The organism is Desulfatitalea alkaliphila, from assembly GCF_022968795.1.
Lineage (GTDB): Bacteria > Desulfobacterota > Desulfobacteria > Desulfobacterales > Desulfosarcinaceae > Desulfatitalea > Desulfatitalea alkaliphila.
Genome location: NZ_JALJRB010000026.1, coordinates 1 through 57,671 on the forward strand (window position 1 = coordinate 1; position 57,671 = coordinate 57,671).

Consider the following 57,671-nt stretch of genomic DNA (forward strand, 5'->3'; position numbering starts at 1 on the left):
TGTCAATCTTTTATCCTTTTGAAATACCAGGAAATCCAAAATTCCACTGTCGAACTTCAGTTATACTGATTTTTATGCCGGCACCGGATCCGTCGTCAGGGCGCAAACCGACATTCATTGATGACCTGATGGTGCCCCGCAACGTGAAAGCGACTCCACAAAGCAACCGCCGCTGGAACCTCCCGAATCGCCTTGTGCGGCGGATGGGGTGGAACGGACAACAATGGTGACGGTGGCAGGCGCCGATTGGTACTCGCCATCGAAAGCGGTATAAGTGAAATGATCTTCACCTGTGAAACCCGCAGCCGGCAGGTAGGTGAAGGCCCCGGTGGGATCCAGGGCGAGGGTGCCGTGTTCCGGCGGTGTGACCAACGCCACCGCCAGGGCATAGGGATTGTCGAGGTCGTCGTCGTTTTCCAGAACCCCGGGGGCTGGGACATGTAGCTGGCCGCCCGCGTCGCAGTCGTAGAAAATATCGTTGGCAATGGGGGGGGCGTTGTCAGGCGCGGTGACGGTGATCCAGCGTGTGGCGCTATCGGCGCCGCCGCTGTCATCTCTGACAGTCAGGGTCACCGCATAGTATCCAGCGGCTGAAAAGGTGTGTTGCAGGGTGATGCCCTCGGCGTTCTGGTCGAAGCCCAGGGTCCACTCGTAGGTGAGCGGGTCGCCGTCCGGATCGTTTGATGCGCCGGCGTTCAGGTGCACTATAAGTGGTGCGGCGCCTGTGGAGGGATCGGCGGCAAAGTCGGCGCGGGGGTTTCGATTCATTGCGGGGCATTGGGATACCGTATTCAAGCGACCGAAGTTCTGGGTCCAATAGTATCCGCTGGCCACGTAGCCCACTCCCAGGTCACAAAAGTGCTGGTTCAAAATGTTTTGGCGGTGGCCCGTGCTGTTCATCCAGGCGAGCACAACCGTTTCTGGCGTCCGATACCCCTTGGCGATGTTTTCGCCGTAGGTGCTCCATGCATATCCGGCCGCCGTAATTCGCTGGCCGGCTGTGCGTCCATCCTGGCTGGTGTGGGAAAAGTAGTTGTTGTCGGACATGTCCCGCGAGTGGGCTCTTGCGCTGGCGGCCAGGCGATCGTCCGCCGCAAGGGGCAGCCGGTCATGCTTGCTCCGTTCCTGATTGACGAGGTCCAGGACCGCCTGCTCTTCACCGTTCATCGCGCTTCTGGCGGAAAAATGTCTGTCCGGTGTTTCCATTGCAGGGTCTTGGAACGAATTCAGCGGATCCGGGCAAGGGGCGGTCGGTTGGATTGCCCCATCCATCTCCTGGACCACATGCAACGCATCGGTCAAAGGGCGCAAATCGAAGCGGCGGCCATCCACCCGGATCATGGCCGAAGCGTTAGGCCCATGGACCACCAGGGTGACCCGGCTTTCGGGATCTCCCTCGATGCGGCCAAACCAGGTCAGTCCGCCGTCGTCCCCTGATTCGTTCCAGAGCATGGTGGCGACATATTGTCGATCCTCGAACAGATCGAGCCGGATGCGCTCAGGCACCGCGCTGGCGAAGAGCTGCGCATCCAACCAAACGGTGCGTTGGCGGAGAACCACATCCGGATTGATCGGCAAGGCATTCACCTGGCCTCGGGGTGCTTCGCGCAGCAAAGGTGCAGCGGAATGGTTGGCCAGGCCCGATCGGTCGGGACCCGCGACACCCCACAAAAGGGCGAGCAGGAGGGGCAGGCAAAGACGGCGGTACCAAGGCATCAGAAGCGGCATTTGCATTCACTTTCGTATTGGATTGAGAATCGATGCATTAATTCCCAGCAATTTTGGTGCCTGTTTTTGGTGCGCGCTTTGTGACACGCTCTGATGAGCGCCAAAGCACCACCGGCAGCCAGGCGGGTGATTCAATCGTACGTACCGCAATGGCCGTCGCAATTATAGCGTAAACCTTCCATTTTTGCCAGAGAAAGGGGACGCCCTTTATATTTTTACATTTACAAATCCATTCAAAGCATGCTAACCAATCGCCATGCCCAGACAATCCAGAATAGATGCGCCGGGAGCGGTGCACCACATTATTGCACGCGGGATCGAGCGCGGCCAGGTCTTCCGTGACGATCAGGATCGCGACTTTTTTCTCAAGCGGTTCGGCGAACTGATTCTTGAAACCAAGACGAAATGTTTTGCCTGGGCCTTGATTCCCAACCATTTTCACCTATTGCTCAAAACCGGCGAAGTTCCGATCGCATCGGTCATGCGCCGATTGATGACCAGTTACGCGATAAGCCACAATCTGCGCCATCATCGAAGCGGGCATTTGTTTCAAAACAGGTATAAATCGATACTGTGCCAGCAGGATGCGTATTTAAAACAGCTGGTGCGTTATATCCACCTGAACCCGCTGCGGGCAGGCTTGGTAAAGGATGCAGACACGCTGGACGGATATCGCTATTGCGGCCACAGTGCTCTTATGGGCAAGAATGTCAACGGCTGGCAATCGGTCGATGAGGTGTTGGCGCTTTTCGGCGGCAAACCTGCAGCGGCCCTGCGAAGCTACCGGGGCTTTATTGAAAAAGGGATTGATCTGGGTCGGCAGCCTGAACTTGTCGGTGGCGGGTTGGTGCGCTCCGCCGGTGGTTGGGAAGCCGTTCGATCCCTGCGCAAAGCCGGCATTTTTCAAAAGAGCGACGAACGGATTTTAGGTGATGGCGATTTCGTTGAAGCGGTTTTGTCGGATGCCCGGGAGGTCACGGATAAAAGATATGCGCTTGCTGCAAAGGGTGTTACTTTCAAAGATGTTATGGCGGCGGTGTCCGACCTGCTTTGCATTCAACCTGAAGCGTTGTTCGGGCCATCGAAAAACAGGACCATTGTAAAGGGCAGGGCGCTTCTTTGTTACTGGGTTGTGCGGGAACTGGGGGTTTCGATGACAGAGCTTGCCGACCGGCTCAAGATCGCAGTGCCAACCGTGAGCGTAGCGGTGCGAAAAGGGGAGAAAATCGCCATTGATGATGTTTTGGAATTAACGGAACTTTTAAATGTAAAAATATAAAGGGCGTCCCTCTATGGATAAACAGGTGGTGCGGCGGTTTGAGAAAATCGTGGGGGCCGGGAATGTGATGGCCGAAGAGGCTGATCGCCAGGCCTATGCCTATGATGCGGCCGTGCTCGATTCCGTGGTGCCGGCCCTGGTCGTTCGGCCGGAAACGGTGGCGCAGCTTGGGCAGGTGGTGGCCCTGTGCAATGAAAGCGGCCTGCCGCTGACCGTGCGCGGATCCGGCACCAACTTGAGCGGCGGCACGATCCCCAGCAGTACCGAATCCGTGGTGGTGGTCACAAACGGGTTGGCCCGGATTCTGGAGATCAACACCGAAGACCTTTATGCAGTGGTGGAGCCCGGGGTGATCACCGCGCAATTTGCGGCTGCCGTGGCTGAAAAGGGGCTTTTTTATCCACCGGACCCCGGCAGCCAGACCGTGTCCACCCTGGGCGGCAACGTGGCGGAAAACGCCGGCGGCCTGCGCGGGCTCAAATACGGGGTTACCAAGGATTACGTCATGGGGGTGGAATTCTTCGACGTCAACGGCGAGCTGGTCAAATCCGGCGCCAGGACGGTGAAGTGTGCCACGGGATTCAACCTGTCCGATCTCATGGTGGGATCGGAAGGGTTGCTGGGGGTTTTTGCCCGCCTTATCCTCAAACTCATTCCCCCGCCCAAGGCGTCCCGGGCCATGACCGCGGTGTTTGATTCGGTGGAAAAGGCGTCCGAGACGGTGTCCGCCATTATTGCAGACCGCATCGTGCCGTGCACGCTGGAGTTTCTCGACAACTTCACCATCCGGACGGTGGAGGATTTCCGGCATGCGGGGCTTCCCGTGGATGCCGAGGCCCTTTTGCTCATTGAGGTGGACGGGCACCCGGCCGAGGTGGCCGAAGACGCGGAGAAAATCCTGGAAATCTGCCGCAAAAAAGGCGCTGTGCAGGTTCAGGCGGCCGGTTCGGTCGAGGAAAAGGAGCTGATCTGGCAGGCCCGGCGCGATGCGCTGCCGGCCTTGGCGCGCTTGAAGCCCACCACTGTGCTCGAGGATGCCACCGTGCCCCGCAGCCGCATTCCGGACATGGTCAAAAAAATCAAGGAGATCAGCCGGATCTACAATCTGGACATCGGCACTTTCGGTCATGCCGGTGACGGCAACCTGCATCCCACCATTTTGACCGACAAACGCAATCATGAGGAATTTGCCCGCGTGGAAAAGGCCATCGATGAGATTTTCGAGGCGGCCCTGGCCATGGGCGGTACCCTTTCCGGCGAGCACGGCATCGGTCTGGCCAAGCGCAAATACATGGAAAAAGAGACCAGCCGGGGTACGATTTTCTATTCCCGCAAACTCAAGCAGACCTTCGACCCGAAAAATATTTTGAATCCGGGCAAGATGTTCGGAGCGTAGCCCATGGCGGATATCGCTGAACTGGTGCGGCTATTAAAAGCGCTTGAAGACGATCTGGTCTCCTGCACCCGCTGCGGCATGTGTCAGGCCGTCTGTCCCCTGTACGGCGAGACCGGCCGGGAAACCGATGTGGCCCGGGGTAAACTGGCTCTTGTGGAAAACTTGAGCCGGGAAATCCTGGACAACCCGGAGGCGGTCAAAGAGCGCCTGGACCGGTGTCTGCTGTGCGGCTCCTGCGCGGCGGCATGCCCGGGCGGGGTGCCGGTGTTGGACCTGTTCCTGAAGGCCAGGGCCATTATCACCGGATTCCTGGGCCTTTCGCCCCTTAAGAAAGCGATTTTCCGGGGCTTTTTGTCCAACCCGGATCGCTTCGACCATCTTATGCAGTGGATGGGCCGCCTGCAGGGTCCGTTTACCCGCAGCGTGAACGAAACCCTAGGATCTTCATGTGCCCGGTTCATGTCGCCCCTGATCGGCGACCGGCATTTCATGCCCATTGCCGCCGCGGCCTGGCACAAAAAGGCAAGCCGGGACTTTTCAGGTCCCCGGCAAAGCGGCCGCACCCGGGTGGTGTTTTATCCCGGATGCCTGGTGGACAAGGTTCTGCCGCAGGTGGCGGATGCGGCCATGGAGGTATTTGCATTTCACGGCGTGGATGTGCATGTGGCCGCCCGGGCGCCCTGTTGCGGGATCCCGGCCTTATCCGGAGGGGATGTGCAGACCTTTTCCCACCTGGTGCACAGCAACATCCGGATATGGCGGGATCTGGATTTTGATTATCTTGTCACACCCTGTGCCACCTGCACGTCCACGATCTCAAAGCTCTGGCCTGCGATGCAGGTTTATATCGGCGGCGATTCCGCAAAAATCGAAAAACAAATTTCCGAAATTGTCGCCAAAACCCGGGATATCAACGCGTTCCTGGTGGATGTGGTGGGCGTGCAGGCCAAAGCACCCGCAGGGGGTCAAACCGTGACCTATCATGATCCCTGCCATTTGAAAAAATCTTTGGGGATTGCCGAACAGCCCAGAACCCTGTTGGCGGCGAGCGGTTCGGTGCGGCTTGCGGAAATGGCCAATGCGGACCGGTGCTGCGGCATGGGCGGCAGTTTCAACCTGGCCCATTATGAATTGTCCAAAAAAATCGGTGCCAAGAAACGCGACGCCATCCTGGCCACAGGTGCCGATGCCGTGGCAACGGGATGTCCGGCCTGCATGCTGCAGATCATTGATCTGCTGTCCCATGCCGGAAGCAATGTTGCGGTCAGGCACCCCATTGAAATATACGCCCGCGCGCTTCAGGTGGAGAATAAGGAGGAACCGTCGTGAACAGAACAGCGCTCGCAACGCAATTCGGGCAAAAGGCGAAAGCTGTGCGAGCTGCCGCCGGAACGATGTCCCCGGGGGGCCATAATCGTAAGTTCCAGGGTACGTCCAATTACCCCCAAGGATTAAGCAGCTTCACACCGCTTTGCGCTATATCGGTTCCGTTTCGGGTTACAACTGTTAAATCATGGGCGATTCCCGTGGCAGCGATCAGGGCGTCGATGGCCAGCATCGGTTTCCCTTTTTTCTCCGCGAGACACTGAATCTTGCCCCATAAGAGGGATACGTCCATATCTATTCCGATGATTCGGTTTTGAAACCGGGTTTTTAATTCATCCTCAATCCAAACCCGTAATGTTTCCTTTCTTTTTGATCGAGGCAATTTTTCAATGCCTTTGTGTATTTCCCCAAAAGTAAGAACAGAAACATAAAAATGGGTCTCGTTTTCACTCAGAACCCAATCCACGACTTTTTGATTCGGCTCGGACTTCGCCAGTTCTGAAATCAAACAGGTATCAAGGAGATAATTCATAATTCGATGTCCCTGGAAACGCTTTTATCACGTTCGGTGTCAATAGAGGTCCTCGATAAAGGAGACCTTTGAATGAATTGAACCAGGTTGGATTTTGGCTTGACAATCTTTCGATACTCTTCCACCGAAAGTACTACGACAGATTCTTTCCCATGTTTGGTAACGTATTGAGGCCCTTCCAATCGTGCTTTTTCAACAAGCTGACTGAATTTGTTTTTCGCTTCTTGCAATTGCCATTTCTGCTCCATACAAGCCTCCTCGGACTCCTATTCTATCCAGACTGTCTAGACAATATGTCCTTTGTTCGGCATTGTCAATCTCGAATGCGGATCGGCTGGGGGCTGACCAGCCGCTGCACCGACTCCGCGGCGATCATCAGGGCCACGACGGCCAACACGACGGCGCTGGTGAATCCGCCCAGGACACCGATTTTGCCGGTGCCGAAGGTGTAGCGGGGGTTGGCGGCATGTTTGCGCGCGAGGCGATAGGCGACGACGGTGATGCCCAGGGCCGCGGCGTGGGTGCCCATGTGCCAGCCGTCGGGGGCACCCTATCTTTTCGACCGAATGAGAGGCAGCGGCAGCGTTCGCCGGATGCCGTTGAAGAAGGGCGCCATTGGCCGCGCCATGGCGCGATGATGCCGGATGAAGGGGCTTGAATGAAATCTTAAGTGATTCACCCAAGGTGTTTCGTTGATTTTGATTGATTCGATGCAAAGCTACAATTTATGATTCAGACTGTTTTGATCCCAAGGGAGGCGGTTATGGTTTTCTTAATTGGCGGATTTCCGAACACCCGAACCTGCAAGGGCAATCAGTGCACCTCCGGCGTGTGGTGGTTTGCCGTGGGGCTGATTGTTGCCCTTGGCCTTGTCTTTGGTTGTTCCGGCGGTGGGACGGCAGACAACAGCGCTCAGAAAGACGGCGTGGCGACGGAGACGATACCGTCGGCGGTATCGCTGCCGGTATTGCGCCAAACGCTGCCGGCCAGTTGGGATGAAAACTGGTTCGCGTCAACTGCCGTGTTCGATTTGACGGGCGACGGCCGTCAGGAGATCATCGCCGCCCGGCACAGCGTGCTTTATGTGTGGACTCCTTCGGGGGAGATGCTGTGGCGTGCACCGGTGGGCGAGTCGGCTACTTCGGCCAACGATCACGGCCTACACCGTCAATACGCCTCGCCGGTGGTGGGCGACCTGAATGGCAACGGTGCGGGCGAGATTGCGATCGCCTTCAGCAACAGGGTGGCCCTTTATGACCACAAGGGCGATCTCCTGCCGGGTTGGCCCCAAGCGTTTCCCGACGCCGAGGACGAAATCCGCTCCATTGCCGCCGTGGATCTGGACAATGACGGGCTGTTGGAGATCCTGGCCCAGAAGACGGGACCGGGGCCGGTCACCATGGCGTGGCGGTTGGACGGGACGATGGTGCCGGGCTGGCCCCAGGCCGTGGATTGCGCTGAGTGCAATCAGTATGGCGGATACAATCAGAACATCGGTGCCGCCGACCTGACCGGCGATGGATTGCCCGAGGTGGTCAGCACCTACGATTGCAGCTATGTGGGGATCATGAGCAGCGACGGTACGCCGTTGCGGGCCGATACGTCCCTCTACACCGGCCCTTATGTGAGCAGTGTGCCGATGTTTCATGACATCTCCCTGGCGGCCCGGGGCTGGGGGGCCGACGGGAGCGACCGGGATGAGTTCACCGCTTCGCCGCCGGTGTTCGCTGATATGGACGGGGACGGGATACTGGATTTGATCGTCTACTCGGATCGCGAGCGCGCCGGCGAGCCTGTGGTGCGGGGCAACTGCCTGTGGGCTTTCAAGGCCGACTTGACCCGGGTGCCGGGGTTCGAAAACCCCATCTGTTCCGGCGAACCTCTGTCGGTCGATTATCGGAACAATATCGTGCGGATTTGTCCGGCCCCGGCCGTGGGGCAGTTCACCATTGAGCGCCGTCCCGCCATCGTCGTTCCCTCTTATGATGGCGTGATGCGCTGTTACGGCGCCGCCGGCGCACTGCTGTGGGCCTACCGGTTCGATGCGCCGGGGGGGCATTTCATCGGCGCATCCGGGGCCGCCTTGGGGGATCTGGACGACGATGGGATTCCCGAGGTGGTGTTCACCACCTATTCTACCGCCCAAGGTGTGTCTCACTTGATTATCCTGAATGCCGCCGGCGCCCTGCTACATCGGGTGCCCATTCCGGGCCGCGGCGCCATGAGCGTTCCGACGTTGGCGGATGTGGAAGGCGACGGTATTCTGGAGATCGTCATATCGCTAAAGGATCAACTCGGTGGCGGTTTGGGGGGCGTTCAGATTTACGATGTGCCATCGGCCGTGGCGGGATATCTGCCCTGGCCGACGGGGCGGGGGAATTTGTTGCGCAACGGTCAGGGGTATTAGGGCGCGGCCAATATACAGGTTCGCTTTTCAGTGGTCCGCATGCGGTTCGACATCGCCGGTCGCACCTTTCTGATCGATCCATACTTTTCGCGGATCCGGCGTCTCAAGGCGGCGATCGGGGCCATCCTGCCGGATCGCGCGGCCGTTGCAGCCGCCTTGCCCGCGGTGACATCCGTGTCTGCGATCATTGTCGGCCACACCCATTTCGATCATGCCTTGGATGTCCCGCTGATCGCCGCCCAGAGTGGTGCAACGGTTGTCGGCAGCCGTTCGCTGGACACCTTGATGGCCCTGAGCGGGTTGCCGGGGCGGACGCAGGTGTGCCGCGGCGGCGAAACGGTCGGCCTGGGTCCGGATGCCGCGGTCCAGATGCTTCCCTCGGCCCATGGGTTGGCGGTGATGGGCAAGGCGCCCTTCGGCGGCGAGATCCGGGCTTCCGGCAGATTCCCCATGCGGGCGGCCGGCTATCGGGCGGGCATCGTTTTCGCCCCTTTGCTCCGGTTGCGGGACAGGACCTTTTTGCACATCGGCAGTGCCAATTTCATTGCTGCGGCGCTTGCGGGCCGGTCGTGCGATGTGCTGTTTCTGTGTGTGCCGGGGTGGAAGCGCGCCGAGGGGTACCCCGGGCAGGTCATCACGCTGACACGGCCGCAAACGGTGGTGCTGTTTCATTACGATGATTTTTGCGCGCCCATCCCCCCGCGGGGTGGGCCTAAACGGCTGCCCTTGCTGGATATGGCGCGCCTGGCCGACAGGATTCGCCGCCATGCGCCCGGGATCGAGCTGTTGATGCCGGAAGTGGGCGCGCGGATGGTTTTTTAGTGGTCTGAATCAAATCCCCCCCTTCCTTCCATGCTGGTCGCGCGCCTGCCTTGGCATCGGATTGCAGCCATCCCGGCCGCGCAGTGGCCTTCCCGCCTTTTGCACCGCAAATTTGCCTTCAGCCGATGCCAAATGGGCGATGGGGTCTTATATTGCCCATCGGCTTTTTGTGTGATGCGGCGCTATCTGAACCTGCACGGAGTGGATCGATGCTTGATTTCATTGGTATTCGCGGGGCCCGGCAGAACAATCTCAAGGGTTTCGATCTGGATATTCCCCTCAACCGCCTGACGGTGATCACCGGCGTGAGCGGTTCGGGCAAATCTTCCCTGGCCCTGGACACCCTGTATGCCGAGGGCCAGCGGCGTTACGTGGAGACCTTCTCCCCCTATGCGCGCCAGTTCATGGACCGCATGGACCGGCCGCGGGTGGACGCCATCCTGGGGGTGCCGCCGGCCATCGCCATCGACCGCAAGGACCCTGTTCGCACCTCCCGTTCCAGCGTGGGCACCATGACCGAGCTGACCGATTACGTCAAGCTGCTCTTCGCCCGCCAGGGGGTGCTGCATTGCGACGGCTGCGGGCAACCGGTGCACCCCGACGGCCCCGAACGGATATGGCGCCAATTGATATCACGGCACGGGGGGCAGCGGGTGGTGCTCACTTATCCCTTCAGGGTCAACGGGGACCCGGCCGGGGTGCGCAAGGAGCTGCTGCGCTTGGGCTATGACCGGGTGTGGGACGGGCAGGCGGTTCAGGATTTGAATGCCCTGGCCGATGCCGATTTGCCCGATCCGCTGGACATGGTGGCCGACCGGGTGGTGGTGCGCGATGATCAGCGCCAACGGCTGATCGACTCGTTGGAGAGCGCCCAGCGCATGGGCGGCGGCCGGGTGGATGCCTGGCCGGCAGGGCAGGGGCGGCAGTCCTTTTCCGACCGGTTGCACTGTCCCCGTTGCGACATCGCCTACATGCCACCGCTGCCGGGACTTTTTTCTTTCAACAGCCCCCTGGGGGCCTGCGACACCTGTCGCGGCTTCGGGCGGGTGATCGACATGGACCTGGACCTGATCGTTCCCGATCCCGATCTGTCCCTGGCCCAGGGGGCCATCAAGCCGTGGGGCGGGGCGGGCGACAAGCGTTTCGAATACCGCGACCTGCGCGATTTCTGTCGCCGCGCCGGTATCCCCATGCACAAGCCGTTCAAGGCGCTGAGCGCGCAGCAGCGCCGGGCGGTCATCGAGGGCACCGATGATTACTACGGCATTCGCGGGTTCTTCAAATGGCTGGAGGGGCGCACCTACAAGATGCACGTGCGGGTCTTTCTGTCGCGTTACCGCAGCTACGACCTCTGCCCCGACTGCCAGGGGGCGCGTTTCAAGCCCGAGGCCTTGCGTTTCCGCGTCGCCGACCACACCATCGCCGCGCTTTACGCCCTGAATGTGGACCAGGCCCTGACCTTTTGCGAGGCGCTGACCGGCCGGGGCTGGGACGCGGCCACCCGCCTGGTGCTGGACGAGATCCTGGGGCGGTTGCGCTATTTGCGGGATGTGGGGTTGGGGTATCTGACCCTGGACCGCCAATCGCGCACCCTCTCCGGCGGCGAGGTGCAGCGGGTGGCGCTGGCCTCGGCCCTGGGGGCCTCCTTGGTCAATACCCTCTATGTGCTGGACGAGCCCAGCATCGGCCTGCATCCCCGCGACAATCAGCGCCTGATCGCCATTTTGCAGCGGCTGCGGGATCTGCCCAACACCATCGTGGTGGTGGAACACGATCCGGCCATCATGCAGGCGGCCGATTTGCTGCTGGACATGGGGCCCCGGGCCGGCGAGGCGGGTGGTGAAGTGATGTACTTCGGGCCGCCGGGCCAAGCCGGTGATTCCTTGACCGGCCGCTATCTTTCCGGCGCCCTGACTCTGCCGATGCCGGACAAGCGGCGCGCCCTCCGCCGCGATCACCGGCTGAAGGTGCGCGGCGCGGCCGAGCACAACCTGCAGCAGATCGATGTGGATATTCCCCTGGGGCTGTTGGTGTGCCTGACCGGGGTGAGCGGTTCGGGCAAATCGACCCTCGCCGAGGAGGTGCTCTACAAGGGGTTGCAGCGGCTCAAAGGGGCCGGCGAAGGACGGCCCGGGCGCCACGACGCCATTTTGGGCGCCGAGCGGATCAAGGCGGTGGAACTGGTGGACCAGCGGCCCATCGGCCGTACACCGCGGGCCAACGTGCTCACCTACACCAAGGCCCTGGACCCCATTCGGCACCTGCTGGCCGGCACCGATGCGGCCCGGGAAAAGGGGTTCGGGCCCGGCCACTTCTCCTTCAACGTGGCCGGCGGCCGCTGCGAGACCTGCAAGGGCGAGGGATTTGAAACGGTAGAGATGCAGTTTCTCTCCGATGTGCTCATCTCCTGCCCAGACTGCCAGGGGCGGCGCTTCAAGCCGGAAGTATTGGAGATCACCTGGGAAGGGCTGGGCATCGACGCCATTCTGGCGCTGACCGTGGATCAGGCCTTGGATCTCTTCGCCGCTCACCCCAAGATCACCAAGGCCCTGCAGCCGCTGGCCGAAGTGGGGCTGGGATATCTGCGCCTGGGACAGCCGCTGTCCACCTTCTCCGGCGGCGAGGCGCAGCGGCTCAAGCTTTCCCGCTATCTGGGGCCGGGGGGGCGCAACCGTCTGTTGATCTTCGACGAGCCCACCACCGGGCTGCACTTCCACGACATCGCCATTTTGTTGAAGGTCTTGCAGCGGCTGGTGGACCAGGGCGGCAGCGTGCTGATCATCGAACACAACCTGGATGTGATCCGGGCCGCCGATTGGGTCATCGACCTGGGGCCCGAGGGGGGTGACGGCGGCGGCCGGGTTGTGGCGGCCGGCCCGCCGGAAACGGTGGCGGCCGTGACCGACTCCCACACCGGCCGTTTCCTGCGCGCCGCCCTGGCCGGCAGCCACACGACTGTCCCATCGGCAAAACCCGCGGCGTTGCCCGCCGCGGCGGCGGGCGACGGCCGCGCCATCCAGGTGCGCGGGGCCCGCGAGCACAACCTGCGCAACATCGACCTGACCATTGCCCACAACCAATTGGTGGTCTTCACCGGGGTCAGCGGCTCGGGTAAATCCACCCTGGCCTTCGACATCCTCTTCGCCGAGGGGCAGCGCCGCTACTTGGAGAGCCTGGCACCCTACGTGCGCCAGTACATGAAAATCCTCGAGCGGCCCGAGGTGGATCTGGTCAGCGGGCTGTCGCCCACCGTGGCCATCGAGCAGCGCATCAGCCACGCCGGCCGGCGCTCCACCGTGGCCACCCTCACCGAGGTGTATCACTTCCTGCGCCTGCTCTTCTCCAAACTGGGCACGTCGCACTGCCCGGGGTGCCGGCGCCCCCTGTCGCGTCAGACCGCCGCGACGCTGCACCAGCAGGTCCAGGCGCGCCACGGCAAGGGCGATGCCCTGGTGCTGGCCCCCAAGGTGGCCGGCCGCAAGGGGTTTCACAAGGCTTTACTGGCCCGCGCGCTCAAACAGGGGTATGCGCAGGCGCGCATCGACGGTCGGGTGGTCGCCCTGACCCCCGGCATGGCCCTGAGCCGCTACCACGAACACACCATCGACCTGGTAGTGGGAACGGTGCCCCGGGGTCGCGGCGCCGCCCGGCGGCTCGGCGAGCTGCTGGACCGGGCCTTGCAGGAGGGGGACGGCAGCCTGATCGCGCTGGCCGGCAACGGCGCCGAGGAGCTGTTCTCCCTGCATGGCCGCTGCCCGTCCTGCGGCATCAGTGCCGTGCAGGGCGATCCACGGCTCTTCTCCTTCAACTCCCCCCGGGGGGCCTGTCCCACCTGCGAAGGGCTGGGGGTCTTGGCAGCGGATGGCCCGGACAACGGCGACGCGCCGACCATCTGTCCCCAGTGCCGCGGCAGCCGGCTCAAACCCGAAGCCCTGGCCATCACCGTCCAGGGTCGCACCATCTGGGATTTGGTGCAACAGCCGGTCGCCGACCTTGTCGGCACCCTGGCCGGCCTCGCCTTTCCCGACCACCAGCAGCCCCTGGCGACGCCCATCCTCGACGAGCTGGCCACCCGTCTGGCCCTGATGCAGCGCCTGGGGCTGGGCTATCTTTCCCTGGCCCGTTCGGGGGAGACCCTTTCCGGCGGCGAGGCCCAGCGGGTGCGCCTGGCCGCGCAACTGGGCTCCAATCTCACCGGTGTCACCTACATTCTGGACGAACCCACCATCGGCCTGCACCCCCGGGACAACCACATCCTGGTGGACGCCCTGCGCGATCTGCGCGACCGGGGCAACACCATCATTGTGGTGGAGCACGACGAAGAGACCATCCGCGCCGCCGACACCCTGGTGGACCTGGGACCCGGGGCCGGCACCAATGGCGGCCAGGTGGTGGCCATGGGCACCCTGGCCGATCTGCGCCGGGCAACGGCCTCGGTCACCGGCGCGGTGCTCGATCAGGGCCGGGCGCGGATCGACAGCCGCCTGCGCCCCTGCCGGCGCACCCCGGCCCTGAAAATCATCGGCGCCGCCGCCAACAACCTGCGGCGCATCGACGTGCGCATTCCTCTCAACCGCCTGGTGTGCGTCACCGGGGTGAGCGGCTCGGGCAAATCGAGCCTGGTCAAGGCCACCCTCTACCAGGGCCTGCAGCGCAAGCTGCGCGGACGTGCCCCGGACCCGGCCGTCTGCGCCGATATCCAGGGCTTCGCGCCCCTGACGCGGGTGCTGGAGGTGGACCACAGCCCCATCGGGCGCACGCCCCGCTCGGTGCCGGCCTCCTACGTGGGCTTTCTGACCGCTGTCCGCAACCTGTTCGCCCAACTGCCCGAAGCCCGCGTCCGGGGTTACGATGCCGCCCGCTTCTCCTTCAACGTGGAGAGCGGCCGCTGCCCGGCCTGCAAAGGCCAGGGGCGTCCCAAGGTGGAGATGGCCTTTCTGCCCGATGTCTACGTGCCCTGCGACGTGTGCGCCGGCGCGCGCTTCAACGCCGAAACCCTGGCCGTGCGCTACAAGGGCCACACCATCGCCGACGTGCTGACCATGACCTTCGCCGAAGCATTGCAGTTCTTCTCGGCCATCCGCCCCATCCGCCAGGCCGTGCAGTTCGTTTGCGACATCGGCCTGGGGTACCTGCAACTGGGCCAACCCAGTCCGACCCTCTCCGGCGGCGAAGCCCAGCGCATCAAGATCGCCCGCGAAATGGCCCGCCCCGCCGCCGGTCACACCCTCTACATCCTGGACGAACCCACCACCGGCCTGCACCCGGCCGACGTCCGGCTGCTGCTGGAAGTGTTGCAGCATCTGGTGGACCAGGGCCACAGCGTGCTGATCATCGAGCACAACCTGGACATGGTCAAGGCCGCCGATTACATCATCGATCTGGGACCCGAGGGTGGCGACGGCGGCGGCCGGGTTGTGGCCGTGGGCTCGCCGCAAGAGCTGCTGCGCAAAACCGCCCGCTCCCATACCGCGCAATGCCTGCGACGCTACCTATAGGGCGTGCAAAGACGGCATCCAAATCATCGACCAAGATAAATGGATTGTGGTTTTCGACTGAACGCGGTAAGTTTGCAGAACCATATACGAAGTTGCTTTTCTGCGAACCTCGGCGGGAGAATGGGGGGCGATGCGAGGTAGACGGCTGCTGGAAAGATTGCGCACCATGGAGAAGGACCCGGAATGGCGGGGCACATCGGACCCGCAAACCGTTATCGCGTCAGTGTTGGCACACCTGGGAAAGATTCTCAACACCCGCCAGGGCAGCGCCCCCACGGCCATCGATCTGGGCATGCCCGACTTTACGATCCTCTCCGGCGCCCTGGACGCCGATTCCCTTCCTGCAATGGAAGAGACCCTCACTCAGGTCATCTCCCGCTACGAGCCCCGCCTGGTGGATGTCAGGGTCTATTCCGATCCCCTGCCGGATCGACCGTTCATGGTCACCTTCAAGCTGACGGCCAAGGTGCAGGTGGAAGACCGCAAATTGCCCGTGGTCTTCGAAACCCTGCTTGACGCCGACGGTCATATTACAGTGTCGGAGTAATATCCAGTGATTGGAAAATACTACCAGCGGGAATTGGCCCATCTGCGCCGGCTCGCTTTGGAATTTGCCGCCGCGCACCCCGCATTGGCCCCCATGCTCAGCGGCCAGTCCACCGACCCGGACGTGGAGCGCCTGCTCGAGGGCACCGCCTTTCTGTCTGGGTTGCTTTACGAAAAAATGGACGACGATTTTCCGGAAATCGTCCACGGCCTGATTCAGCTCCTCTTTCCGCACTACCTGCGACCGGTTCCGTCGGCGACCCTGATTCGCTTCACCCCCAAACGCAGTTTGAGCGAGACCCTCGTGATCAAAAAAGGCGCGGCCATCAACTCGGTACCCGTCGAAGGCACACGCTGCACCTTCACCACCTGTTACGATGTGGCGCTCTCACCCTTGTCCGTGGCCGCGGTCGGTTTCAGCACCCCGGGTGGCGGCCGGGGTCTGCTGCGCCTCGATTTGCGACTGGAAGGCATGGCGCTGGAGGCGTTTACATCCGATTTTCTCCGGTTCCACCTCGGCGGTATTTATGCCGAGGCATCGCGGCGCTATTGGCTTCTTTTCAGCCGGTTGCGCGATGTGCGGATCGTCGCTGCCAACGGTCAACCCGTCTCCCTGGGACGCAAGGCCGTGACCCCCGTGGGCTTCGGCGAGGAGGAGCGCCTGATGCCTTACCCGGACCGCTCTTTTCCCGGTTTTCGCCTGGTGCAGGAATATTTCGTCCTGCCGGAAAAGTTCCTCTTTTTCGATGTGAACGGTCTGCATCAGTGGCGCGGACGGGGAGGGGGGGCGAGCTTCGCGCTGGAGTTTGAATTCGCCGATTTGCCGCAGGATTTGCCGCCCATGGCGCTGGCGCATTTCCAGCTGTTTGTGATACCCGCCCTGAATCTGTTTGCCCACCATGCCGACCCCATTGTGTTGGACCACCAGAAGGCGGAATATCCCATACGGGCCAGTGGCGAGGATCCGCGCCATTATCAGATTTACGGCGTAAACAAAGTGACCGGCATTGCCCGGGGCTCCGTCCGGCAGCGGGCTTACAGCCCCTTCGAACTGTTCAACCCCCGGGTGACCGCCAACCCGGTCTATGCCCTGCACCATCGCCTGTCGTCGCTGGATGGCCATGCCGAACTGCACCTTTCGGTGGCCTACCCCGGCGGCGCAGCGGAACCGGAGGTGGAGACCCTTTCGCTGGAGATCTTGTCCACCAATGGCGCCTTGCCGGAAATGCTGCAAGCCGGGGATGTGCGGGTGGCCACCGAATCCTCCCCGGAGTTGGCCGATTTCACCAATACCCGGGCGCCCACGGCACCGGTCCAGCCGCCCCTGGGCCGTAATCTGCTCTGGCGTCTGTTGTCCCATATCTTTTTGAACTACCTGTCGGTGGCTGCCGCGGACAATCTGCGGGCGGTGCTCAAACTCTATATTTTCACCGAAACCCGGGATCGGGGTGCGGTGCTGGCCAACACCCAACGCGTGGACGCCATCTCCGGACTGGATGTGCGCGCCTCGGATCGCTTTGTGGAAGGCCATCTGCTGCGCGGCCAGGAGATTCTCCTGCGCCTGGACCCGCAGGGGTTCACCGGAGAAGGCGACATGCATCTGTTCGGCGCGGTACTCGATCATTTTCTGGGCAATTACGCGGCCATCAACGCCTACACCCGGCTGACCGTCGAGGACACTACTGGCAAGGAGCGCTTCACATGGCCGATGCGTCTGGGCGACCGGACCCTCCTGTAAACGCCGGCGGTCCGCAGGGTGTGCCCCGCAGGACCACGGTGCTGGAACAATTGCTGGCAAACCCCGGTCGGTTTTCCTTCACCCAGGCCGTGCGGTTGCTCAAGCAAGCCTACGGGCCGCAGGAGGACCACGGCAAGCGCACCTTTCTGCGTGATCAGCTGCGGGTGCGCGCGGATCTCTCCCTGGGGTTTCCGGGCAACGATCTGGTGGCCATTGCTCCCATTGCGCCGCCTGATGGCGCAGCGCCGACGGATGCCGCCCGGTTTCGCATCACCGCCGCCTTTCTCGGGCTCTATGGTCCCTCATCGCCGCTGCCCACTTATTACACCGAGGAACTGCTCGACGAGCAGAGTGACGACGGGAGCGTCGACCGGGATTTTATAGATATATTCAACCACGGCTTCTTTACCCTTTTTGCCCTGGCCGATGGCTACTTCCACTTGAGTCGGCGGGTGTGCGAGGAGAACGATCAGGAGATCCTGGCGCGCCTGTTCGCTTTGGCCGGGCTGGGGCATCGCGAGCTGCTCAACGATGCCTTGCGCGACCCCGGCGCCCTGCTGCGGGCCACCGGGCTGCTTTCCCAGTTTCCCCGTTCCGCAGCCGGTTTGCGCGGCTTGGTCGCCGACCGTATCGGCGCGCCGGTGCGGGTGCGCCAGTGTGAACCGCGAACAGCGGCGATCCCGGAAGACCAGTGCTGCCGGCTGGGGCGGGAAGAAAACGCGCTGGGTGACGCCGCGTGGCTCGGATTTCACACCGCCGATGCCATGGGAAAAATCGCCATCCACATCGGGCCCCTGGACGCCCGGCGCTACCGGCGGTACCTGCCCGGTGGGCCGGATCGTGACGATCTGCTGCTGCTGATCCGGTTTTACTGCACCCAACCCCTGGTTGTCGATTTGGCCTTTTTTCTATCGCCGGGCGAGGCGCAACCCGGGCGGCTGGGCGAAGAACACTGGTCCCGACTCGGCTGCGATGTCTGGCTCGATCCCGATTCCCGGGCGGAAACCGAGGCGCAATTCCCCGAAGGAGATTCATCATGGTAGACCGTCCTGTATACTGGCACCAGGGCCTTTTTCTGCAACCCCATCACTTCCAGATCCTGGAGCAGCGGATGGCCGACGCCCTGGCACCGATGGTCGCCCATATCACGCCGTACTTCTGGGGGCTGGCCTCGGGTGCCGTGAACGCGGCGGCCCTGGCCGCCGGGCGGTTGGAATTGGACGGGATCAGTGTTCTGTTTCCCTCCAGCCCCGAAATGATCACCCTGCCGGGCAATGCCGTGTGCGCCGGGCGGCAGGTATCCGTTGCATCGATCCCCGTGGACGGCACCCTGACCGCTTATGTGGGCATCCGCAGCGCCAAACCGGGTGAAGTGAATGTCACCGTGGCCGACACCCCCGCCGAAATGGCCGCCGCGGCCACCCGCATGGCGGTTCCGGTGGCACCGGAAGAGGTCGCCAATCGGTATGGTGACGGCCCCCCTGCCAAAGTGCGTCGCATGACCTATGTGTTGCAGCTGGTGCTGGAAACGGAACTGGACCAGGCGGGGGATCTCGACCTGATTCCCGTGGCATGCCTGACACGCCGCGGGGAGGGCATGGCGTTGGATCCCCATTTCGTGTCGCCCTGCCTGAACCTTTGCGCCTCTCCGGTGCTGGCCACCCTGCTGCGCGCCATCCGGGACCGTGTCCTGGGCAAGGCCCGGGAACTCGAGGGGTACAAGAATCTTTCGGCGCGTGGTGCGGCGTCCGGGGATTTCACCTTGTTGTTGATGGGGCTGCGCACCCTCTCGCGTTATGCCGCCCGGCTGGACCATGCAGTGGCCGCCCCCTGCCTCTCTCCCTGGCAGGCCTACGGTATGCTGCGGGAGCTGGTGGCCGAACTCTCGGTCTTCTCCATCACCATCAGCGCCCTGGGAGAAAATGGAGCGGATGAACAACGGTTGCCCGAATACGGCCACACGCATTTGGGCGAGTGCTTCCGGGCCGCCCACGACCTGATTGTTCAGTTGCTCGAGGGCATTTCTGCCGGACCGCGCTTCGTAACCCGGTTCGTTTTCAACGACCCCTATTGGACGGCGCAGATACCGCCCCAGGTGCTGGCCGAGGCCCGCACCGCCGCCGGCGACTTCTGGTTGGTGCTCCATTCTCAACAGATGGGGCCCGATGCGATGCGCGAATCGATCGCCCGCCGGCTCAAGCTATCGCCCCCGGGCGGCATGGAATCGTTGCTGGTGCGGGCTTTGCCGGGCCTCCCCCTGAGCCTGGCGCAGGGAACCCCGCCGGGCATGCCCCGCATGCAGGGCGTTGTGTACCTGCGTATCGAACGGGAAAGCCCGCTGTGGTCCGAGGTGGAGCAAAAAGGCCGGCTCGCCATGCACTGGACCGATGCACCCGAGGATCTGGACGCCCAACTGGCCCTTCTGGCGAGGTGACTCATGGCCTTGATCGATCACTATATCGCACCCCTGGCCTTCGCGGCCCTGCTGGCATCCGAAGAGAACCTGGCCGATATTCCCTACGATATCGCCCGCGACGATATGGACCGGCTGCTGGATCAGGCGGTGGGCAAAGCGCGCCTGGAAAACCCGGAGCAGGCGGACAATGCGCTTTTCGCCGTGTGTGCCTATGCCGACGAAGTGTTGTTGGACTCGCAATGGCAGGGGCGTGATGCATGGATGCGCCGCAAGCTGCAGGAGGCCCGTTTCCGGACGGCCAATGCCGGTCTGGAGTTCTACGAACGCCTGGAAGGAATTTACAGCGCGGGTTCCCGGGATGCAGGGGACGACCGGCATACGGAAGCCCTGGATGCCGGCCGGCGGGAGGCGCTTGAAGTCTATGTCACCTGTCTGACCCTCGGGTTCCGGGGACAGTACGGCGATGCACAGGGACGCAGCCGCGTGGACCAACTGACCGAAGCCAACTTGCAGCGGGTGCTGGCGGATGACGCGGCGCCGGATGGCCGGCTCTTTCCCGAAACATACGCCGCCGGGTTTCCAGCCCCCGCGAAATCCCGTTTCAAACCGGCCGTGAAAGCCGCGCTCTTCTTTGGCGGCCCTTTGCTGACGGCCATCGGCGTTTATGCTTTCTACACTTATCTGCTCTCGGCGTTTGTCGGGCAGTGGGCAAGAGATTTAGGTGTGCCGTTTTAAGCTTTCGCACATGAAATCCGGAATGGTTATTGACCCATGGCAAGACTTCTGATGACCGCACTGAAGATATCTCTTCTACTGCTACTCGCCCTGGCCGTGGGATTTGGCGCGCTGCTGCTGGCCGACCACCAAGGCTGGCCGCGTTGGACCGTGGCTGTGGCGCTGGTCGGGCTTTTGTTCCTCGTTGTGCTGGTTTTATTGCTGCGCCGCTATTACTACCGACGCCGGGAAGCGAAATTCGTGCGGCGCGTGGTGACCCAGGACCAGCAGGCCATCGATGCAGCGCCGTTGCACGAGCGCCGCCGCCTGGTGGCGTTGCAGGAGCGCTGGGCCACGGCCGTGGCGACGCTGCGCGCCTCGCAACTGCGTCACCGGGGAGATCCGCTGTACCGCTTGCCCTGGTTCATGATTTTCGGTGAGAGCGGATCGGGCAAATCCACGGCGGTGGCCCACGCCCGGTTGAAGAACATCCTGACCGACGCCGGCCCGACCGGCGGGATCGCAGGCACCCAGAATTGCGACTGGTGGTTTTTCGAGAAGGCGGTGGTCCTGGATGCCGCCGGGCGGTATGCCGTGCCGGTGGCCGACGAAGATCGCGGGGAGTGGGAACGCTTCCTGGTTTTGCTGGCCAAGTACCGGCGCAAGGAGCCGCTCAACGGCCTGATCGTCACCCTGCCGGCGGATCGGCTCCTGGCCGGCGACTTGGACGCCCTGGCCGATTACGGGCGTTCGCTGCGCCTGCGCATCGACCAGCTCATGCGCGTCCTGGGGGCCAAGTTCCCGGTATATCTGCTGCTGACCAAGATCGACCTGGTGCCGGGTCTGACCGCCATGGCCGAGCTTTTGCCGGACGAGCGGCGCAGCCAGGCCTTGGGGCTGTTGAGTGCCGCCGAGCAGGGCGATCCGCGGGTCTTTGTGGATGCCGCCATCGCGGATGTCAGCCGGCGACTCAAGGCGCTGCGGTTGCGCCTGGCGGCGCCGGTGGGCAAGGCGGCGGGGCGGGCGGTTTTGTTTCCCGATGAGTTTGAACGCCTCGCGCCGGCCATACGGGCCTTTGTGGACGGCGCATTCCATGAAAACCCCTACCAGGAGACCCCGTTTCTAAGGGGCTTTTTCATCTCCAGCGGGCGCCAGTCGGGGCTGGTGCGATCCGGGGTATTGGGCGGCCTGGAAAGTTTCAAAGAGCGCCAATGGCAGTTGCCCGATACCGGACGGGGGCTTTTTCTGCGCGACTTTTTCGACGCCATCCTGCCCCGGGACCGATCCGGGTTTCGCTTGCTGGGCGAATACCGCTCCTGGCGTCAGGCCACCGCCAACCTGGCACTGACCGCATGGTTGCTGCTGCTGCTGACCGCTATCGGTCTGGCCGGTTTTTCCTACATGCATATCCGCCAGGTGATGGCACCGGTGCACGCCGACTTCAACCGTCCCCCGGAACTGGGTGGCGACCTGGCCCGGGATCTGGTCACCCTCGGGTTGCTGCGGGACCGCATCGTGGAGATGGAGCAGCGGCTGCACCACCGTATCCGCTTGGATATGGGATTCAACCAGGGCCGGCAGGCGCTGCGCGGGCTGAAACGCGCCTACAACCAGTGGTTTCGTACCCATGTGCTCGATCCCACCGACGCCGCCATGCGGGACCGGATCATCACCCTGGGATCCCACGCCCGGGACGACACCGCCCTCGCCTATCTGGAGTACCTCGTCTGGCGCGTCAATGCCCTCGCATCCCCCCGGGCGGGGTCCTCCGATGCTCCGGGTCCCGCGCAGGCAGGGTCGCTGCAAGCCCTGGCCCTGGTCCTGGGTGAACATTTGCCTTACGTAACCGCCTATTTTCCCGACATGTACCGCTCTTATGCCATGTGGGAGGCGGATGCGGGCCGGCTTGAACGCGAACGCCTCGAAATGCAGGCCTGGGCCAACCGGATCATCGAACTGGAAGGCCGGGACCTGCACTGGCTGGTCGATTGGGCCGACAGCCGCATCACCCTGATGCCCATCACCCTGGATGATTTCTGGCCCGGCCCCGGCCGGGTGGCCCATGTCCCCCGCGTTTCCGGTGCCTTCACCGTGCAGGGCAAGGGCGAAATTGAACGGCTGGTGGCCCAACTGGGACGGGTGGCCACCGATCGGGCGGTGTTCGATAAACGGGTGCGGACCTTCTGGGATGCGTATGCCCGGCAATTCGAAGCGCAATGGAGCGCCTTCGCCCGTGGCTTCGGTCAGGGCAGGGATAAACTGCTGACCCGGGATGGGTGGCTGGGGACCGGTGCCGCCATGGCCACCCTGGACAACCCCTACTTTCGGCTGATCGCGCGCATGGACGAGGAGTTCGACGCCATCCGGGCCCTCAGGCCTCAAGACCATCTCGCGCGCCTGGCCCGGGAGTACACCTATATCGCCAACAGCTACCAAGCCGCCCAGGCCAAGGCGACCCTGAAGACGACCATCGCAGCGAAGGTGCAACGGCTGGAGGCGCATCTGGACCGCTTGGATAAGAGCCTTGCGGCCTCCGACGAATTCAGCGAATACATGAAGGCCCTGGATGGTTTTGTGACGGTCAACGCGACGCCCAACACGGCGTACCGGTTCGCCTTGGACCACTATGGCCAGAGCGCCGGGGACGGCACCGACTCGCCGGTGGTGCAGGCGCTGGCGGCTGCAAAACAGATACGCTCCCTTTTGGGCCATGACCCGGCCGTCGAGGCGCCCTTCTGGGCCTTGCTGGAAGGCCCGCTGGACTTTCTGGTCGACCTGGCCACCTTCGAGGCCGCCTGTACCGTGAACGATCTGTGGCAGTCCCAGGTGGTGGCAAGGACGGCCCGCATGCCGGAGAACGCCTTGTGGCCCGCGCTGTTCGGCGAGCAGGGCCTGGTCGAAGCGTTTGTCGCCGCCTCGGCGCAACCCTTTTTGAGGCGTACTCGGAACGGCTGGAGACCGGAAGCGTGGCTTGGCCGCGCTTTCCCTTTCCAGCAGCCGTTTCTGGCGTTCCTCGACCAGGGCGCGCTGCGCCGGCAGCAGCTCCAACCCAGTTACACCGTCTCGCTGGCCGGCCGACCCACCAACGTCAATCCCGAGGCCCGCAGCGAGCCCTACCAGACCCGCCTGACACTGCAATGCGCCGGCGGTCTGCAAACCCTGGACAACTTCAACGCCCCCAGCGCCCTGGATTTTGTTTGGGAACCGGCCACCTGCGACCATGTGACCCTGACCATCTTTTTCGAAGCGTTCACCCTGACCCATGCCTGGCGCGGGCAGTGGGGTTTCCGGGACTTTCTGCGCGCCTTCCGGGACGGGCGCGAGGTGTTCACCCCGGCCGACTTCCCGCAACAGAAAGGGGCGCTGGACAATCTCGGGGTGCGTTTTGTGCAGGTCAACTACACCATCCGCAATGCCGAGCCGGTGCTGGTCCTCGAAACTTACCCGGCCCTGCAGGTGCCGGACAAGGCTGCCCACTGCTGGCCCGGTCCGACGGCAGGACCCGGGCCCGATCCGCAAACGGGGCGTGCGACCGTTACGCAGGGATCCCCCGGTACCTCGGCAATCGGCAAGAAAGGAGTGGCGCCATGAGTGTGCTGCACTCCCCCCGGGCCCCCTGGATTTTGCTGCTGCTGTTCGGCGCGGCGGTCCTGGTTTTGGTCCTCCTGGCGGCGGGCCGGGATGTGGGGCTGCTCCGCGATGCGGACACCCTATCCGATCCGTCGGCCTTGACCCGCGAGGTGCGGATGCCGATCCCCCAAGTACCGCCAAGCAGCGCCAGGGGGCAAGCACCAGCATCACCCGCAAAGGAGCGTCCGATCCCGGATCGGCCCCAGGACCCGCCCGCCCCGCCGCCGGTTGCGGCCCCCCGGGATGTGCCGCCGCCCGCGGTGCCGGAACCGACCGCAGGTCCGGGCCGGCTGCTCGCCTACACGATTACCCATCACGACGAGGACACCGGCTTGACCGCCCGTTTTCGCACCGACATCCCCGTGGCCGATCCCCGGGTCTTCTTCCTGGCCGATCCGGCGCTATGGGTCGTGGATTTGCCCGGTCGCTGGACGAATCTGGCACCGCGCGTTCACACCTCCGACCAGGGGGTCGTCGGACGCATGGTGATCGGCGAACACCCGGACCATCTGCGCATCGTCTTTCACTACCGGGACCGGGATCGGCCGCGTCCGGCCGCGGCGCCGGTAGTCACTCGGCAATCCCAAGGCATCACCGTGTCCATCGCCCCATAAAGGAGAAGCGTCATGCCGCAAATGAAAGAGAACGCATTTACTTTCGAAAGCCGGGCCCTGGCCAAGGACACCTTCAGCGTGGTCCGTTTTTCCGGCGACGAGGGACTCTCCGCCCTATACTGCTTCGATATTTTGCTGATTTCGGAAAGCGCGGACATCGACTTGACCGAAGTGCTGCAAAACCCAGCCACCTTCACGATCAAAAGCCAGTTCGCCGACGGCCCGGATCTGCCCTTTCACGGCATTCTGTCCGCCTTCGAGCAGATGCACCAGAGCGGACCGTACATCTATTACCGGGCCGAATTGAGACCCAAGCTGTGGTGGCTGACCCTGACCCATCACAACCAGGTTTTTCTCGATAAAACCGTCGACCGGTTTCTCAGCGACGTGCTCAAGGACGGCGGCCTGGCCCCGGCAGTGGATTTCGAATTCCGTTTTCAGGGGCAATACGCCCCATGGGAGTATGTCTGCCAGTACGGTGAATCCCACTTTGCCTTTGTTTCCCGGTGGATGGAACGCGAAGGGGCCTATTACTGGTTCGAACAGGGCGCGCAGTCCGAAAAAATGATCGCTTCGGACACCCGCATCGCCCACGCCCCCCTGCCGGGACACGAGACGTGCCTCTACTCCCCACCGTCGGGACTGGACACGACCGGCGCGGACACGGTGATCAAGCGCTTCACTCTGAAACAGGCCCCCATGCCCAAAAACGTCCTGCTCAAAGACTACAATTACATGAAGCCCGGACTGGATCTGGAGGGTCGGGCAACCGTCCAGGACCAGGGACGCGGGGAGATTTACCTGTATGGCGAGCATTTCCCGGACACGGGCGAGGGGCAGCGACTGGCCGGCGTGCGGGCCGAGGCGTACCGCTGCCGCGAAAAGACGTTCCACGGGCTGTCCGCCATTGCGGCGTTGCGGCCGGGCTACCTGTTTACGCTGGAACGTCATTACAGAGCCGATTTCAACGGGCAATACCTGACCACCACCGTGCATCACGAGGGCAGTCAGGCACGCTACCTTGTCAGCGGGCTGGGCGTCGGCGACCTGGAGGACCGTGAAGGTCTTTTCTACCGCAATACGTTTACTTGCATTCCCGGCGATGTCCAGTATCGGCCTGCGCGGACCACGCCCAAACCGCGGATTGCCGGCACTTTGTCGGCCAAGATCGACGCCGCCGGGTCGGGCCGCTACGCCGAACTGGACGCCAACGGCCGGTACAAAGTCATTTTGCCCTTCGACCGTTCCGGGCGCAGCGGCGGCAAGGCCTCGGCCTGGATCCGCATGATGCAGCCCTATGCCGGCGAGGGCATGGGGTTCCACGCCCCGCTGCACAAAGGCACGGAAGTACTGCTCTCGTTCATCGAGGCCGATCCGGACCGGCCGGTGATCTGCGGGGCCGTTCCCAACGCCGAGACCCCCAGCCCGGTGCGAGACGCAAACCAGACCCAGATCCGCCTGGTCTCCGGCAGTGGCAACGTCATGCACATGGAGGACAAGGCGGGCAGCGAGCGCATTCTGATGCACTCGCCGGCGGCCAACACTTTTCTGCGCCTGGGCGCGCCCAACGATCCGGACACGGCCGCGGGTCATCAGGGCGACAACCATGAGGCGCAGCCCGAGGAGGAGGAGACGGAGTGGGGCGCCCGCCTGGTGACCGACAAGCTGTTGAAGATCCAGGCCGGGGGCGAGAACACCGTCATTTTGGGTGAATGCATCGAAACCGTCGTCGGCGTCGATCTTGGCATCAAGCTGATCAACACCGATGAGATTATCGGCGGCATCAAGACGGAAGTGATGATGGGCGGTCAGGGCAGTTACACGCCCTTGGTTCACTGGCATCTCAAGGGGAGCGAAGAAAAGGTGGCCGCCACTGAAATGAAGGTGATTGCGGCCAAGCAGGACGCCTTGGGCACTTACGAGGTGGTCGAAGGCGAACAGGGTCGGGTCACGGCCACGCTGACAGCGGTGACGGCCGAAGCAGCCCGAGCCGTCGGGGATAGCATAGACGTAACCGGCGCCGTCACCACGGCGGTCGGAACGCAGACCGAGGCCTTAGGAGAGCAAATCCGTGCGGCTGTCAGCCAAACCACAGCGCTGGGTGAGCGCGTACAGGCGCTGGGCACCTGCGTTCGGACCGTTGGAAGTCAACTATCCAATGCCGGGACCTGCTTGCGCAATGCCGGGTCCGATATGTCCAACTCCGGAACGCGTATTGATAATGCAGGTACGGCACTGCAAAACGCATCCATCGCCATCCGGGATGCGCCCATCATCATGGACAACTAGGAGCGTACCGTGAAGGTCGTCAAAGAGCTTACCCACGGCATCCTGCTCAATTACTTCTCCATCCGGGGCCAATCCCACCTGGTGGTCTCGGTGTTGACTTTTTTCGACCTGGATGCCCCCGATACGCCGCTTTCCGAACAGGAGATGTGGCGCTTCGTTCCCCTGGCGCTGGGCGACAATGCCGTTCTGGATGCGGCCATGCCCAAGGCGCGGGCCGAAGTGCTGCTCAAATCCCGATGCTTCGCGCCCGGAGGCGTACCGCGGCCGGTCGGGCAGGTCGCTTTGCGCGTCGGCCGGATATCGAAAAAGCTCGATGTCTTCGGCCCGCGGTTCTGGCAGCGGGGCGTGGCGGGATGGGCCATCACCGACCCGCAACCCTTCACGGCCATCGACATCGATTGGCCGAACGCCTTTGGCGGGCCCGATTTCCCGCTCAACCCACTGGGCCGGGGGGCTGTGCCCGGGACGACGGCATCCGGCGCAACCCGCCATGAACTGCCCGCCGTGGAAGACCCGGCCCGGCTCATCGGCGCACCCGGCGACCGGCCCGCGCCGGGCGGATTCATGCCCATCGACCAGAGTTGGCCGCAGCGCCGCGCCAAGGTCGGCACCTACGATCAACAATGGTTTCAAACCCACTGGCCCTATTTTCCGGAGGACATGAACTGGACCTTTTTCAATACCGCCCCCGAGGACCAGCAGCAGGATACCTTTTTCCAGGGCGGGGAAGCGGTGGAACTGATCAACATGCACCCGGAGCGCCAGGTGGTCAGCGCCTGCCTGCCCCGTTTGCGCCAGCGGGTTTTCGTCAACCAGTTCAATGATCCGCGCGACCCGGCACGGGGGCTGATGTTTCGCGAGGGTCGCACGCAACTGGACACGGTCTGGCTGTTTCCCCACGCCCTGCGGGGCATCGCAGTGTACAGGTGCGTGCTGCCGGTGGCCGAAGAGGAGGCCGTGGACGTCAAGCAGCTCTATCTGGTCACCGAATCTCCGGACGAGGCCCCCAAAACTCTTGCCCATCACCTCGAGGCTTTGAACAAGCGCCTGGACCGCAGCGTGCAGGTGGACATGTCCCAGTTGGACGCGGCCTTGGCCCAGGCCGCCCTGGACCTCAAGCAGGTCGAAGATATCCCCAAAGCCCTGGCCCACAGCCTGGCGGTGGCCAAGGGCGATGTGCCCAATGCGGGTCTTGCGCCCCGGAATGCCGCGGCCCAATGCCTGGCGCTGCTCGATCAATCCGGGACCCGTATGCTGGACGCCGAGAAGCAGTTGGCGGATGTGAAGGATAAGTTCGGACACATGGTCCGGATCGACCTGGCCCCGTTGTCCCGGGCCAGGGACAAGTTCGAACAACTCAAGGAAACCATCCACCGCCGGATGGCTGCCGCCGACGCCTTGACCCAAAAAGCCAAGTCCGCCAAGGCGGGGATGCGGGACAAGGTGCTCAAATCCCTGGACCGGCCGGCCACCCAATCGTTCATCCCCCGTGTGCAAGCGCAGATGACACCTCCGGACAAAGCGCCATGGCACGAACAGGCCCTGGAAATGGTGCGCCAGGGGCGCTGCGACCTCTCCCTGGACCATGAACGCATGGCCGCGCTGCGTGGGCTCGGGCTGCGGCCCGTGACCCTGAAACGGGCCATGCTGGCCGTCATGCCCCGGGAGTGGTCGTTTGTCCCCGAAGCGTGGGGTCTGGATCCGGCACCTCCCGTGACCCTTCCGGCCGGGCTGGTATTGGTGGCCCATGAAGGCGCGCACATCACCCGCCTGGATGTGCGCCGCGGTCCCCTGGAAAGCGGTGCGGACGACATCACCGTGCCCGGTTCCCAGGCGACCCCCTTTAGCGCCGGCCTGGCCCCGGGCAAAGCCGTGGTGCAGGTGGCCGACCCGCTGGAAGCCTGGCTGGTCGAGCAGGCGGCCGGCGATTTTGTCGGGGCGGTGGCGCTGGCCGATCCGCAAACAGCGCCGGACAAGCAGACGGCCGCCCTGCTGCAAGAGACCGGTCGATTGCTGATCGTGATCTACGACCGGGATCCAATTGCCGTTGAAAAAGCGTTCGCCCCGTGGCGCGCGGTATATCCCCAAGCCGAACCCCTCGCCCTGCCGGCGCAATCGGCCATACTCGATGCCCATCAAAAGGGGGTGGCGCTCGAGCAGTGGATTGTTGCGGCGCTGGGTCCGGATCAAGCGCCCTTTGTGCCTGACGACAGTCCTTTGCGGGCCGGGAAGGCGGGGGTGGTCGGCGGCATCGCTCTGCCGACGGTGGATGCCATGGGGCTGTATCAGGCCCACCACGACGGCATGATGCAGAAGATGGCCCCCATGCTGGAAAAGAGCGAAGCGTTGCAACAGTCGCTGCCGCGTAAAATGGAGGCCGCCATCGAACAGGCCAGGGCCCAAATGACCAAGGATGGACTGCAAAAGCACGGCATCGATCCCCAAGCGTGTTTCAAGCCCGCTTTCCCGGAAAAACCGCCTGAAGGCTTCATGGCCGGCCTGGATTTGCCCGCCAAGTATGCCCATATCCGCAATACCCTGGCAACGGCCGGGCAGTTGACGCCCGAGCGGGCCGCCGCCCTCGACGCCCAGGAAGCCAAGATGAGCGGGGTGCTGGCAGCGTCCAAAGCCCAATGGGCCGCCGGGCAGGCCAAGCGGGTCGACGCCGGCGCCGGGTTCGTCTTTCCGGAGTGGGCCAGGGAGCTGCTTGCGCCCTTTCATGTCGACCCGGCGGATACCGAAAAGCTGACCCGCGAAACGGTGATTGCGCGTCACGCCGACCACATCTCGCTCAAAGGCAAGAACCTGAGCGGCCTGGATTTGTCCGGCTTGGATCTGTCCGGCGCGGACCTGCGCGGTGCCCGCATGCAAAAGACCCTTTTCACGCAATCCAATCTGGATGGCGCGGACCTCAGCGGCACCATCGCCGACGGCGCCGACTTTACCGGGGCCTCGTTTCGCAACGGCAAGGCGGTGCAGGCCCTGCTGGGCAAGGCGGTTTTTGCCGGTGCCGCTATGGGCCGCACGGATTTCAGCAAGGCGCTGCTCAAGGCGGCCGACCTGTCCCGGGCCGATCTCTCCGGCAGCATCCTGGAGCAGGCCCTGCTGGAAGGGGCCAATCTCACCGGCGCCACGCTCACCGGCGCCAAGGCCGCCAAAGGCTATTTCATGGGCGCGGACCTGACCGGCGCGGACTTCAGCAACGCGGATGCCGCCAAGGCGGTCTTTTTGAAAGCGACGACCGAAAATACCCGATTTTCCGGCACCGATCTCGGCAAAGCCATCTTCTGGGACGTCCGGGCGGACGGGGCCGGGTTTCAAGCGGCCAACCTGGACAACGCCCGTTTCGGCGGGACCGCCTCGGTCACCCATGGCGATTTCAGCGCTGCCGATCTGTCGCACGCCTCCCTGATCGACGCCGATCTTTCCAGCGCAGATTTCAAGGGGGCCAAAATCCAGCGCGCCTATTTGCGCAACTGCAACCTGTCCCGCGCCGACCTGTCCGGCGTGCAGGCCCAGCGCACCTTCTTGCACCGCACCAACCTGGACGGTGCCGACCTCTCCAGGGCAAATCTTTTCATGGGCTCCCTGCGCAAAGCCCGGCTGGTCAACGCCGATCTGTCTAGGACCAACCTGTATGGCGTGGAGATGTACCGGGCCGAGGTGGGCCGGACCCGTTTCGAGGCGGCCAACCTGAAAATGACCCTTCTGCACAACCGCGAGGCGCTGCTCGATGACCCGCAATGAACTGGCCGCGGCCATTGCCCGCGACGACACCATCGAAAACCAGGACCTGACCGGCGCGGACCTGACCGGCCTGGATCTTTCCGGGGCGCGCTTTGAAAAATGCGTGCTGGGCGGCGCCGATTTCCGCGGTGCGGTGATTCGCCGCACCGGTTTCAAGGGGTGTGTGCTGCAAGGCGCGAACATGAGCAACGCGGACCTGACCCAGGTGTTGTGGATGAACATGGACCTGAGCGGTGTCAATCTGAGCGGCGCCAAACTGGAAAAGGCCGTGCTCACCGGCGCCAGGCTGGTGGAAGCCGATCTGACCGGCGCGGACCTGACCCGTGCCGTGCTGGACAACGCCGTGCTGGACCGGTCGCGCATGGGCCGGGCGCGCCTGTTCCGGACCGTGCTCTTCCAGGCATCGCTCAAAGAAGCCGATCTGACCGGCGCGGACCTGACCCGGGCCGTCTTTTTCAAGGCCGATCTGAGCGGCGCCGATCTCAGCCGCGCCACGCTGCACAAGACCTTTCTGCGGGACTGCGCCCTGGCCCACCAGGATTTTTCAGGCGGCACCTTCTCCTGTGTGCAGGCCGGCGGGGCGGATTTAACCGGCGCCAATTTCTCCGGGGCGGATGTCAACCGCTCCAATTTCATGGGAGCCGCCCTGGCAGGGGCCGATTTCAGCGCGATGAACGGATTCGGCGCCGTCTTCATGGAAGCGGATCTGCGCGGCGCCACCTTTGCCGATGCCGTATGCAACAATGCCAACTTCGAAGCGGCCCGCCTGGACGGGACCGACTTCACCCGCGCGCGGCTGGAACAGAGTCTGATGGCCAGGAGCGTCTGCGCCGGTGCCGTGTTCAGCCACGCGCAGTGCGCCTATTGTGACTTTTCGCATGCCGATTTGCAGGCCGCCGATTTCTCCCATGCGGCACTCTACCGTGCCAAAATGCACCGCGCGCGGGAGGATCACACCATCTGGGACGGCGCCAACCGCGATTCGGCGCTGAATACCGACCCCGATCTGGACGAAGCCGAACAGTGGGCGCCATCGTAAAATTCAGGCCGCCCGACAGACCCATAAGGAGACACCGATGCCCCAAGCCGTCCAAAAAAAGATCGAATCCCCGGAGTTGGCGCTGACCTATGCCGCCGTGGCATCCGTCAACGGCGCTGCGCTCGTGGTGCAGACCCCAACCGGCCAAATGCAGGCCCGCAAGGCCGTCAGCTGCCTGCTGGCCCCCGCGCCGGGGGACCAGGTGCTGGTATCCGTGGACCGTTTCGGCCGCGCCTATGTGCTGGCCGTTTTGGCGCGTCCGGACGCGCTGACGGAAAACCGGCTGTCCCTGACCGGACCGACCCGGCTGACGGTGACCGGCGGCGACCTGACCCTGAGTGCCGAACACGGGATGGACCTGGCCTCACCGGCACACCTCTCTCTGGCCGCGGGGGAACTGAATGTCCACGCGGGTCGGGCCGAGATCGGTCTGGCCGAAACCAATTTCACCGGCAACGCCCTCAGCGCCAACATCGTCCGCATCCGGACCGTGGCCCGCAGCGTGGACAGTTTTGTCAAAAATTGGGTGCAGCGCATGACGTCGTGCTTGCGCTATGTCCGCGAGCACGATGAAACCCAGGCCGCTTCGGCCCGCCAGTTGGTCGAAGGCACGCTGACGGTGCAGACCGGCAACAGCGTGCACCTGGCCGAAGGGCATGTGAAGATCGATGCCGAGCAAATCCATCTGGGATGATGCATCGCACATAAGGAGTGAAAATGTTTCAATTGACCATGATGGGCGGCACGATGATGGGGTTTCCCGATGTGTGCCTGACGCCGACCCCCGCGGGCCCGGTGCCCATCCCCTATCCCAACATCTCCACCGGCGTGACCACCGTTCCCACCACCACGGCGCTCACCGTGCTGACCGACGGCATGCCGTCCCACAATCAGATGTCCGAAGTCTATATCAGCAACGGCGACAATGCCGGGGTCAATATGGGGGTGGCCTCGGGCGTGGTGATGGGCCCCACCGAATTCATCCTCGGCAGCCTGACCGTGCTCAAGCAGGGCATGCCCGCCCAGCGCATGACCAGCATGACCGGACACAACGGCCTGTCCATGAACTGTCCCGGCGTGTGCCTGGCACCCAGCCAGGTAACCGTTCTGATCATGGGTTGATCCAGTAAATGGAACGTCCCTTTTTTCCCTTTTTACAGTGAACGGCGGTCCGTTGCGCCATGGCCGAACGGGCTCCTTCATCCTTCCGGTTTTCCGGTCGATTTGTAGAAAATATTGAAAATTTCCTTGCCCTTGTCCGTCAGAAAGGCATTGTTGAGCATATCGCCCACAAAGCACATGGCATCGTCGATGTCGTAAGTGTCTTCCATGGTGGTCAGGTGGATGGCCGCTTCGTTGATGGCCAGGTTGAAATAGGCCAGCAGCACCGGGTCCACCGGTTGAATGATGCCGTTTTGGATGGCCCTTGTGAGCTCTTTGATCAAATTCTCCATCATTTCCCGGTACAGGCGTGACAAACGGTCCTTGGCCCATGGATCGCCGATGATGACCCCCGAGCGCAATTGATTGAGAATTTCACCGATTTTGGCATAATGGGCATAAAAGGTTTCGAACATGGTCTTGGATCTGCGGGTGAGGTCCTTTTCGTTCTTGAGTGATGCGCGGATCTCTTTTTTGAAGTTCTTGACCACGTATTCGATGGTTTCGACGAACAGCTCGCGTTTGTCTCGGAAATAGCGATAGAAGGTGGGGGCCGAGATGCCGACCGCGTTGGTGATCTCCCGGATATTGGTCAGATAATATCCCCTGTTGGCGTAAAGTTTCAGGGTGGCTTCGATGATTTTCTCGCGAATTGCCGCATTTCTATGACCGTTGCTTGGTGGCGCTGCAACGGCGGCGGCGGGGGGTTTGATCAGGGAGTAAAGCTCGGTGAGTTTGTGCTTGATGTGGTCCAGGGGTACGCGGCTGGTTTTGGCTGTTTTCAGATAGTCCAGCTTGATTTTTTGGATGGTCGCCAGGCGCTGAATGTGCTGCTGGTCATATTCGGCCGTGGTCTGTCCCGATTTGACAGGGCGGTGCAACAGACCGCAGTTGACATAGTGGTGGATGGTCGAGCGCGGAATGCCGGTTGTCTTTTCCAGTTCGCCGATTTTCATCGATTGCTTTCCTGAATGGGCGCCCTGACGGGCAGGGCGGCTGAAGTGCCGCGTCGCAACGTTCCGTCGCTGGTGGGCGGGCACGGTTCCGCTGGGATCGTGCGCCTGCAGTGCGTTGTAAAGTGAAGATTATAAAGTGAAACTATAAAGTAAATTGTTGCGTCTGTAAATATTCTGCTTGCAATTACGACCCGTTGCGAGGCTTCAAATGGAACAACCCGGTTGTTGTTCTGCGCAAAAACCGTTAAAAAACAAATATATGACAAATTGATGGCCGTTGTATAGCACCTTTTTTTTATTTGACAAGAGTGCCTCTTCTTTGTGTAAAAAGGGCGTTGGCTGCACCCGCCAAAGCCACAGGTTAACACCGTGTAATACACTTTTGAATTCATGGACCCACATCATCGACCAAAGGAGACACGACCATGTTGAACACACCGCTTTGCCAATTGCTCGGGATCAAATACCCCATCATCCAGGCCGGTATGGGCCCGTTCAGCAACAACAAACTGTGCATCGCCACCGCCAATGCCGGTATCCTGGGTCTGTTGTCCACCAGCGGCATCACCACCAAGAAGGACCAGCCCGGCATCTACAAGCATTTTGCCGAAACCGGCGGTGCTTCCCCCGATGATTCGCCGGAGGTGATCTTTCGCAAGATTTTCCAGCAAACCTTCGAAAACACCAAGGAGAGCGGCGGCATTTTCGGTATCAATGTGATGGTGTCGGCGGAACTCAAGCCGATTGCCGAGATGATCATCAACACGGCCATCGAGGCCCGCAAGGAAAACCCGGAGATGCAAGAACGCTTCAAGGTGATTTTCACCTCCGCCGGCGATCCCATGGGCTGGGGAGACAAGATCAAGGGGGCCGGCTTCAAGTGGCTGCATGTGGTGCCGTCGGTCAAAGGCGCCGAGCGGTGCCGCAAGGCCGGCGTGGATCTGATCGTGGCTTCGGGGCACGAGGGTGGCTTCCACACCTCGTGGGAGCCGGTGCACAGCATGATTCTGCTGCCGGCGGTGGTCGAGGCCATGGCGCCCCACGGCATTCCGGTGGCCGGGGCCGGCGGCTTCTGCGACGGCAAGACCCTGGTGGCCGCCCTGGCCATGGGTGCGGCCGGCGCCCAGATGGGCACCCGCTTTCTGGCCACCCAGGAGAGCGATTTCGCCGATCTGTGGAAACAGGGGATCGTTAAAGCCGGCGATCGGGGCACCCTGGTGGCCAGGGGCTTCGTGGGACCGGCGCGCTGGATCAAAACGCCGGCCAGTGTACAGCACATGGAAAACACGCTGAAGAAGGCGCCGGGCGTTTTCATGGGAACCCCGGATGACGGCATGAGCGAGGGCGCGCGCGAACTGATCGAGTTCGAGAAGAAGGGCATCGATGCCACCTTCGAAGGGGACGAAAGCCGCGCCCTTTACGCCGGCGGCGAGTGCGCCCAGCGCATCAACGACATGCCCACCGTCAAGGAGCTGGTGGAGCAGATGGTGAGCGAGGCCCGGCAGATCATTGAGGGCTTTCCAAAGCGCTATGCATAAAACGACGTGATCGATTCATAAACCCTATGAAAGGAAGGTGGTTATGAAAACGAGGCGGATCGACATTGCCCGCGGAAGTTTCAACATCCGTGAAGGGGGTGCGTCGGACGGTTTTCCGGTGGTGATGCTGCACGGTTGGCCGGAAAGCAGTTATTGTTGGGAGGGGGTGGCCGCGCATATGGACCCGGCGTTGCGCATCATCGCGCCCGATTTGCGCGGTCTGGGCGACAGCGAGCGCACCTTGAATCTGGAAGCCTATCAGAAAGTGGAACTGGCCCGTGATATCATCGCGATCCTCGATGACCTGGCCATCGACGCTTTTTTCCTGGTGGGCCACGACTGGGGCGGCATCGTGGCGCAGGAGATCGCCCTGCTGGTACCTGACCGGGTCAAGCAAATGGTGATCATGAATATTCCCGTCATCACCAACGCCGCCGGCGCACAGGAAGCAGGTAAGGCATTGGCCGCCATGCGTTTTATGCCCTACTGGTATCAATATTTTCAAATGCAGCCCCATTTGCCGGAGGCCATGATCAAGGGCAACGAAGCGGTGTGGGTCTCCTATTTCTTCGGTAAGAAGGGAAAGGACGGCATCATCCCCGCGGCGAATATTGCTGAATATGTTCGTTGCTACGCCATCGAAAACACGCCCGCCACGGGCGCATCCTACTACCGGGCCATGGCCATGGACGCCCAGCGTTGGGCCTCCATGGCCGGCCAACGCTTTACCATGCCGACCCTTTACATATACGGCTTGGAGGAGATCACCATCGTTGCGGAAAACCTGCTTCACCTGGAGGATTGTTTCGATTCGATCCAGGTCGAGAAACGTAAGGCCGGCCATTTCATCCAGGAAGAGCTGCCCGAGGAGGTGGCCGACCTGATGAATCGCTTTTTCAAGAGCCCTACGGCTTGACGACATTCTCGATGTCCGTTCGGAAACAGCGGGTAGCTCGGCTTCACCGAGTTATAAAAAGGTGAGGGGGTGGCGATGCGCAATTAACGGTTTCCGGACGGACGCTTTTCATCTATGCTTGGAGGAGAAACGATGGGCGACATCTCAACCAACGAGGAGCAGTTCCAGGCGCTGGCCGACAATTCCGACGAGGGCCCCTTTGTCATGCTCAATCTGTTGAAATTCAAAGAGAGCGGGGGGCGCGAGGCCTATTTGCGCTATGTTCAAGAAGCCAATCCTTATGTGGCGGGGGTCGGCGCCAAGGTGATCTACAGCGGCAAAGCCAATGAATTGGTCGGCGGCGATCAGACCTGGGATGCCGTGATGCTGGTTGAATATCCTTCGCGCCGGGCTTTTCTGCAAATGGCCAGTGATCCCGGTTACCTGAAGGCCCACGCCCACCGCGTGCAGGCCCTGGAGCGGGCGGTGTTGTATGCCACCGACCCCATGCCCATGAGAACGATCTTGTCCGGATAGGAGGACACGATTTGGGGCGTACGCTTTTGATCGCCGCACTGGCTGTTTTGTTGGTGCTCAATTTCACCGCCTATGGCGATCGTGCCGGAGAGGCGTACTTCGATCAGGCTTTGAAAAGTGCGGCGGCCACATTTGCCGTGGCGCGGGTGTTGAACGGCATCATCTCCGTCATCCAACATGTGGAGGTGGCCGCCGCCCCGGCAGGCGTCGGGTTGTCGGCCGCGCCGGGCCAGGTGCTCGACCCGCTCAACGATTTGGTGGAGCAGTTTTCCACGGTGATGTTGATGGCCACGGTCTCTCTGGCCATGCAAAAGTTGTTGCTCTCCTTTTCCGGGTGGTGGGTGGCCAAGGTGGTCATCGCCGTGCCGTTGGCCTTGCTGCTGCTGTGGCTGCTGGTGGGGGACCGCGGTGTGTTCGGCGCAAGGCAGCGCGGCCTGCTGGCGCGGGTGGTGTTGATGCTGTTGCTGGTCCGCTTCGCGCTGCCTTTCGTGGCCGTGGCCAGCGGGGCGGTGGAGCGGGTTTTTCTGAACGAACCGATTCAGACCAAGACCGAGGCCCTGGTGCGCATCGAGCAGTCCGCCGTCGAGCTGATGCCGGCCGACGAAGAGGAGACGGATCGCAAGTGGCACGAGAGCTTGCTGGCCGGCGGTAAAAGCATGCTGCAGCTGCGGGAGAACGCCAAGCTGCTGCAGGAGAAAATTGCCGGCGCCATCGGCACCATCGTCGATCTGATCGCCCTGTTCATCATTCAGACTGTCTTGTTGCCCATCGGTTTTCTCTACATAGCGATCAAGGGCGTAAAAGCCCTTTGGCGCACCGCCTAGCGAGCGGGATGCAATTTGCCCGTTCCATTCCCGCGCCCTCCTTGTTTGGTGTTGCGGGGTCGGCTTGGATCGCGGATTTGCGGCTGTTGCAGGGGTGCCGCTTCCGCGGCGCCCCTCACTTTCGGGCGGGTCGTTAGGAATCGGCCGGGACCGCCGAGGGTTGTATCTGGATGTCGGCTTCCGCCCGCAGTTGCACCAGCCGGGCCGCCACGGCCTCATGGATTTTCCGGTTCCGCAAATGCGCGGCGACATGTTCTTCGACCTCATCGAAAGGCATGACCCGGGCCGGTTGCCGATCGGTCACCTCGAGTAGATGAAAGCCGCGGGAGCTCTGCACGATGGGGCTCAGCGCGTTCACCTCGGTGGCGAAGGCCGCTTCTTCAATGACTTCTTCCATGGTGCCCCGGGTAATGAATCCCAGGTCGCCGCCGCTGTCCAGGCCACCGCAGTGGGAGGCCTCTTCGGCCACCTCGGCGAAGGGCTCACCCGCCAGGATTCGCTGTCGCAGGGCTTCGATGGCGGCACGGGCCGCTTCCATGTTGGCGTCGGTCCCATCCGCATCCGCATCCACGTAGACGCAGATCTGGTTGGCCCTGACCTGTTCCGGTATCTCGAAGTGGTGGGCGTTTTCTTGATAAAAGGATCGCTTCTCCTCGGGCGAGACGGTGATGGTGCCGGCGATTTCCCGTTCCACCCAGGCCTGGATCGTCAGATCCTTGCGGATCAGCGGCAATACCTCCGTTTCGGTCATGCCCGCACTTTTCAGCACACCTGCGAATATCACTTCGTTGATGTGCTGCCGTTTCATCTCTTCCAATTCAGTCGCCACCGCCTCGTCAGTGACGACGATGCCCTCCCGGGTGCTGTGCTGCCATAACAACTCCGTTTCGATCAAACGGTCGAGGGTTTCCCGGCGCAACGCGTCGAGTTGCTCTCCCTCCGGGAAAAGCCCCTGCATGGCATGATCGTCCCGTACTTTTCGCATTTCCCGTTCCAGCGTCTTCAGGGCGATGGGAGCGCCGTTGACCAGGGCCACCGGTTCCGAAGGGTCGACGTTTTCTTTGTGCTGCAGAAACCACCATGCGCTGAACAGCAAGGCGGACAAAAGCACCAGACAGACGGAAAACCAAACAATTCGCTTGTTGAGGGACATGGTTGCTGCTCCAAGGGGCTGCGGCGTTGTTCCAACACCTCGATTCAGGGGGCAATCGAAGGGTGTGCCGCCGTACGGTGGCACACCCTCGAGAAGTAACACGTTTTATGTTCGGGGTTTAGTCGAAGGCATTTTCCAAACCATCTTCCATCGCCAGCGTGCCGCCCTGTCCCATTTCGAGATATTCGCGAACGGCGCTGGTGTGCGGCGTCCAGGCCACGCCCGGCAGGCTGGGATCGCCGGTGAGAGCGAATTGCGCCCACATGGACATCAGGCTGTCAACCACTTGCACATCGGCGGCGCCCCATCCGGTCGGCGGCGCCGGTTCTCCAGCAGGCAGACCGGTCAGCCCCATGGCGTGGTGCACGTAGAGGCTCGGGACATAGTTGAACAGATAGACCAGCTCGATGCCGTGGTAGGCGCCCACGCCTTCATCGCGCCACCCTTGGGGCACGTGGTCGAACAGGTAGACATAAATGTCCGAATCGAACAGGTCGGCCATCCAGGGCATTTCCGAAATCAGCAGGGCGATGCCGTGGGGCATGTCCTCCTTGTTCATGCCCGAGATCAGCGGCACGTCGTTGTGGGTGCCGGCCGTGAAGATGTTTTCGATGGTGTCGGGCAGATAGTGGCCGTCCACGTTGGGTACTACCGCGGTACGTTCGACCAGTTGGGTCATGGCGGCATCCACTTCCATCCAGCTCAGGGCCCGCATGGCCGCCACAGGATCCGCTTCACCGTCCACGCCCAGTATGACCGCCAGCTCTTCGCCCTGGGCTTCGGCAGCGGCCAGGGCGGTGGTTTGGCGCGGGTACATGCCCGATTGGATGATGGCTTTATGAAACAGGCCGGCGGCCAGTGGAGAAGGCAGCAGGTGCTGCACTTTGCCGCCGCCGCCCGATTCGCCGAAGAGGGTCACATTGCCCGGATTGCCGCCGAAGGCGGCGATGTTCGCCTGGACCCACTCCAGGGCAGCGATCAGGTCCATTTGGCCGTAGTTGCCCGAACCGCCGTAGTCCGATTCGGCGGAAAGATCGGGATGGGCGAGGTAACCGAAAGGACCCAGCCGGTGGTTGACGGTCACCAGCACCACATCCTTGGTGGGCAGGGAGAGCGGGTTGTTGAAGGCCTTGGTGTTGCCCGTCAGGATGCTGAAACCGCCGCCGTGGAACCACACCATGACCGGCAGGTCGTCGCCGCCGCGGGGCGCGGTGACATTGAGGTAGAGGCAATCTTCGCCCATGCCGCCCAGGCCGAAGGCTTCATAAGCCGGATTTTGGGCCGCCTGGTTGCCCCAGGCCAGCGCTTCGCGCACGCCGCTCCAAGCCACCGGCGGTTGGGGCGGCCGCCAACGCAGATCGCCCACGGGCGGTTGCGCGTAGGGGATGCCGAGCCACTGCCAGGTGTCGCCGTTGGGACCATAACCGCGCAACATTCCCTGGGCGGTCTCCACCTCGATGCGATCGGCGAGGCCGGCGACCAGCTGGTCTTTGGCCTGGTCGGCGGCTTTCAGCCGCCTGTCGCGGGGATCGAGATCGGTGAAGACCCCGGCGCCATTCAGATCGGCCATCAACGCTGTGACGGCCGCATCAGCGGCGAATTCGGCGGCGGGTTGATCGAAGAGAAGGTCCCGGTTCTGAGCCGCGACGGCGTCATGGATGCCCGCCGTGATCTGAATGCCGTTGTTATTGTCGCCGTCGGCATCCAGGGTCTGCAGCAAGCGGGCGATGTTGATGACCGCCTGGTGATCCGTGGTGCCGCCGGGCACCAGATCCGGCAGGGTGAGCGCCGCGGCGCCGGTCGCCGATCCCAATGTCAGGTCGCCGACGCTGAAGGTCACCGTTGCGCCGCGCAGGTACTGAAATGCCCCCGAGGCGTCGGTACGGCGGGGGATCAGGCCGGGTGAGGTGTAGGTGAGGCCGGACACGGTGTTGCCGATGAGCTCGCCTGTCAGCGGAAAGGCATCCTCGAGGCCCGCTTGGATTGCCAGGTCGCCGCCCTGGCTGATCTCCAGATAGTTTTCCGTGGCGGCGGTATAGGGAGTCCAATCGATTTTGCTTGCAATGCTCGGGTCGCCGGTCCTGGCGAAGTTGGCCCACATGGTCATCATGTCGTCCACCACGGCCATGTCCGCGGCGCCCCAACCCAGGGGCGGCGGCGCGCCGGCCGGCAGACCGGAAAGGCCCAGGGCATGATGGGTGTAGGCGCTGGTCGGATAGTTGAACACATAGACCAGTTCGATGCCGTGGTAGGCCACCCCGCCTTGCGCCGCCCAGCCGGTCATCACATGGTCGAACAGGTAAGCGTACACGTTGGATTCAAAATTGTCGGCCCAGATGGGCATCTCCTCGATCATGGTGTCGATCAGCGTCGGCAGGTCGGCGCGGTTCATGCCCGAGATGACCGGCACGTCGTTGTGTTCGCCCGCCTCGAAGATGTTGCGCACGGTGTCCGGCAGATGCCAATGGTCCACATTGGGGGCCGCCACCGTCCAGCCGGGTGCCGCCGCCACGATATCCTGCCATGGTACGGCCCGCATGGCCGCCGGCACATCCGCCGCGCCGTCCACCGTCAAGGCCTGGGCCAGGGCCACGCCGCCTTGCTCCGCCGTGGCCAAAGGGATGGTTTCCGATGTGAACATGCCGCTTTGTAAGATGGCCTTGTGGAACAGGCCGGCTGCGTGGGGGCTTGCCAGCAGGTGCTGCACTTTGCCGCCGCCGCCCGATTCGCCGAAGATGGTCACGTTGTCGGGATCGCCGCCGAAGGCCGCGATGTTCTCCTGAATCCATTCCAGTGCGGCCACCAGGTCCATCTGGCCATAGTTGCCCGAGCCGCCGTATCCCGATTCCGCGGAAAGATCGGGATGGGCGAGATAGCCGAAAGGCCCCAGGCGATGATTGACGGTGACCAGCACAATCCCCTTGGTGGGCAGGGAGAGCGGGTTGTTGAAGGCCTTGGTGTTGCCGGTTAAAATGGTGAACCCGCCGCCGTGGAAATAGACCATGACCGGCAGGTTTTCACCGTCACGGGGCGCGGTGATGTTCAAGTAGAGGCAATCTTCGCTCATGCCGCCGAGCCCGAAGGCCTCGTAATTCGGGCTCTGGGCCGCCTGATCGCCCCAGGAGACGGCATCGCGGACACCCTCCCAGGTCGTCGGCGGCTGGGGCGGCCGCCAGCGCAGATCACCCACGGGGGGTTGCGCGTAGGGCACGCCGAGCCATTGCCAGGCGCTGTCGCCGGCCGCAAAACCGCTCAGCGCGCCTTGGGCCGTTTGCACGATGATCCGATCCGCCATACTGGCCGTCAGGTGATCCCTGGCCTGGTCGGCCGGCTTCAGCGCCCGGTCGCGGGGATCGAGATCGGTGAAGACGCCGGCCGCGTTCAGGTCGGCCAACAGCGCCGTGACGGCCGCATCGGCGGCGAAGTCGGCGGCGGGTTGATCGAAGAGAAGGTTCCGCGCATGCGCCGCCACGGCATCATGGATCTGCGCCGTGATCTGGATACCGTTGTTGTTGTCCCCGTCGGCATCCAGGGTTTGCAGCAAGCGGGCGATGTTGATGACCGCCGGGTGATCCGTGCTGCCGCCGGGCACCAGATCCACCGGCGTGACCACCTCGGCCCCGGCGGCCGTGCCCAACACCACGCCGCCGACGGAGAAGGTCACGGTCTGACGGCCGTTGTAGTGAAAGGTGCCGGCGGCATCCGTTGTGCCGCTGCGGGTGGCGGTCTCGTAGGTCAGCCCCTCGACGGGGCTGTCGATGAAAATGCCGCTGTGGGTCGGGCCGTCGCCCACCGGGTCATCCTTGTTGCTGCTGCTGCAACCGATGATCAAGGCCAACGTCAAAAACAGAAGGAGCGTGTATCGAATTCGTTGGCAGTTCCCGAATGCCATGCCCTGTCGTCTATGCATTTTCTTCTCCTTGTGCCCGGTGGTGGTCAGTTGAAAAGGGGGAGGAGGCCCGCAGACCTTCTCCCCCTGGGATGTCATGCATGCTTTGCGATCAAAGGAACGGTTACCATCCTTTTGTCGACCGCCTTGCGCGATGGATCAATCGCATCCGGCATTGGGATCGTCACCGTTGCCGCCGTCGCTGCCCGGGTTGAACTTGTAGTCGGTCATGCCGCTGCCGGCGCCGCGGGAGAAGACATTGTAAGCCGCTTGGTCGCCGTTGAGGTAGTGTTGGGCCCAGGCCACGATGAAGTCGGCCTCGCTGCCCGGTCGGCTGTTGTTCATCCAGTACATGTGGCTGGTGCTCCTCAGGCTGGCATACAGCCGCGGGGTGCTGGAGGGCAGGCTGTTGTAAGCCCCTTCCCCCATGCGGGCCGGCGCCGTGGTGTCGCTGGTGCCGGTGAGGATCATGGTGGCTGCGTTGTGGTTGCGGCTGGGGGTGTTGGGACGGTAGGGCGCCATGGCCACGACCGCCTCGACGCCGGACAAGGTGCCCAGGTTGATCACCGCGCCGCCGCCCATGGAGAAACCCATGATGCCGCGCTTGCCGACCCGGCCGTTGATGGCGCTGCGGCTGTTGTTGTTCTCGCTGGCCAGCAGCGACACGCCGGTGGTGTGGGCTCTTTCATAGCCGGAGATGGAGGAGTTGTTGGAGGCGCTGATGGCCATGGCGATGATGCCGCCGGCCTGCAGGCGTTGCGCCAGCCAGTAGAACTGCTCTTTGTTGTTGGTGAAACCGCCTGACACGGTGACGGCGCCGGTGACATTGGTGCCCGCGGGCACGAACACGCGGGCCGAACCGATGCCGCTGCCGGCGGCGGTGCCGCTGATGTCGTAAGTGTTGCCGCCGGTGTCGGTGTCACAGGCGGCAAACGCGAAGATCACGGCCAGAATTGCGAACAGGGACAGTGCATTTTTCAATTTTAACATTGGAAGTTCCTTTCTCATCGTGCATCACTCAATACGGTCTGTTGTGAACGCAGTACAGCGGCCCGCCTGTCGGGCGGCCACCTGCGCCGTGCGATTACCAGTTGGGATTGCATCATCGAGCAGTCGTTTCATCCCCCCTTTTTTCGTGATCGTTTATTTTCACGCCCAGGTTGTGTTCGAAGAGACTTCCACTCTGGGATCGACTGCTGAAGGAAGCGACGCCATGGCTGTTCATGGATGAGGATGTCGACTCTTGTGTCCCGAATACTTGAAGCCTTCCTTCGTTCGCCAAACCATCATGGTGTTCAAATTATCAGCGAGGACCGAGGGGCACAATCAGGGATTCCCTAATACTGGCGGGGGAACCTCCTATATCAAGTGAAAAGGGGGAGAAGGCCCGTGGACCTTCTCCCCCTGGGAGGTTATGCGTTGTGTGCGGTCGACGGACCGCTTACCGTCGGTTCGTCGACCGTATTGCGATATGGATCAATCGCAACCGGTGTTGGGATCGTCGCCGTTGCCGTTGTCGCCGTCGCTGCCCGGGTTGAACTTGTAGTCGGTCATGCCGCTGCCCGCGCCGCGGGAGAAGACATTGTAAGCCGCTTGGTCGCCGTTGAGGTAGTATTGGGCCCAGGCCACGATGAAATCGGCTTCGCTGCCCGGACGGCTGTTGCTCATCCAGTACATGTGGCTGGTGCGGTTCAGGCTGGCATACAGCCGCGGGGTGCTGGAGGGCAGCCGGTCGTAGGCCCCTTCCCCCATGCGGGCCGGCGCCGTGGTGTCGCTGGTGCCGGTGAGGATCATGGTGGCCGCGTTGTGGTTGCGGCTGGGGGTGTTGGGACGGTAGGGCGCCATGGCCACGACCGCCTCGACGCCGGACAAGGTGCCCAGGTTGATCACTGCGCCGCCGCCCATGGAGAAGCCCATGATGCCGCGCTTGCCGACCCGGCCGTTGATGGCGCTGCGGCTGTTGTTGTTTTCGCTGGCCAGCAGCGACACGCCGGTGGTGTGGGCCCGCTCGTAGCCGGAGATGGAGGAGTTGTTGGAGGCGCTGATGGCCATGGCGATGATGCCGCCGGCCTGCAGGCGTTCCGCCAGCCAGTAGAACTGCTCTTTGCGATTGGTGAAGCCGCCCGATACGGTGACGGCGCCGGTGACATTGGTGCCCGCGGGCACGAAGACGCGGGCCGAACCGATGCCGCTGCCGGCCGCGGTGCCGCTGATGTCGTAGGTGTTGCCGCCGGAGCCGGTCTCGCAAGCGGTGAAAGTGAAGAGTAAGGCCAAAATGCCGAGCATGGGTAGCACGTTTCTCAATTTGAACATTTGAAGCTCCTTTTTCCTTCTGAAGGTTGGTTTACACTGGTGATGCGTGATACGGCGGGCACCCGACATGAGCGTCCCACCATGGCGGCCGACGGCTACCAGTTTTTGTACTTGGAATCCCACTTGCCGGTGTTGAAAACGCCATTGCGATCAAAGAAATCCGCCTGGCGCTCGGTTTCGTCCATCAGGTGCCAGCGCAGCCAGGCGATGATGGCGGGGAGGCCCTCCCTGGCCGCCTGCATGTGGTCCACGCCGCTCATAACCGTCATGAAAACGGGCACCGTGGTGGCACGGTAGTCCCGCTCCACATTGGAGGTGGCCATGCTGTCGTTTTCTCCGGCGATGTAGATGGTCGGGTTGCGCAGGCTGCGCGATCCCCTGCCGTCGAAGGATCCGCCGGCCACATGGATGGTGGTTTTCAGACGGGGGTCGTCGGCGATGGCAAAGGTGCCGATGGAGCCGCGGGAGTGTCCGCCGGCCGCCACGTTGACCGCAAGGGTGCCGCCGGTGGTGGGGGGAGAGACCGAATCGCAGCCGGTGCCGCCATTGCCGTTGTCGCCACCGGATTCGCCGGTGATGTCCAGTTTCTGGTAAAGCGGGCTGCGCGGGTTGTCGTTTTCAGAGATCAGCCAGTCCAGTGCACGGGTCAGTTCGGTGCCGGAGTTGGAAGAGACTTCCGCCACGACCACGAAGCCGTGGGAGGCGATCCGGTTCATGTGATCCGTGTAGTTCCGGGGGCCGGAGGCGGCGCCGCAACCCCACAGAAAGATTGGGAATTTTTTGTTGTCCGTTCCGGAACCGGTGGGGTGGAACAGACCGCTGTCGCCGGACGGGCCGGAGCGCAGATCTTGGGTGGTGCGGTACGGACCGGCTTTGAACGTGTCGTAATCCGGATCGGGCCCGGTGGGGTCGGTGGGCACACACCCCCAGGCCGCCAGCAGCACCAATGTCAAAAACAAGGTGAGCCCGGTCGACAAGAAACGTGATGTGGTTTTCGCTTTCATAATGCCCTCTCTTTTTGAAGCCGTGGTTGGGTTTCATACTGAAAACCGATCTTTTTCTGCCTACATCTTGAGATTGGATCATCTGGCAATCATCGCATCCCCCCTTTTCATGGTCGTTGATGTGATGTGCTGTGCCTGGGTGGCTTACAAAGAGCACCTTGTATCGCGTGCATCCGATCACCCGGCCTTTGGCGGCCGACAGTGTCGAGCAAATTTGCGTTGAACAGGCGACATCGGGATAGTTGTTGCGTCGGCGGCGCTTGCTGGAATTTTACTGTGATTGTCCGTTGACGGAAGCGACGCCGTGGTTGTCCATGGATATGGATGAGGATGTCAAACCTTGTGTTTCTAATGCGAGATGCTTTCCTTCGTCCACCAAGCCATCGTGGTGTTCAACCTATCAGTGTGGGCCGAGGGGCACAATCGGGGATTCCCTAAAACTGGCGGCGGAACCTCCTATATCGAAAGGGTCGTGCTATGGTTATCAGCGGATTTCTTTGGGGGTACGGCGTTTCTATCAGGCAGGTGTGTTGTCCGGCTTTTCGTTCCCGTTCGCCATAATGCGATCCAGCGTATTGGCCAGCGCGGCGACGGTGAACGGTTTGGGCAGAAAACTTTCCGCACCGGCATTGAGGATTTCGCGGGCGGGGCCGTCGAGGGTGTAACCGCTGCAGACGATCACCTTGAGGTTGGGGATCATGGCCATCAATTTGGGATAGATCTGGTTGCCGCTCATGTCCGGCAGGATCACATCCAGCAGGGCGAAGTCAATGGTCGCGGCGTGGTCGCGAGCCACCGCCAGGGCCTCCGTGCCCGATTTGGCTTCAAGCACTTCATAGCCCAGTTTTTCCACGATGGCGCGGTTGACTTCCATCACCAGTTGCTCGTCTTCCACGATCAAGGCGGTGCCGGAACGCCGGGTCGGACTCGGGGGGCGCAGGGCGGCGACCTCGGGCAAAGGTTCGGCCCGGGGCAGGAAGATGGAGACGGTTGTGCCCTGGCCCGGTTCCGAAGCCACGGCCACATAACCGCCATGCTTTTTGACGATGCCGTAAACCGCCGCCATGCCCAGGCCGCGCCCCTGGAACTTGGTTGTGTAGAAGGGCTCGAAGATCCGTGCACGGGTGGTTTCGTCCATCCCCTTGCCGTCGTCGGCGATGCGCAGCAATACCCGCGGGCCGGGAGTCAGCCCTTGATGGTGGAGGCACTCTTCGGGGGTCACGGTCACATTGCGCAGGGCGATATGTACGGCGCCTTTGTGGTCCATGGCTTCGGAGGCGTTGGAAAGGATGGCCGCAAGAAGCATCTGCATCTGGGTGGCGTCCACCTCGATGGCGGCGGCGTCGGGGTCCAGATCGGTTTGCACTTCCACTTGGGAGGCGATGCTGTGGCTGACCAGCCCAAGGGCTTCTTGCACGAAAGTATGTGAGGGAACGACCTGGGTCTGGAACTTGCCGCCGCGGGCATAGGCCAGCAATTGACTGGTCAAATGCACCATCTTCTGGCCGGCCTGGCTGATGGGATCCACGAAGCGCTTGATTTTCTGGTCGGCCAAACCGTCCATTTGGATCAGTTCGAGGTTCCCCAGGATCACCGCCAGGGCATTGTTGAACTGGTGGGCGATGCCGCCCGCCAAGGTGGCGATGGCTTCCATCTTCTGAGCTTGCTGCAGGCGGGCCGACAAGCGGCGCTGCTCCAGTTCGGAGGCCTTGGTCTGACTGAGGTCCACCACGAAAGCCAATGCGCCGGCGTAGCGGCCCTCTGCATCCCGTTGGGCGATGGCGCTGAGCTGCACCTGCTTGACCGTGCCGTCCTTGGTGCAAAAATCGAAAGAGCGGTTTTTCATGCGGCCGGTGCGGTAGAATTCCGGCATGAAGATTTCAACCGCGTCCTTACGGCTTTCGGGGGCGAAATAGTCCAGAGCGGACCGGCCGATGACCTCCTCCCGGGTGTAACCCATGGTTTCCAGCCATAAATTGCTGGCATCCGTAATGCGATCCGCTTTGTCGAGGGAGTAGAGCATGACAGGCGTGTTGTGATACAGTTCGCGGTAGCGCCGCTCACTCTCTTGCAGTGCTTTTTCCGTGCGTTGCTCGTGGGTGACGTCCCGTCCGCATCCCACCGTGCCGCACAGATTGCCCTGATCGTCCCAGAACGGTGCTTTGTGAATGTCCAGGGCAAGGTATTCGCCCCGGACCAACCCCTGCTCGAGAAAGCGCCCCGCCACCTTCCGTTGCAAGGTCAGGGCATCGGAATCGTCACCTTGCTCCGGGAAGGTGTGGCGGTGGCCCAGCCGGCGTTCGTTTTCGAAAAAGGCGGCATCGGTCTTGCCGATGACCGCTTCCGGTCGTTCACATTTGAGCAGGGTGTCGCACAGGGGCTGGTTGGCGAACAGGTAGCGGCCCTGGCGGTCCTTGGCCCAGATCAGGTCCGGCACGTTGTCGGTGATCAGGTGCAACATCGTGTTTTGTTGCCGGCATTGCGCCTCGCTGCCGCGCAGGCTGCGGGCCGTTCGGCGTCGTTCCTCCTCTATGGAAAGGAGCTTGGCCAGGATGGCGAGAATCTCCTGCTGCGTTTCCGTGAAGGGGCGTTGACGCGTGTCGGCGATGCACAGCACCCCGATGGCGTGACCATCGCAGGTGACAGGCCTGCCGAGGAAGGTTTTGAGCCCCCAACGCACCAAATAGGGATCGCTTTCCAGGTAAGGGCTTTGGGCGATGTCGGGCAGATGGGTCGGTTGGCGGTCGGCCCGGAGAATGCAGTCCTGCAGCAGGCGCCCCGCAGGGGCGGTGGCGGGCGGGAAATCGGCCGGCCGGTCTTCGCCGGACCAGGCGGCGAGCCATTCCTTTTCGTCCGCCAGTTGGGCATAAAAGGCGCATGCGCAATCGATCAGAGGGTTGAGCTGTTGGACGATGGTGCGCATGTTGTACGCTGGATCGGATCCCATCAGGGCAAACAACGCACTGAGATTTTGAATTTTTTTATCCATTGCGCTTTCTTCGCGACGTGGCCTGGTGCGGGTGACGGATCGGGGGGCTGTTGAGATGCTCCGGGCAGTCTCCCTTGATCACAATTCGCCTTATCTTGGCGTTCATTCCATATTGTACCGTAAAACTCAAGCAAAAAAACGGGATAAATGGTTCATATTAAAGCAAATGATTGCAAAGTTGCGATTTTTCAGAGGTTTGCCCTGAAACCGGGTTTACAGGTCGCCCCTTTCCTGTCAATAGTTGCGCAAACACAATTATAAGACACCACCGGCGAAAGGGAAACCCATGCGATTGATTCGATTCGGCGCCCACGGGCAAGAACGGCCGGGATTGGAACAACCCGACGGCATTGTGGATTTGCGCGCCATCCATCCCGACATTCCCGATATCGGCGAATCGTTTTTCAGGCAGGATTGGCCCCGGCGCCTTGCAGGGCGCAACTTGCCCGCACAGAAAATGACGGTGCGCCTGGGGCCGCCGGTGGTGCGGCCCTCCAAAATCATATGCTTGGGCAAAAACTACCGGGAGCATGCTCGGGAGGGCGGTTTCGATGCCCCCAGCGCACCGTTGCTATTCTGCAAGAGCCCCAACACTCTCAACGGTCCCTGCGATACGGTGCTGCTGCCCCGCAGTTCGGGGCAGGTGGATTGGGAGGTGGAGTTGGCGCTGGTGATCGGCAAAGAAGGCAAGGGCATTGAACGGAATCAGGCCCTGGAACACATCGCCGGTGTGACGGTGATGAACGATGTGTCCGGGCGCCAGGCCCAGTTCGCCGATTCCCAGTGGTTCCGGGGCAAGTCCTTCGACACCTTCGCCCCCCTGGGACCGGCTCTGGTGACCTTGGACGAGATCCCCGATCTGCACAACCTGCGGTTGACGGCCACCGTGAACGGCCGGTTGATGCAGGACGGCAACACCCGCGACATGATGTTCGATGTGCCGGCCATCATCGCCGATATCAGCACCGATATCACCCTGTTGCCCGGCGACGTGATCGCCACCGGCACCCCGGCCGGGGTGGGCATCTTCCGTGACCCGCCGGTGGTGCTGCAAGACGGCGACGAGGTGGTGTGCCGCATCGAGGGCATCGGCGCCCTGTGCAACCGGTTTGTGCGCCAGTGAACGCGAGCTCTTTTGGGCCTCGGTTCGCTTCGATTTAGATTTCGATACCGATACCGATACCGATTTCGATTTCGATTGCCAATGGGGCAAGTCCCGACTTGGGCTTTGTACATAGGCGCATTTTCTTTTGGCCCCATTGACATCCGCATCCAAACCCCCTATAGGAATTTAAAGACCGACATAAGCCCTAGGGGTGCGATTGACGCTGAGAGGATCTCATCCAACCCTTGGAACCTGATCCGGGTAATACCGGCGAAGGGAAGTGGCGAGGCAGACACAACTTTCATTAAAGTGATCCGGCCGCCGACCCTTCGATGGGGACGGCGGCTTTTTTTATGCGGGGAATGGATCATGCAAATCACGATCAACGGACAGCTGGAACGGATCGCGCAGGAGACCCTCGAGGAGATGGTGCGCCGCAAGGGGCTTGCTCCGGAGCATCTGGTGCTGGAGCACAACCGCGAGGTGGTGCCGCGGGAGCGCTGGGCGCAGGTGGCGCTGCAAGAGGGCGATGTGGTGGAGCTGCTGCGTTTCGTGGGAGGAGGATGACCGGATGGACGACGATGTGTTGACGATCGGTGGCCACGGCTTCACCAGCCGTCTGTTTACGGGCACCGGCAAGTTCGCCGACGATGCCCGGATTCCAAGGATGCTGGCGAGCAGCGGATCGCAGATGATCACGGTGGCGTTGCGGCGCATCGACGCCGAGGCCGGGCCGGGGAATGTCCTGGATCACATACCGCCGGGGGTCACCCTGCTGCCCAACACCTCCGGAGCGCGTACCGCCGAGGAGGCCGTGCGCATCGCCCGCATCGCCCGGGCCGCCGGCTGCGGGGATTTCATCAAGATTGAGGTGATCACCGACACCAAGTACCTGATGCCCGACAACTGGGAAACCCTCAAGGCCACCGGGATCCTGGCCGAGGAGGGGTTCGTGGTGCTGCCCTATGTGCTGCCCGATCTGACCCTGGCCAAGCGGCTGGAGGATGCCGGGGCGGCCGCGGTGATGCCCCTGGGGGCGCCGATCGGCTCCAACCGGGGCCTGGAGACCGCCTCGTTGATCGCGCTGCTGATCGAAAACTGCCGGGTGCCGGTGGTGGTGGATGCCGGCATCGGGCGGCCCTCCCACGCCGCCGCGGCCATGGAGATGGGGGCCGACGCCGTGCTGGTCAACACCGCCATCGCCACGGCGGAGGATCCGGTGGCCATGGGGCGGGCCTTTGCCCTGGCGGTGACGGCAGGGCGGATGGCCTTTCTGGCCCGCATGGCCGAAGAGAGCCGGGAAGCCCGTGCATCTTCGCCCTTGACCGGGTTTCTCGGTGCAGAGGATTGAATCATGTCCTTTTACGAAGTTCTGCAGTGTTATCGCGATTTCGACTTCGACGGGTTTTTCGCCGCCGTAACGGAAGCGGATGTGATGCGCGTGCTCGCCAAGGAGCGCCGCGGTGAACGGGATCTGCTGGTGCTGCTCAGCCCCCGGGCCGCCGATTTTCTGGAACCCATGGCCCGGGCGGCCCAACAACTGACCGTGCAGTACTTCGGACGTACCATCCAGCTGTTCATTCCCCTCTATATCGCCAACCACTGCGCCAACCAGTGTCTTTACTGCGGGTTCAACCGCAGCCACGCCATCGGGCGGCGCAAGCTGAGCCTGGAAGAGATCGCCGCCGAGGGCCGGGCCATCGCGGCCACCGGCATGCGGCACCTGCTGGTGCTCACCGGCGAGGCACCGGAGGTGACCCCCATGGACTACATCGAGGCGGCCCTGGCCCTGCTCAAGCAGTACTTCGCCTCGGTGGCCATCGAGATGTTCCCCATGGCGACGGAAGCATACCGGCGGCTCAAGGCGGTGGGGGTGGACGGGCTCACCCTCTACCAGGAGGTGTACGACGAGGCGGTTTACCGCCGGGTTCACCAGGCCGGTCCCAAGACCGACTACCGCTTCCGCCTCGACGCCCCCGAGCGCGGCGCGCGGGCCGGTTTCCGGGCCGTGAACATCGGCCCCTTGCTGGGCCTGGGGAAAAAGCGGCGCGAGGTGTTTTTCGCCGGCCTGCATGCCCGCTACCTGGATGATCGCTACCTGGCCACCGAGGTGGGCCTGTCGCTGCCCCGTATCAACCCGGCCGAAGGAGGGTTCCAGCCGTTGCATCCGGTCAGCGACCGGGAGTTCGTTCAATTTCTTTTGGCCTTGCGGCTCTTTTTGCCCCGCGCGGGCATCACCGTCTCCACCCGGGAGCGGGCCGCCTTCAGGGATCGGCTGGTGCCCTTGGGCGTCACTCGCTTGTCGGCGGGCAGTTGTACCGGCGTGGGGGGGTATGCGGCGCCCGAACGGCGCGAGACGCCGCAGTTCGAGATCGCCGATCAACGAGCGGTGGCACTGGTGGCGCAGGCCATCGCCGCCCAAGGCTATCAACCGGTTTGCAAAGATTGGGACAGCATCGGATGAAGAAGATCGGCATCGCCGGCGCGGGCGGCATCGGCTCCAATGTGGCGGTCCACCTGGTGCGGGCCGGGGTGCGCTGTTTGAAGATCGTGGACTTCGATAGGGTGGAATTGTCCAATCTCAACCGGCAGTTCTACTTTCACGATCAACTCGGCCGGCCCAAGGCGGCCGCGCTGGCCGCGAACCTGCGGCGTATCGTGCCGGACGCGGTCATTGAAACCGAGAACGCACGGCTGGATGCCGAACGTATGACCACCGTCTTCGCTGATTGCGATCTGGTGGTGGAAGGGTTCGACGGGGCGGCGGAGAAGAAAGCGCTGCTGGAGGCCATGTCCGTCGCCCGTATTCCCATGGTCGCCGCCTGCGGCGTGGCCGGCACCCGGTTGGATCGGATCGGGGTGCGCACTTTGGGCGGCTGCACCATTGTGGGGGATTTTGCCACCGAGGCGGCCCAAGCCCCTTGCCACGGTCCCAAAGTGGCCTTGGTGGCCGCCATGATGGCCCATATCGTTCTGGAACGGGGAGGTTACTATGAGTGAGCAAAAACCCATACTGCCCGGCGGCATCTACGGTATCACCGCTGAAAAATTCTCCAAGGGCCGCAGTAACGAAACGGTGGTGCGGGAGATGATCCGCGGCGGCATCGCCGTCATCCAGTACCGCGAAAAGCGGCCCGACAAAAGCCACCGGCAGATGCTGACCGAGTGCCGGCGCATTCGGGCCTTGACGCGTGACGCCGGCATCCCCTTCATCGTCAATGACTACGTGGACATCGCCCTGCTGGTGGATGCCGACGGGGTGCATGTGGGCCAGGACGACCTGCCCGTGCCCGAAGTGCGCCGGCTTGTCGGCCCGGACAAAATCATCGGTTTGTCCACCCACGCTCCGGAGCAGATCCGGCAGGCCGAGGCGCAAGGTGCCGACTACATCGGCGTTGGTCCCATCTTCAGCACCCGGACCAAGGCCGATGTGGTCGATCCCGTGGGATTCGAATATCTGACCTGGGCGGTGCAAAACAGCCGATTGCCCATCGCCGCCATCGGCGGCATCAAGGCCCATAACATCTCCCAAGTGGCCCGCCATGGCGCACGCACTTTTTGCCTGGTCACCGAGATCGTCGGCGCACAAGACATCGCCGGGAAGGTAGGTGAGCTGCAAGGGATGATGGGTGAGGGCGCTGCCCGGTGAATGGTGGGGGGCGCTTGAAGTTCAAAGTGAAAAATCCAAACAAGGAGCAAAACCATGAAAACCCAGATGGCGGCCGCCCGCGACAACATTGTCACCCCTCAAATGGAACAACTGCTGGCTGCCGAAACGGTCGACCGCGATGATTTGGTTTCGGCCGTGGCGGCCGGGCGCATCGCCATACCGGCCAACCCGCATCACACCCATTTGGTGGCCGGCGGCGTGGGTCGGGGGCTGCGCACCAAAATTAACGTCAACCTCGGTGTGTCGGAGGATTGCTGCAATGTGGATCTGGAAATCGAGAAGGTGCGGCGGGCCGTGGCCCTCAAGGCCGACGCCATCATGGATCTGAGCACCTTCGGCGACACCCGCGCCTTCCGGCGCCGGGCCATCGAGATCAGCCCGGTGATGATCGGCACGGTGCCGGTCTATGACGCCGTGGCGCGCTACGGTAAGAGCGTTCCGGACATCTCCGTGGACGACTTCTTCGACACCGTGGCGCTGCATGCCGCCGACGGCGTGGACTTCATCACCATCCACGCCGGATTGACCCGCGCCGCCGTGGACCGGCTGCGCCGCCGGCCGCGCTTGACCCACGTGGTCAGTCGCGGCGGCGCTATTTTGCTGCACTGGATGGACGCCAATGAATGCGAAAATCCATTCTACGAACACTTCGACCGCCTGCTGGAGATCTGCCGCGCCCACGATGTGACCATCAGCCTGGGCGACGGTTTGCGGCCCGGCTCCCTGCACGATGCCACCGATGCGGCCCAGATCCAGGAGTTGATCATCCTGGGGGAGCTGACCCTGCGCGCCTGGCGGGCCGATGTGCAGGTGATGATCGAAGGGCCGGGGCACGTGCCGCTCCACGAGGTGGCGGCCAACATGCAGTTGCAAAAGAAGCTCTGCCACGGCGCCCCCTTCTATGTCCTGGGCCCCATCGTCACCGACGTGGCGCCGGGCTACGACCACATCACTTCGGCCATCGGCGGTGCCCTGGCTGGGGCCCACGGCGCCGACTTTCTCTGTTACGTCACCCCGGCCGAGCATTTGCGCCTGCCCGATGCGGACGACATGAAGGAAGGCATCGTGGCCGCCCGCATCGCCGCCCATGCTGCCGACATCGCCAAGGGCATCCCCGGCGCCATGGATTGGGACAACGCCATGAGCCACGCCCGCAAGGAGCTGGACTGGCCGCGTATGATGGAACTGGCCATGGATCCGGACAAGGCGCGCGCCTACCGGGAATCGTCAAAGCCTTTGGATGAGCATGTGTGCACCATGTGCGGCGACCTGTGCGCCGTCAAGCGCAGCCGGCAGGTGCTGGAAGGGCGTTAGGGCTCATAATGGGTCAACCGTGTTGGTCGCTTCTGCGACGCGACAGTGCGCGCGCATCCCGCTATTGACAACCGGCGAGCCATATGGTGATTTGTTGCGACGGTGCGGGACGGCCCATCCGGCCGGTGCCGAGGGCCACCCGCCGGATTTCACCACATCGGGGGACGATCATGACGGAAAGAACCATTTATATCACCCAATTCGACAAGGCGCGTCTGGAAGAGCTGATCGCGGTGGCCGAGGAGTTCGGTGGCGGGCGTGACGATCTTGAAGCCTTGGCCGACGAGCTGGACCAGGCCGAAATCGTTACCTCCAAGGAGATAGGCCCGGATGTGGTGACCATGAACGCCAAGGTGGTTTTGCGCGATTTGGATAGCGACACAACCCGCACCCTGACCCTGGTCTTTCCCCGGGATGCCGATGCCGGTGCCGGTGCCATTTCCGTGTTGGCCCCCATCGGCACGGCCATCCTGGGCTACGCCAAAGGGGACGAGGTAAAGTGGCGTGTGCCGGGCGGCGTGCGACGCATCCGGATCGAGGAGATTCTCTACCAACCCGAAGCCGCGGGGGATTATCACCTTTAGGGCTCGGGGTTCGCGAAAAAATAAATTCGCTTTTCAGGCGGCCATCAGAGCGTCGTCCACTGGCCCACGGTCTGGACCGCATGACCGGTGCCGAAGTGGCGCGTGAAGATGTTGTAGTAGTACAACTCCTCCTTGCTGCGGATCAGCGGGCATTGCGCTTGGGCGGCGGCCAGCCGGTCATCGTCGAACATCTTCTCGAAATGGACGGTCAGGGGCGCCGCGGAGCCGGATCCTTGTGAAAACTCCTGCTTGAGGCGCCAGGTGATCTGCTCCGGCAGATCGTCGGCGTAGGCCTGGCGGAAAACCCACTTCTCAATCTTCTCGCTGCCGTTGGGCCGGATCTTCAATTCCGGCGCCATGGCCATGGCGGCGCGCAGCAACTCTCCGGAAATCAAGGGGGTTACCACCCGCAGGCCGTTGCACTGGTTCATGCGGTCCAGGCGCAATGCGGCGTTGCTGTGCAGCGCCCGCAACACCAACAGTTGACCGGCGAACATCTCTTCCGGCGGCCGCTCCTTCAAAAACAGATAGCCGCAAAACACCTCGTCGCCCCCCTCGCCGGAGAGCAGCACTTCAATCCCATGTTCGCGCGCGTGGCGCGAGATCAGGTAGTTGGAGACCGCGCTGCGTACCAGGGAAGGATCGAAGGATTCAAGATGGTAGATCACGTCGTCCAGCACACCCAGCATGGTGTCCAGGTCGATGATCATTTCGTGGTGGTCGGCGCCGATGTGGTCGGCCACCAGGCGGGCGTTGCGGATGTCTTCGCTTTCTCCCACTCCCAAGGCAAAGGTTTTCAAACGCTTGTCGTCACCCAATTTTTTCCGGCAAGCGCGGGCGGCCAGCATGGCCACCACGCTGCTGTCGATCCCGCCGCTGAGCAGACTGCCCGTGGGGCGGGTGAAATCCACCTGCGCCGCCAGGCTGTTGTCGATGATGCGCCGGATGTCGGCCACGGCTTGGCCGGTGTCGGTGCACAACGGCTGGGGCGGCTGGGCCGGCAGGGCGGCAAAGGGGTGCAGGGCGCCGCTTTGATCCATGTAGTGGCCGGGGGGGAATTCATACACCTCGTCGGTGATCGCCAGCACGCTTTTGAGCTCCGATCCCAGATAGACGGCGTCGTCTTTGCGGCCGTAGAACAGGGTTTTGATGCCCAGCAGGTCCCGGGCGGCCAGGACGCCGTTGTCGTCGGCGATGATGAAAGTGAAGATGGCATCGTCCAGGTATTGGAACATTTCGGTGCCGTGGCGTTCATGGAGGCGCAGCAGAATGCGCTCTTGGCGATAAGGGCCTTCTCCGACGCCGAGCTGTTCCGCCAGGGGCGCCCAATTGGTGATCTGGCCGTCGAAGCCGATGATGTGGTGGGCCGGCGAGGTGTCCACCAGCGGCACCGGTATCCGGCCCGGATCGCCGCCCACGTCCGCCGGCAGGTAGTTCTGGCCGATGGTCGCCGTTTTACACTTGGTCCAGCCGCCGATATCGGGTCCGCGATGGGCAATACGGTCCAACATGAGGCGCCACTGCCCGGCCACGCCGTTGCCGATGATCGCTATCCAACCACTCATTTGCGCTCCTTTGTTTTACGGTTTTACTTGTTTCGCGAGCCCTTACGCCGTCTGCCGCCCTCGGTCAGGTGGCGGTGGCCGCATCTTTCATCGTGCCGCTGATTTTTTCCCGTTCCTCGTCGAAATCGAATCCCGTCCAGATACCGATGGACGGCAACAGGGAGTCCTGGGGGTGGTAGCGTCTAAAGATCTTGAAATAGTAGGCCGCCTCCTTGCTGTTGATCACCGCTGCGGGGTGGGCCTTCCGGATGCGCGCCATCTCTTCATCGGAAATCTCCCGCTCCGCCAACCGTTCTCCCAGGTCCTCACATCCCGCGCCTTGGGTGTACTGCACCTTGTAACGCCACAGGATGTCGTCGGGGATCAAACCCGAGCCCTCGAAGGCTTTGCGCAGAATCCATTTTTCCACCTTGGCGCCGTTGACGGCGCGAATCTTCAAATCCGGTGCGATGC

Annotated in this window: 43 protein-coding genes and 1 riboswitch (1 of these 44 running past the window's edge); of the genes, 30 read left to right on the plus strand and 13 right to left on the minus strand. The window is 62.6% G+C overall.

Features of this window, described 5'->3' with window-relative positions; translation table 11 throughout:
• Nucleotides 1-114 precede the first annotated feature (114 nt).
• Nucleotides 115-1,728 carry a CAP domain-containing protein gene (locus MRX98_RS17735; protein WP_246913168.1) on the minus strand — a complete coding sequence of 538 codons (1,614 nt, stop codon included), beginning with the start codon at nt 1,726-1,728 and terminating at the stop codon, nt 115-117.
• Between the two features lie 256 nt (nt 1,729-1,984).
• Here MRX98_RS17735 and MRX98_RS17740 point away from each other — a divergent pair, with 256 nt between their 5' ends.
• Genes MRX98_RS17740 through MRX98_RS17750 form a run of 3 tightly spaced genes read left to right on the plus strand, consistent with a single transcriptional unit; the run spans nt 1,985 to nt 5,732 of the window.
• Entirely contained in the window at nt 1,985-3,007 is a 1,023-nt protein-coding gene (locus tag MRX98_RS17740) for a transposase (protein ID WP_246913170.1), read from the plus strand.
• A 13-nt stretch (nt 3,008-3,020) separates the two neighbouring features.
• Nucleotides 3,021-4,403: an FAD-binding oxidoreductase gene (locus MRX98_RS17745; protein WP_246913172.1), complete on the plus strand. Its 1,383-nt coding sequence runs from the start codon at nt 3,021-3,023 to the stop codon at nt 4,401-4,403.
• Between the two features lie 3 nt (nt 4,404-4,406).
• Nucleotides 4,407-5,732 (plus strand): (Fe-S)-binding protein, encoded by a 1,326-nt coding sequence (locus MRX98_RS17750; RefSeq protein ID WP_246913174.1) that lies wholly within the window; start codon nt 4,407-4,409, stop codon nt 5,730-5,732.
• A 109-nt stretch (nt 5,733-5,841) separates the two neighbouring features.
• On the opposite strand, the gene MRX98_RS17755 is transcribed toward MRX98_RS17750, so the two are convergent.
• The 3 genes from MRX98_RS17755 to MRX98_RS17765 form a co-directional block, all read right to left on the minus strand.
• A complete protein-coding gene (locus MRX98_RS17755; RefSeq protein ID WP_246913176.1) occupies nt 5,842-6,261 on the minus strand; it encodes a type II toxin-antitoxin system VapC family toxin in 420 nt (139 codons plus the stop codon).
• Entirely contained in the window at nt 6,258-6,509 is a 252-nt protein-coding gene (locus MRX98_RS17760; protein ID WP_246913178.1) for a type II toxin-antitoxin system Phd/YefM family antitoxin, read from the minus strand. Before MRX98_RS17760 ends, MRX98_RS17755 begins: the two co-directional genes overlap by 4 nt.
• Nucleotides 6,510-6,574: 65 nt before the next feature.
• A complete protein-coding gene (locus MRX98_RS17765; protein WP_246913184.1) occupies nt 6,575-6,790 on the minus strand; it encodes a cation efflux transmembrane domain-containing protein in 216 nt (71 codons plus the stop codon).
• 234 nt (nt 6,791-7,024) lie between these two features.
• On the opposite strand from MRX98_RS17765, the gene MRX98_RS17770 reads away from it, so the two are divergent.
• From MRX98_RS17770 to MRX98_RS17840, 15 genes are all read left to right on the plus strand, one after another.
• Nucleotides 7,025-8,668, plus strand: a complete 1,644-nt coding sequence (locus MRX98_RS17770; protein ID WP_246913185.1) for an FG-GAP repeat domain-containing protein — start codon at nt 7,025-7,027, stop codon at nt 8,666-8,668.
• Nucleotides 8,669-8,707: 39 nt separating this feature from the next.
• Nucleotides 8,708-9,490: an MBL fold metallo-hydrolase gene (locus MRX98_RS17775; protein WP_246913187.1), complete on the plus strand. Its 783-nt coding sequence runs from the start codon at nt 8,708-8,710 to the stop codon at nt 9,488-9,490.
• Between the two features lie 209 nt (nt 9,491-9,699).
• Nucleotides 9,700-14,988 (plus strand): excinuclease ABC subunit UvrA, encoded by a 5,289-nt coding sequence (gene uvrA, locus MRX98_RS17780; protein ID WP_246913189.1) that lies wholly within the window; start codon nt 9,700-9,702, stop codon nt 14,986-14,988.
• Between the two features lie 130 nt (nt 14,989-15,118).
• Nucleotides 15,119-15,535, plus strand: a complete 417-nt coding sequence (gene tssE, locus MRX98_RS17785; RefSeq protein ID WP_246913190.1) for a type VI secretion system baseplate subunit TssE — start codon at nt 15,119-15,121, stop codon at nt 15,533-15,535.
• Nucleotides 15,536-15,541: 6 nt separating this feature from the next.
• Nucleotides 15,542-17,272: a type VI secretion system baseplate subunit TssF gene (gene tssF, locus MRX98_RS17790; RefSeq protein ID WP_246913192.1), complete on the plus strand. Its 1,731-nt coding sequence runs from the start codon at nt 15,542-15,544 to the stop codon at nt 17,270-17,272.
• A complete protein-coding gene (tssG, locus tag MRX98_RS17795; RefSeq protein ID WP_246913194.1) occupies nt 17,236-18,315 on the plus strand; it encodes a type VI secretion system baseplate subunit TssG in 1,080 nt (359 codons plus the stop codon). Before tssF ends, tssG begins: the two co-directional genes overlap by 37 nt.
• Entirely contained in the window at nt 18,309-19,706 is a 1,398-nt protein-coding gene (gene tssK / locus MRX98_RS17800) for a type VI secretion system baseplate subunit TssK (RefSeq protein WP_246913211.1), read from the plus strand. The genes tssG and tssK overlap by 7 nt, the downstream gene beginning before the upstream one ends.
• Nucleotides 19,707-19,709: 3 nt before the next feature.
• The gene (locus tag MRX98_RS17805; protein ID WP_246913213.1) at nt 19,710-20,423 is read left to right on the plus strand and encodes a DotU family type IV/VI secretion system protein; all 714 of its coding nucleotides are present in this window, start codon (nt 19,710-19,712) and stop codon (nt 20,421-20,423) included.
• A gap of 36 nt (nt 20,424-20,459) precedes the next feature.
• Nucleotides 20,460-23,993: a type VI secretion protein IcmF/TssM N-terminal domain-containing protein gene (locus tag MRX98_RS17810; protein ID WP_246913215.1), complete on the plus strand. Its 3,534-nt coding sequence runs from the start codon at nt 20,460-20,462 to the stop codon at nt 23,991-23,993.
• Nucleotides 23,990-24,646 carry an AMIN domain-containing protein gene (locus MRX98_RS17815; protein ID WP_246913217.1) on the plus strand — a complete coding sequence of 219 codons (657 nt, stop codon included), beginning with the start codon at nt 23,990-23,992 and terminating at the stop codon, nt 24,644-24,646. The genes MRX98_RS17810 and MRX98_RS17815 overlap by 4 nt, the downstream gene beginning before the upstream one ends.
• Before the next feature lie 12 nt (nt 24,647-24,658).
• A complete protein-coding gene (locus MRX98_RS17820; RefSeq protein WP_246913219.1) occupies nt 24,659-26,935 on the plus strand; it encodes a type VI secretion system Vgr family protein in 2,277 nt (758 codons plus the stop codon).
• A 9-nt stretch (nt 26,936-26,944) separates the two neighbouring features.
• Nucleotides 26,945-30,682: a DUF2169 family type VI secretion system accessory protein gene (locus MRX98_RS17825; RefSeq protein WP_246913224.1), complete on the plus strand. Its 3,738-nt coding sequence runs from the start codon at nt 26,945-26,947 to the stop codon at nt 30,680-30,682.
• Nucleotides 30,669-31,721, plus strand: a complete 1,053-nt coding sequence (locus MRX98_RS17830; protein ID WP_246913225.1) for a pentapeptide repeat-containing protein — start codon at nt 30,669-30,671, stop codon at nt 31,719-31,721. The genes MRX98_RS17825 and MRX98_RS17830 overlap by 14 nt, the downstream gene beginning before the upstream one ends.
• 37 nt (nt 31,722-31,758) lie before the next feature.
• Nucleotides 31,759-32,415: a DUF3540 domain-containing protein gene (locus MRX98_RS17835; RefSeq protein WP_246913227.1), complete on the plus strand. Its 657-nt coding sequence runs from the start codon at nt 31,759-31,761 to the stop codon at nt 32,413-32,415.
• A gap of 23 nt (nt 32,416-32,438) precedes the next feature.
• On the plus strand, nt 32,439-32,843 hold the full coding sequence (locus tag MRX98_RS17840) for a DUF4150 domain-containing protein (RefSeq protein ID WP_246913229.1): 405 nt from the start codon (nt 32,439-32,441) through the stop codon (nt 32,841-32,843).
• A 77-nt stretch (nt 32,844-32,920) separates the two neighbouring features.
• On the opposite strand, the gene MRX98_RS17845 is transcribed toward MRX98_RS17840, so the two are convergent.
• Complete coding sequence (locus MRX98_RS17845; RefSeq protein ID WP_246913230.1) at nt 32,921-33,838, minus strand: TetR family transcriptional regulator; 918 nt, start codon at nt 33,836-33,838, stop codon at nt 32,921-32,923.
• A gap of 425 nt (nt 33,839-34,263) precedes the next feature.
• Between MRX98_RS17845 and MRX98_RS17850 the strand changes: the two genes are divergently transcribed.
• The 4 genes from MRX98_RS17850 (at nt 34,264) to MRX98_RS17865 (ending at nt 37,632) form a co-directional block, all read left to right on the plus strand.
• Nucleotides 34,264-35,376, plus strand: coding sequence for an NAD(P)H-dependent flavin oxidoreductase (locus tag MRX98_RS17850; protein WP_246913232.1), 1,113 nt, complete (start codon nt 34,264-34,266; stop codon nt 35,374-35,376).
• 43 nt (nt 35,377-35,419) lie between these two features.
• The gene (locus MRX98_RS17855; protein ID WP_246913234.1) at nt 35,420-36,292 is read left to right on the plus strand and encodes an alpha/beta fold hydrolase; all 873 of its coding nucleotides are present in this window, start codon (nt 35,420-35,422) and stop codon (nt 36,290-36,292) included.
• 132 nt (nt 36,293-36,424) lie between these two features.
• The gene (locus MRX98_RS17860; RefSeq protein WP_246913236.1) at nt 36,425-36,808 is read left to right on the plus strand and encodes a DUF1330 domain-containing protein; all 384 of its coding nucleotides are present in this window, start codon (nt 36,425-36,427) and stop codon (nt 36,806-36,808) included.
• 11 nt (nt 36,809-36,819) lie between these two features.
• Nucleotides 36,820-37,632 (plus strand): magnesium transporter CorA family protein, encoded by an 813-nt coding sequence (locus tag MRX98_RS17865; RefSeq protein WP_246913238.1) that lies wholly within the window; start codon nt 36,820-36,822, stop codon nt 37,630-37,632.
• Nucleotides 37,633-37,765: 133 nt separating this feature from the next.
• Here MRX98_RS17865 and MRX98_RS17870 read toward each other — a convergent pair whose 3' ends face one another.
• From MRX98_RS17870 to MRX98_RS17895, 6 genes are all read right to left on the minus strand, one after another.
• Nucleotides 37,766-38,785 carry a peptidylprolyl isomerase gene (locus MRX98_RS17870; RefSeq protein WP_246913245.1) on the minus strand — a complete coding sequence of 340 codons (1,020 nt, stop codon included), beginning with the start codon at nt 38,783-38,785 and terminating at the stop codon, nt 37,766-37,768.
• A 118-nt stretch (nt 38,786-38,903) separates the two neighbouring features.
• On the minus strand, nt 38,904-42,695 hold the full coding sequence (locus MRX98_RS17875; RefSeq protein ID WP_246913247.1) for a carboxylesterase/lipase family protein: 3,792 nt from the start codon (nt 42,693-42,695) through the stop codon (nt 38,904-38,906).
• A 138-nt stretch (nt 42,696-42,833) separates the two neighbouring features.
• Nucleotides 42,834-43,664 carry a poly(ethylene terephthalate) hydrolase family protein gene (locus MRX98_RS17880; RefSeq protein WP_246913249.1) on the minus strand — a complete coding sequence of 277 codons (831 nt, stop codon included), beginning with the start codon at nt 43,662-43,664 and terminating at the stop codon, nt 42,834-42,836.
• Nucleotides 43,665-44,150: 486 nt separating this feature from the next.
• Nucleotides 44,151-44,987 carry a poly(ethylene terephthalate) hydrolase family protein gene (locus MRX98_RS17885; RefSeq protein WP_246913250.1) on the minus strand — a complete coding sequence of 279 codons (837 nt, stop codon included), beginning with the start codon at nt 44,985-44,987 and terminating at the stop codon, nt 44,151-44,153.
• 95 nt (nt 44,988-45,082) lie between these two features.
• Nucleotides 45,083-45,991 carry an alpha/beta hydrolase family protein gene (locus MRX98_RS17890; protein ID WP_246913252.1) on the minus strand — a complete coding sequence of 303 codons (909 nt, stop codon included), beginning with the start codon at nt 45,989-45,991 and terminating at the stop codon, nt 45,083-45,085.
• A gap of 517 nt (nt 45,992-46,508) precedes the next feature.
• A complete protein-coding gene (locus MRX98_RS17895; protein ID WP_246913254.1) occupies nt 46,509-48,980 on the minus strand; it encodes a hybrid sensor histidine kinase/response regulator in 2,472 nt (823 codons plus the stop codon).
• Nucleotides 48,981-49,266: 286 nt separating this feature from the next.
• Here MRX98_RS17895 and MRX98_RS17900 point away from each other — a divergent pair, with 286 nt between their 5' ends.
• The 8 genes from MRX98_RS17900 to rnk all read left to right on the plus strand — a co-directional run bounded on the left by MRX98_RS17900 (nt 49,267) and on the right by rnk (nt 55,653).
• Nucleotides 49,267-50,103 carry a fumarylacetoacetate hydrolase family protein gene (locus MRX98_RS17900; protein ID WP_246913256.1) on the plus strand — a complete coding sequence of 279 codons (837 nt, stop codon included), beginning with the start codon at nt 49,267-49,269 and terminating at the stop codon, nt 50,101-50,103.
• A 179-nt stretch (nt 50,104-50,282) separates the two neighbouring features.
• Nucleotides 50,283-50,381: riboswitch (TPP riboswitch) on the plus strand.
• A 73-nt stretch (nt 50,382-50,454) separates the two neighbouring features.
• The gene (gene thiS, locus MRX98_RS17905; protein WP_246913257.1) at nt 50,455-50,652 is read left to right on the plus strand and encodes a sulfur carrier protein ThiS; all 198 of its coding nucleotides are present in this window, start codon (nt 50,455-50,457) and stop codon (nt 50,650-50,652) included.
• A 4-nt stretch (nt 50,653-50,656) separates the two neighbouring features.
• Complete coding sequence (locus tag MRX98_RS17910) at nt 50,657-51,436, plus strand: thiazole synthase (RefSeq protein WP_246913259.1); 780 nt, start codon at nt 50,657-50,659, stop codon at nt 51,434-51,436.
• Nucleotides 51,437-51,439: 3 nt separating this feature from the next.
• Nucleotides 51,440-52,549 carry a 2-iminoacetate synthase ThiH gene (gene thiH / locus MRX98_RS17915; protein WP_246913260.1) on the plus strand — a complete coding sequence of 370 codons (1,110 nt, stop codon included), beginning with the start codon at nt 51,440-51,442 and terminating at the stop codon, nt 52,547-52,549.
• On the plus strand, nt 52,546-53,085 hold the full coding sequence (gene thiF, locus MRX98_RS17920) for a sulfur carrier protein ThiS adenylyltransferase ThiF (RefSeq protein ID WP_246913262.1): 540 nt from the start codon (nt 52,546-52,548) through the stop codon (nt 53,083-53,085). Before thiH ends, thiF begins: the two co-directional genes overlap by 4 nt.
• Nucleotides 53,078-53,734, plus strand: coding sequence for a thiamine phosphate synthase (gene thiE, locus MRX98_RS17925; protein WP_246913268.1), 657 nt, complete (start codon nt 53,078-53,080; stop codon nt 53,732-53,734). The genes thiF and thiE overlap by 8 nt, the downstream gene beginning before the upstream one ends.
• A gap of 54 nt (nt 53,735-53,788) precedes the next feature.
• Nucleotides 53,789-55,069 carry a phosphomethylpyrimidine synthase ThiC gene (gene thiC / locus MRX98_RS17930; protein WP_246913269.1) on the plus strand — a complete coding sequence of 427 codons (1,281 nt, stop codon included), beginning with the start codon at nt 53,789-53,791 and terminating at the stop codon, nt 55,067-55,069.
• Between the two features lie 170 nt (nt 55,070-55,239).
• Nucleotides 55,240-55,653 carry a nucleoside diphosphate kinase regulator gene (gene rnk / locus MRX98_RS17935; protein WP_246913271.1) on the plus strand — a complete coding sequence of 138 codons (414 nt, stop codon included), beginning with the start codon at nt 55,240-55,242 and terminating at the stop codon, nt 55,651-55,653.
• A gap of 44 nt (nt 55,654-55,697) precedes the next feature.
• Here rnk and MRX98_RS17940 read toward each other — a convergent pair whose 3' ends face one another.
• Nucleotides 55,698-57,218: an asparagine synthase-related protein gene (locus tag MRX98_RS17940; RefSeq protein ID WP_246913274.1), complete on the minus strand. Its 1,521-nt coding sequence runs from the start codon at nt 57,216-57,218 to the stop codon at nt 55,698-55,700.
• Nucleotides 57,219-57,282: 64 nt separating this feature from the next.
• A protein-coding gene (gene asnB / locus MRX98_RS17945) for an asparagine synthase B (RefSeq protein ID WP_246913275.1) crosses the window boundary here: on the minus strand, nt 57,283-57,671 show its end. The gene runs 1,192 nt beyond the window's last position; 389 of the gene's 1,581 nt are visible here — the last part of the coding sequence; the start codon falls outside the window, past its right edge; its stop codon occupies nt 57,283-57,285.

Excerpts from the sequence above, each read along its gene's own strand:
- MRX98_RS17735 (WP_246913168.1), bottom strand. The coding sequence starts at position 1,728 with ATGCCGCTTCTGATGCCTTGGTACCGCCGTCTTTGCCTGCCCCTCCTG.
- MRX98_RS17740 (WP_246913170.1), top strand. The coding sequence starts at position 1,985 with ATGCCCAGACAATCCAGAATAGATGCGCCGGGAGCGGTGCACCACATT.
- MRX98_RS17745 (WP_246913172.1), top strand. The coding sequence starts at position 3,021 with ATGGATAAACAGGTGGTGCGGCGGTTTGAGAAAATCGTGGGGGCCGGG.
- MRX98_RS17750 (WP_246913174.1), top strand. The coding sequence starts at position 4,407 with ATGGCGGATATCGCTGAACTGGTGCGGCTATTAAAAGCGCTTGAAGAC.
- MRX98_RS17755 (WP_246913176.1), bottom strand. The coding sequence starts at position 6,261 with ATGAATTATCTCCTTGATACCTGTTTGATTTCAGAACTGGCGAAGTCC.
- MRX98_RS17760 (WP_246913178.1), bottom strand. The coding sequence starts at position 6,509 with ATGGAGCAGAAATGGCAATTGCAAGAAGCGAAAAACAAATTCAGTCAG.
- MRX98_RS17765 (WP_246913184.1), bottom strand. The coding sequence starts at position 6,790 with ATGGGCACCCACGCCGCGGCCCTGGGCATCACCGTCGTCGCCTATCGC.
- MRX98_RS17770 (WP_246913185.1), top strand. The coding sequence starts at position 7,025 with ATGGTTTTCTTAATTGGCGGATTTCCGAACACCCGAACCTGCAAGGGC.
- MRX98_RS17775 (WP_246913187.1), top strand. The coding sequence starts at position 8,708 with ATGCGGTTCGACATCGCCGGTCGCACCTTTCTGATCGATCCATACTTT.
- uvrA (WP_246913189.1), top strand. The coding sequence starts at position 9,700 with ATGCTTGATTTCATTGGTATTCGCGGGGCCCGGCAGAACAATCTCAAG.
- tssE (WP_246913190.1), top strand. The coding sequence starts at position 15,119 with ATGCGAGGTAGACGGCTGCTGGAAAGATTGCGCACCATGGAGAAGGAC.
- tssG (WP_246913194.1), top strand. The coding sequence starts at position 17,236 with ATGGCCGATGCGTCTGGGCGACCGGACCCTCCTGTAAACGCCGGCGGT.
- tssK (WP_246913211.1), top strand. The coding sequence starts at position 18,309 with ATGGTAGACCGTCCTGTATACTGGCACCAGGGCCTTTTTCTGCAACCC.
- MRX98_RS17805 (WP_246913213.1), top strand. The coding sequence starts at position 19,710 with ATGGCCTTGATCGATCACTATATCGCACCCCTGGCCTTCGCGGCCCTG.
- MRX98_RS17810 (WP_246913215.1), top strand. The coding sequence starts at position 20,460 with ATGGCAAGACTTCTGATGACCGCACTGAAGATATCTCTTCTACTGCTA.
- MRX98_RS17815 (WP_246913217.1), top strand. The coding sequence starts at position 23,990 with ATGAGTGTGCTGCACTCCCCCCGGGCCCCCTGGATTTTGCTGCTGCTG.
- MRX98_RS17820 (WP_246913219.1), top strand. The coding sequence starts at position 24,659 with ATGCCGCAAATGAAAGAGAACGCATTTACTTTCGAAAGCCGGGCCCTG.
- MRX98_RS17830 (WP_246913225.1), top strand. The coding sequence starts at position 30,669 with ATGACCCGCAATGAACTGGCCGCGGCCATTGCCCGCGACGACACCATC.
- MRX98_RS17835 (WP_246913227.1), top strand. The coding sequence starts at position 31,759 with ATGCCCCAAGCCGTCCAAAAAAAGATCGAATCCCCGGAGTTGGCGCTG.
- MRX98_RS17840 (WP_246913229.1), top strand. The coding sequence starts at position 32,439 with ATGTTTCAATTGACCATGATGGGCGGCACGATGATGGGGTTTCCCGAT.
- MRX98_RS17845 (WP_246913230.1), bottom strand. The coding sequence starts at position 33,838 with ATGAAAATCGGCGAACTGGAAAAGACAACCGGCATTCCGCGCTCGACC.
- MRX98_RS17850 (WP_246913232.1), top strand. The coding sequence starts at position 34,264 with ATGTTGAACACACCGCTTTGCCAATTGCTCGGGATCAAATACCCCATC.
- MRX98_RS17855 (WP_246913234.1), top strand. The coding sequence starts at position 35,420 with ATGAAAACGAGGCGGATCGACATTGCCCGCGGAAGTTTCAACATCCGT.
- MRX98_RS17860 (WP_246913236.1), top strand. The coding sequence starts at position 36,425 with ATGGGCGACATCTCAACCAACGAGGAGCAGTTCCAGGCGCTGGCCGAC.
- MRX98_RS17870 (WP_246913245.1), bottom strand. The coding sequence starts at position 38,785 with ATGTCCCTCAACAAGCGAATTGTTTGGTTTTCCGTCTGTCTGGTGCTT.
- MRX98_RS17875 (WP_246913247.1), bottom strand. The coding sequence starts at position 42,695 with ATGCATAGACGACAGGGCATGGCATTCGGGAACTGCCAACGAATTCGA.
- MRX98_RS17880 (WP_246913249.1), bottom strand. The coding sequence starts at position 43,664 with ATGTTAAAATTGAAAAATGCACTGTCCCTGTTCGCAATTCTGGCCGTG.
- MRX98_RS17885 (WP_246913250.1), bottom strand. The coding sequence starts at position 44,987 with ATGTTCAAATTGAGAAACGTGCTACCCATGCTCGGCATTTTGGCCTTA.
- MRX98_RS17890 (WP_246913252.1), bottom strand. The coding sequence starts at position 45,991 with ATGAAAGCGAAAACCACATCACGTTTCTTGTCGACCGGGCTCACCTTG.
- MRX98_RS17895 (WP_246913254.1), bottom strand. The coding sequence starts at position 48,980 with ATGGATAAAAAAATTCAAAATCTCAGTGCGTTGTTTGCCCTGATGGGA.
- MRX98_RS17900 (WP_246913256.1), top strand. The coding sequence starts at position 49,267 with ATGCGATTGATTCGATTCGGCGCCCACGGGCAAGAACGGCCGGGATTG.
- thiS (WP_246913257.1), top strand. The coding sequence starts at position 50,455 with ATGCAAATCACGATCAACGGACAGCTGGAACGGATCGCGCAGGAGACC.
- MRX98_RS17910 (WP_246913259.1), top strand. The coding sequence starts at position 50,657 with ATGGACGACGATGTGTTGACGATCGGTGGCCACGGCTTCACCAGCCGT.
- thiH (WP_246913260.1), top strand. The coding sequence starts at position 51,440 with ATGTCCTTTTACGAAGTTCTGCAGTGTTATCGCGATTTCGACTTCGAC.
- thiF (WP_246913262.1), top strand. The coding sequence starts at position 52,546 with ATGAAGAAGATCGGCATCGCCGGCGCGGGCGGCATCGGCTCCAATGTG.
- thiE (WP_246913268.1), top strand. The coding sequence starts at position 53,078 with ATGAGTGAGCAAAAACCCATACTGCCCGGCGGCATCTACGGTATCACC.
- thiC (WP_246913269.1), top strand. The coding sequence starts at position 53,789 with ATGAAAACCCAGATGGCGGCCGCCCGCGACAACATTGTCACCCCTCAA.
- rnk (WP_246913271.1), top strand. The coding sequence starts at position 55,240 with ATGACGGAAAGAACCATTTATATCACCCAATTCGACAAGGCGCGTCTG.
- MRX98_RS17940 (WP_246913274.1), bottom strand. The coding sequence starts at position 57,218 with ATGAGTGGTTGGATAGCGATCATCGGCAACGGCGTGGCCGGGCAGTGG.